The organism is Ferrovibrio sp. (genome assembly GCF_017994015.1).
Lineage (GTDB): Bacteria > Pseudomonadota > Alphaproteobacteria > Ferrovibrionales > Ferrovibrionaceae > Ferrovibrio.
This window is the reverse complement of the sequence record NZ_JAGOLP010000008.1, coordinates 1-55,886: the sequence shown is the minus strand read 5'-3', so window position 1 is coordinate 55,886 and position 55,886 is coordinate 1. Positions and strand designations below refer to the sequence as shown.

Sequence of the window (55,886 nt, the reverse complement as noted above, 5' to 3'; positions counted from 1 at the left end):
ACGGCCGCTACGCGACCTGCAACGCCTGGCCGGGCATGGCAAGCTGCTGCCGCGCCAGCGGCTGGAAAAGCTGCTCGATCCCGGCACACCCTTCCTGGAGCTTTCCACCCTGGCCGGCAACATGGCTTATGACGGCGCCTCGCCGGGCGCATCCTGCATCACCGGCATCGGCATCGTGGCCGGCCGCGAGGTGATGATCCATGCCGATGATTCCACCGTGAAAGGCGGCGCCTGGTTTCCGCTCACCATCAAGAAGATTGTGCGCTGCTTGGAAATCGCCTTGGAAAACCACCTGCCGGTGGTACATCTCTGCGATTCCGCCGGCGGCTTCCTGCAAATGCAATCCGATGTCTTTCCCGACAAGCATATGGCGGGCCGCATCTTCCGCAATCAGTCGCTGCTCAGCAAACGCGGCATCAAGCAGCTGGCGCTGGTGTTTGGCCATTGCACGGCGGGCGGTGCCTATATCCCGGCCTTGAGCGACTATAATGTGATCGTGCGCGGCACCGGCGCGGTTTTCCTGGCCGGGCCGCCCTTGGTGAAGGCTGCCACCGGCGCCATCGTTTCTGCCGATGATCTGGGCGGCGCCGACCTGCATACCCGCACCTCCGGCACCTGCGACTATCCGGCCAATAGCGAACTGGATGCCATCCGCATCGGCCGTGAGATCGTGGCGCAATGGGCGCCGACACAGAAGACCCGCATCGCCATGAACAGCGCCGACGCGCCGCTCTACGACCCGGACGAACTCTATGGCATCCTGCCCGACAGCATCAAAAAAAGCTTCGACATGCGCGAGGTGATTGCCCGCCTGGTGGATGGCAGTCGTTTCCATGAATACCAGCCGGCCTATGGCCCCACGCTGGTTTGCGGCTATGCCAGCATCTGGGGCCACCGCATCGGCATCCTGGCCAATAACGGCGTGCTATTTAATGACAGCACGCTGAAAGGCGCGCATTTCATTGAATTGTGCAATCAGAACAACACGCCGATGCTGTTTTTGCAGAACATCACCGGCTACATGGTGGGCCAGACCTACGAAGCCGCCGGCATCACCAAGGATGGCGCCAAGATGATTATGGCGCAGGCTTGCAGCCATGTGCCGAAATTCACCGTGATGTGCCATGCCTCCTTTGGCGCCGGCAATTACGGCATGTGTGGCCGTGCGTTTGATTCACGTTTCCTGTTTTCCTGGCCCAATCACCAGATCGGCGTGATGGGCGGTGAGCAGGCAGCCAATACCCTGGCCGAAGTGAAGCTGCGCCAGCTTGAACGTGACGGTATCGCTTATGGCCCGGAAGACCTGGCCCGGGTGCGCGACGAGACTTTGCAGGCCTATCAGCAGCAGCTTTCCGCCTATCATTCCACCTCGGAATTATGGGACGATGGCCTGCTTGATCCGGTGGATACGCGCAATGCGCTCGGCATCGGCATCGCCGCCGCCTTGAATGCGCCATTTGGCGAACCGGGTTATGGTGTGCTGCGCCTGTGAGGGAGGAAAACGGCATGACAGAGAAACGCATCGATTTCAGCCGCAAGGATGGTGTGGCCCGGATCACTCTGGCCAATCCGGGGCGCCGCAATGCGGTGGACCTGGCCTGGTGCAAGGCTTTTGCCGAAGCCGCCATGGCCTGCGCTGCAGATGACAGCCTGAAATGTATCTTGCTGGCAGCGGAAGGTGATTTCTTCAGCGTTGGCGGCGATATCGACGACTTCATTGCCAACCGCGACCATCTGCGCAGCCATGTGCTGGAAATGGCCAGCCTGTTCCATCTCGGCATCACCCGGCTGCATCATGGCGCCGCGCCGCTGGTGGCAGCGGTAAACGGCATGGCGGCAGGCGGTGGCTTCAGCCTGGCGCTGACCGCCGATATCGTGCTGGCGAAACGCTCGGCACGTTTTGCCAGCGCCTATACCAAATCCGGCCTCTCGCCCGATGGCGGCCTGAGCTACAATTTACCCCGCATGGCCGGTATGCGCCGGGCCTTCGAGATCATTGCGCTCAACCCGATCCTGGACGCCGAAACCGCGCTGGATTGGGGCCTGATCACCCGGGTTTATGACGATGCAGCCTTTGCCGATGCTGTGGAGCAGGTGGTGCAAACATTGGCTGCAATGCCCAGCGGGACGATGGCTGCGGTAAAACGTCTGCTGGCGAAAAGCCCGGATGCCAGCCTGCAACAACAGCTTGATGCGGAAGCCGATCAGGTGTCGCGTCTAGCGGCGTCGCCGGCCACGCTCGATGTTTTGCAGGCCTTCCTCAGTCGGCGCAGCAAGGGATAGTTTGTTGAGCTGACTCACCGCCGCATCCAGCCGCTGCAAAGCGACATCCAGCGGCTGCGGTTGCGGCGCCGGTGCGGCCAGGCCACGATAGACAACATCGGTGATGCTGTCGGCCACCGCCTCGATATCAAAATCACCCTCGCCGCGCAGAAACGCCCAGGTATGGTGTTCAACACAGCCATAGATCAGGTCGCGCACCAGGCCGGGCGACACATCATTGCGGAATTCCCCAGCCGCCACCGCATCACGGATCACTGCCGTGGCACGTGCAGTATAGCGCCGGTTCAGCGCATAGATCGTAGTTTTGCGATAATTCGGGTCCGGGCGGAATTCGAGAAACACCAGACTGGAAAGCCCGGGTTCGTCATGCAATGCCTTGAGATGATGCCAGACAATGTAGCGCAGCCGGTTGCGGATGCCGCTGACACTGGGCAGCAGATGGCTATCCTCCTCGATCATGCCGCTATACCAATCCTCGATCACCCGCACGAGCAGCGCGCGCTTGCTCTCGAAATAGCGGTAGATCGAGCCTTCCACCACGCCGGCCCGCTCTGCGATTTCCGAGATCGAGGCATTCTCGTAGCCGCGCAGGCGGAATACGGCGCGCGCGGCCGCCAGAATGTCGGCTTCACGTTTTTCGCGCGGCAGGCGGCTGGCGCGTTTGCGGGTGGCGGTCTTGGTCATGCCATGATCTAGCCCGGCATAACACTAAGCGTCAATCGCTTATGCGAACCGGGTTCATCAGCGGTTTCACCACCCTATGCTTGGTGGCATGGCATTGACAGAAATTCAGCCCGGGCATTTAATGAATTCAATTCATCAAGAAATAGGGAAGCCGGGAATGTCGAACAGCACCGCCAACAGCAACGCGCAATTCAGCCTCAGCCCGGAGCAGAATGCCGTGCTGGATGCCGCCGACCGCTATGCCAAGGCGGAATTGTATCCGCTCAGCACCCGCATGGATAACGAGGAATGGTGGCCGAGCGATGCCTTTGCCAAATTGGGCAAGGCAGGCTATTTCGGCATCACCGTGGACCCGGATTACGGCGGGGTTGGCGCCGACCTGATGACCAGCGGCCTGATCCTGCAAGCATTCTCGCGCTGGAATCATGCCCTGGCGCTAAGCTGGGTGGCGCATGAAAATCTCTGCCTCAACAACATCTACCGCAATGCCAATGATGCGCAGCGGCGCAAATACCTGCCGGGCCTGTGCGATGGCTCGCTGACCGGTGCTTTGGGCCTGACCGAACCCGGCGCCGGCTCGGATGCGCTCGGCTCAATGCGCACCACGGCACGGCGCGAGGGTGATGAATATGTGCTGAATGGCGGCAAGATTTACATCACCAACGGCCCGGTGGCCGATGTGCTGCTGGTTTATGCCAAAACCAATCCAGGCGCCGGCGCGCATGGCATTTCGGCTTTCATCGTCGAGAAGGATTATCCGGGCTTTCGCGTGGCGCAGAAGCTGGTGAAGATGGGCTTCCGCGGCAGCCAGACGGCCGAGCTGGTTTTTGACGAATGCCGCGTGCCGGCTGAAAATCTGGTTGGCGGCGAGAATCGCGGTGTTGGCGTGGTGATGAGCGGGCTGGACCTGGAGCGCGCCATGATCGCGCCGATCTGCCTCGGCATCTCCGAACGGGCGCTGGAACTGAGCATTGATTATGCGCGCACGCGCCAGCAATTCGGCAAGCCGATTGCAAGCTTCCAGATGGTGCAGAGCCGCGTGGCGGAAATGTATGTGCTGGTGGAAACCATGCGCAGCTTCACCTATCGCGTGCTGATGGAAGCAAATGAACTGGAAGTCGGCGGCGGCGGCCGCGGCTCGATCCACGCCCTCACTGCGGCGTCAGTGATGTATGCAGCCGATACCATGAATCGTGTGCTGGATCATGCGGTGCAGATCCACGGCGGTAGCGGCTATATCTGGGAAGCCGAAGTGAACCGGCTGTTCCGCGCCACCAAGCTGCTAGAGATCGGCGCCGGCACCACCGAGGTACGCAAGCTGATCATCGCCGGCGAAATCCTCAAGAGCTGAGATGACCGACGAAGCCCCCCTCGCCCTCTCGGATGCCGACCTGGCGGCGCATCCGACCAATCTTGCCGCCGGCAGCCTGGCCGGCCGTAGCCTGCTGGTAACCGGCGGCGGCGGCGGCATCGGCCGCGCCACCGCCTGGCTGGCGGCACGGCTAGGCGCCCGCGTTGCCATTGCCGGCCGCCGCCTGGAACGGCTGGCGCCGGTGGCCGAGGCGATGCGGCAGCACGACCTGGATTGCCTTGCCGTGACGGTGGACATTCGCCAGCGCGACAGCGTGGACGTGATGTTCGATACAGTGGCGCAGAACTGGGGCGGGCCGCCCGATCTGCTGGTGAATTCAGCCGGCGGGCAATTTCCGCAGCCGGCCATCGACTATACTGAAAAAGGCTGGCGTGCGGTGATCGACACCAACCTGACCGGCACATTCAACGTCATGCAGGCAGCGGCGCGGCGCTGGCGCGATGCCGGGCGTGGCGGCAGCATTGTCACCATCGTGGTCTCGCCGCGCGGCCTGCATAATGTGGCGCATACCTGCGCTGCCCGGGCCGGGGTGAAGGCATTTTCCGAAGCAGTGGCAGTGGAATGGGCGCCGCTCGGCATCCGGGTCAATTGCATCGCCCCGGGTACGATCCGCTCCGAAGGCTGGCAGGTCTATCAGCCGCATGTGCGCAAACGCTATGAAAACGTGAACCCGATGCGCATTGCCGGCAGCCCCTGGCAGGTGGCCGAAGCGGCATTGTTCATCGGCGGCCCGGCCGGTGGCTTCATCACCGGCGAAACTATGGAAATGAGCGGCGGTGGCCATCTCTGGGGTGAGACCTGGACTACCGACAAGCCGCAATGGTTCCGCGACGCCACCAAGGCCGTCGATCCAGGTGAATCGACCTAAATTCCCGGTACTAGCAGCAAAGTGGCCTTGGAGGCCGGGGCGCGCACGGCGCGCGCCTCGCGGTAGGCCTCGCCATCATAGAAAGCCTTGGCGGCGGCGATATCGGGGAATTCCAGCACCACCACGCGGCGGCCGTCATGGCTGCCTTCCAGCACTTCCACCGCACCGCCGCGCACCAGATAACGCCCGCCGCCCGCCGCAATCGCCGGCGGCGCCAGTTGCTTGTAGCGCTCGTAGGTTTCCGCGTCTGTAACATCGACGAAGGCGAGAATATAGGCAGCCATGGTTCACTCCTGTTTAGATAATCAGTCTATGTAATCGGCGGGCCGAATTGCAACGGTATCGCCGCCGGCAGCCATAGGCCGCCCGTGATGCGAAATCGCATTGCGCGACGCGCCTGCGGCAAGCGCTCCACGATCGGCCCATCCCAAAGAATCTCGGCCAAGCCATGCAATTGCAGCATGTCGCCGCTGACCGGATCAAAAAACAACAGGCCGGCGCGTGGCTCCAGCAACAGGTTGCCATAGGTGTTGAACAGATTGTTGCCGGCGTAATCCGGGATCAGCAGCGCATCATCCTGGCGCAGCACAAAGCCTGGCAGTCCACCGCGATGCGACACATCAACGCCCTGGCTTGGATCGCCCACTGCCCCTGATGCTGCTCCCTTTGCCGCGCTGGCAATGAAGAATGTATCCGAGCGTTCGATCAATGCAGCCGCTTCGGCCGATAGAATCGGGCCTTCGGCGCGCTGCGGCAATGCGGGTCGGATCACCGGCCTGGCCTGGCGTGGCTGGATGTATTGCGGGCAATTGCCGAAACTCTGCTGCACCTGCACGGTAAAGCTGCCATCGCCAGCCACGGCCACGACGCGGCCATTCATGCGGTTGCGACGCCGGGTTTCCGGCTGAATACCCAGCAAGCCCAGCACATCCCCCACGACCGGGCGCGGATGGTGCGGCAATGGCAGCGGCGCGATGCGCAGATGCCGAGGATCTGGTGATGTGGCGAAGCCCGGTTCGCCCACCAGCATGCTGGCCCAGGGCTGGCCCGCAGCATCAACATGCCCAACCAGCAGGAACGGTAGCATGGCGAAAAAATCGCGATGCTGATCCGGCATGAAATCACGGATCATGCGCTGGCCGCGTTCGGCCTGAAGGCGCACGCCGGCGCGTTCCTGCATGGCTATTTCGCCGGCATGGTAGACTGTCAGATTTTCCATGATCATCCCCGCTAGCTTGTGGCGCGCGGCATGGGGTGGAAGCGGGGCAATGCCTCCACCCGGTTTAGCCAGGCGCGAATGGCAGGAAAGTCCTCCAGCGTTACATCGCCTTCCGGTGCCCGCGCCGTGTAGCTGTAGAGCGCCAGATCGGCGATGCTTGGCATATCGCCCACCAGCCATCCATTGGCGCCAAGCTGCGCTTCCAGTCTTTGCAGCAGGCGGTGCGCAACCGCCTGAGCCTGAACCATGTCGGCGGGCCGCTTGAACAGGCGGATGATACGGGCCAGTGCTGGCCCAAAAGCCAGGTCGCCAGCCGCCACCGAAAGCCAGCGCTGAATCTGCGCCTGGCGCAGCGGATCGGCCGGTAGCCAGCGCCGCGCCGGATCATAGACCTGCGCCAGATAAACCAGGATGGCATTGCTATCGGCCAAAGTGACCGCACCATCCTCGATCACCGGCACCTGGCCAAACGGATTCAGAGGCAGGAATTTCGACTGCAAATGTTCACCGCCGGCCAGATTCACGGCAATGAACTGATAGGGCAGGCCAAGCAGGTTGAGAAACAGTTCGACGCGATGGCTGTGGCCCGAAAGCTGAAAGCCATGCAGTCGGATGGGCTGGGCGGGTTGGGTCATGATCGGGGCTCCTTGCTGCTGGCCCCACTATGATCTTTCAATTCAAGATGATAATATATCTATTCTGCAATTCACTATTTCATAAAATGGAATAATGGACCATTTCGCCTCGATCCGCGCTTTTCTGGCAGTGGCCGAAGCCAAAAGTTTCGCCGCTGCGGCCCAGAAGCTGCGCCTGTCACCGCCGGCTGTGACCCGGGCGGTGGTGGCCTTGGAGGAAAAACTCGGCGCCCGTCTGCTGCACCGTACCACACGGGTGGTGCAACCGACTGAGGCCGGGCTGCGCTTCATGGCCGATGCCCGGCGTATCCTGATGGATTTGGAAGAAGCCGAACGTTCGGCTGGCGGCCTGCATGGCGAGCCACGCGGTGTGCTGACCATGACCGCCTCGGTGCTGTTCGGCCGCCGCCATGTCGCGCCGGTGATACTGGATTTCCTGCCGCATTATCCCGGCATAGACCTGCGGCTGATGTTGGCCGACCGCGTGATCGACATGGTGCAGGAAGGTTTTGACCTGGCGGTACGGATCGCTGAACTGGCCGATTCCGGTCTGACCGCCTTGCGGCTTGGCCAAGTGCGGCGGGTGATCTGCGCTGCACCAGACTATTTGGCGCGCCATGGCCGCCCGGTCCGGCCGGCCGATCTGGCGCAGCATAGCGCGATCCTGTTTTCCGACAGCGCCGCGCCACGGCCATGGAAATTCAACACGGATAGCGTGGCGCCGCACTCACAGCTCTGCGTCAACTCGGTGGAAGTGGCTATCACGGCGGCACAGCGCGGACTAGGGCTGACCCGGGTGTTATCCTACATGATCGCGCAGGAACTACAGCGCGGTGAACTGGAAATACTGCTGCCCGAGTATGAGCCGCCCCCGCTACCGGTGCATCTGGTGCATCGCGAGGGACAATGGCCAAATGCGCGGCTACGCGCATTCATCGATTTCGCCGCGCCGCGATTGCGCGCCGATTTGGCGGCGCTGCCGGCCTGAGCTACTCTGCCGCCTCGGCCAGTTTCAGGCAACGCGCCCAATGTGCCGGACCCAGCGTCACCGGCTCGGGCTGGATCGTATCGCAGCCTTCGCCGACCCGCTTGCAGCGCGGTGCAAAAGCACAGCCCGGCGGCAATTTGCTCAGATCCGGCGGGGCGCCGGGAATCGCATCCAGCCGGGCGCCCTTCATCGCGCCATGAGCACGGAAGGTCAGCAGACCCTTGGTATAGGGATGGCTCGGATTGCGGATCACATCCCGCACCGGGCCGGTTTCCACGATGCGGCCGGCATACATCACGGCAATACGATCAGCCACTTCCACCGCGACACCGATATCATGCGTCACCAGGATCACCGACAGGCCGAGTTCACGCTGCAATTCCCTGAGCAGCAGCAGAATCTGAATCTGCACTGTGGCATCCAGCGCCGTGGTCGGCTCGTCGGCCAGCAGCACCTGCGGATTGCAGGCCAGTGCCAGGGCGATCATGGCGCGCTGGCGCATGCCACCCGACATTTCATGCGGATAGGCTTTCAACCGGCGTTCCGGTGACGGAATACGCACCCGCTTCAGCGCTTCCAGCGCCCGCTCCTCAGCCGCCGCCTTGCTCACGCCGGGCTCGTGCTTTCGGATGCCTTCGGTAATCTGCGCACCCACGGTATAGACCGGATCAAGTGCCAGCAGCGGTTCCTGAAAGATCATCGACACGGTCTTGCCGCGAAACCCGGTCAGCGCCGCACCTTTCAGCGCCATCACATCCTGCCCCAGCACCTTGATACTGCCGGCCATCTCGGTGCGCTGTTCCGGATGCAGCCGCAACAGCGAGCGCAGCGTAACACTCTTGCCCGAACCGGATTCACCCAGCAAGGCCACCACTTCGCCGCGCCCGACTTGCAGGTCGACGCCATTCACCGCATTGACCTTGCCGCGCCCGCCTTTGAAGGCCACGGTCAGATTGCGGATATCAACAACCGGTTCCTCGCTCATGCTGCCACCTCGATTGCCGGGCCGGCCTGGGGATGGCCGCTGCCGGGCTGGCGCATCAGGCAGGCGCTGTCATGCAGCTCTGCCACGCTGGCCAGCACCGGCACCTGGCTGGAGCAGATCGGCGCAACATGGCGGCAGCGAGTATGGAAGCGGCAGCCTGGCGGCGGATCAATTGGATTGGGGGGATCGCCAAATAGCGGCGCCTCCATGGTGCGGTTATCCGGGTCCATCGCCGGCATCGAATTCAGCAAGGCCGCCGTATAGGGATGGCTCGGCGCGGCAAACAGGCTTTCCGACGGGCCGATCTCCGCCACCTTGCCGAGATACATCACCATCACCCGGTCGGAGACAAAATTCACCACATTCAGATCATGCGAGATGAAAATGTAGGTCAGGCCGAACGCATCCTTGAGGTCAAGCAGCAGGTTGAGCACCTGCGCTTCCACCGATTTGTCGAGCGCCGAGACGGCCTCATCCAGGATCACCAGACGCGGCTCCAATGCCAGCGCACGGGCAATATTGATACGCTGGCGCTGGCCACCGGAAAGTTCGTGCGGATAGCGGCCAGCAAAGCGGCGCGGTTCCAGGCCGACACGGTGCAGCAGGTCATGCCCCCGCGCCAGGGCCTCCTTGCGCGGCACGCCATGCACCTGCGGCGCGAAGGCGATGGAATCTTCGATGGTCAGGCGCGGATTGAGCGAGGCGTAGCTGTCCTGAAACACCATCTGGGTCTGGCGCCGGAATTGTGTCAGGCTGATTTCCTCGCCAACGGCCTCGCCGTCAAACACGATGCGGCCGGCATCAGGTTCGATCAGATGCATCAGCAGCCGCGCGGTGGTGGATTTGCCGCAGCCGCTTTCGCCAACGATGCCGAGCGTTTCGCCCTTCATCAGATCAAAATCGACACCATCCACGGCACGCACTACGGTCTTGTTGCGCCCGAACAGGCCCTTGCTGACCGGAAAATGTTTGATCAGACCCTTAACACTGAGCAGCGGCTGACGTGGCCCACCCCGATCCTCTGGATGATGCAGGGCATCGGCAATTTGGTTTTCCGGCTGATCGGTCATGCGCGCACATCCATCGCCGAACGCAGGCTGTCGGAGAACAGATTGAAGGAGATCGAGGTGATGAAGATCATCGCGCCAGGCAAAGCCGCCACCAGCGGATTGACATAGATTGCGGTGCGCAGCGTGTTGAGCATCAGGCCCCATTCCGGCTCGGGCGGCCGCACGCCCAGGCCAAGGAAACTGAGCCCAGAGGCCAGGATCATAGCCACCGAGATCAGGCTGGTGGCATACACGAAGATCGGGCTGAGCACATTGCCGAGCACATGCACGCGCACGATGGTGAAGCCACTGGCACCGGAGGCACGGGCGGCCTCCACATAATCGCGGTTGCGCACCTGGGTGGTGACACTTTCGGCAACTCGTGCAATCGGCGGAATAAACACGATGGTGAGCGAAACCAGCGCATTGGTCAGGCCGGCACCAAGAGCACCCGACAAAGCCACTGCCAGCAGCACCGAGGGAAAGGCGTAAAATACATCGATGGTGCGCATGATCGCGGTATTAATCCGGCCGCCGACAAAGCCGGCGAAAATGCCAAGGCCGGAACCGACCACAAAGGCCATCAGCACCGGCGTCACCCCCATGAACAGCGACAGCCGGGCGCCATAGATCAGGCGCGACAGCATGTCGCGGCCCAGTTCATCGGCGCCCAGCGGGAAACCCGGCGTGCCGATCGGTCGCAGGCGGCGCAGCATCGAGCCTTTGAACGGATCAGCCGGCGCAATCAGCGGCGCGAATATCGCCATCAGCACCAGCAGCACAATCACACCCAGCGCCAGCATGGCCACCGGATCGCGGCTCAGGCGGCTGATCACGCCGCGCCAGTAGCCTTCCGATACCTCAATCGGCTGCACTTTCGCCGCTCCCGCATCCATCGTCCCGACCGCCATGGTTCAGCTCCGCTGGATACGCGGATCGAAGGCGGTTTGCAGCACATCGACCAGCAGGTTGAGCAACACAAAGAACATTGCCAGCACCAGGATGGTGCCTTGCAGCAGCGGCAGATCACGCTGAAAGATAGCCGCATTGAGCAAGAAGCCAGTGCCCGGCCATGAAAACACGGTTTCGATCAGGATCGAACCGCCAAGCAGATAACCGAGCTGCAACCCCATTACCGCCAGTGCGGTTGGTGCGGCGTTTTTCACCACATGGCGGAACACGCCACCATCGGCCAGACCCTTGGCGGCAAGGGCCGAGACAAAGTCCTGCGACAGGATATCGGCGACCAGGGCGCGGATCGTGCGCGCCACCACGCCCATGGGGATCACCGACATGGTGATGGCCGGCAGAATCAGATAGCGGAAATGCTCCCAATCCGGCTTCCAATCCCCCGATCCACCCGGACCGGCGCCGGTGGCTGGCAACCAGTTGAGCTGCACCGAGAAAATGATCACCAGCACCATGCCGAGCCAGTAATGCGGTACGCTCACGCCCAGCACAGACAGCATGGAAGCCAACCGATCCAGCGGTGAATTGCGGAAATAGCCGGCAACAAAGCCGAACAGGCAGCCGAAGAAAAAACCGATCAGGGTGGCGACAAAAGCCAGGATCAGTGTGTTGCTGACTGCGCGCATCACCTCGCTCAGCACGGGTCGACCGGAGGCAATCGAATTGCCCAGATCACCGATCAGCACCTTGCCGAGCCATATCACATACTGCACAGGCAAAGGCTTATCGAAGCCATATGCCGCGCGCATTGCCGCCTGCTGCTCGGCCGAAGCATCAATGGGCATGATAGCAGTTAAAGGATCGCCCGGCGTTATATGCACCAGCAGGAAACAAACAACGCTGACGCCGAAGGCAACCGGCAGAACATAGAGCAGGCGCTTCAAAGCATAAAACAGCATGGCATTTCCTGGCTGGGGCGGGAGTCAGGCGAAAGTCTGCCGGCAGCCGCATTTGCGGCTGCCGGCTGGGGCTTACTTGGCCATCGTGATCGGCGAGAAATCCTGGAACCAGTTCTGCGCCTGCACAAAATTCTTCACCTTGCTGCTCATGGCACGCGCATTCACATCATGCGTCACCATCAGGAACAAAGCTTCGTCAACATATTTCTCATGCACCTTGCGCATCACCTTGTCCTGCTCCACGGCATCGAAGGTATTGCGCACTTCGTTGAACAGCTTATCCATCTCGGGGTCACAGTAATGGCCCCAGTTGGTGCCATTCGGCGCCACCAGATTGCATTGCAAGTGACGGATCACGCCGGTGAACGGATCCTGGATGAAGTAGGTGAAGTTGATCGACGTGCCGCCGCGCGCCGCTTCGCTCTTGGCACCAGCACGCCAGATATTGATCAGCTGGTTCCATTCCACCACTTCGAACTCGATCTGGATGCCAATCTCGGCCAAGCTCTGCTGCACGAACTCATTCATCGGCAAGGGCAGCATCTGACCCGAGCCCGATGGCGAGATCAGTGCCTTGGTCTTCAGTGGTTTGTCGGGGCCGAAGCCAGCCTCTTTCATCAGCTTCTTGGCCTCGGCCAAATCATACTTCACCTTGAAGGTGGGGTTGCCGAACCACTGGTTACCCGGCGGGAAAAAACCCTCGGCAGGGATCATCAGGCCGCCAAGCAGTTCCTTGAGCGCCATGCGATCGATGGCAAGGTTGGCCGCCTTGCGCACCCGGACATCATTCCAGGGCGAGCCTTCGACGCGCGAAAGATGCCACGTCCAGTTATGCGGATAGGCATTGGTGACAATGCTGAAACCGGCATTCTTCAGCGACGGCACGGCATCCGGCGCCGGGGCCTCGATCCAGTCGACTTGGCCGGACCGCAGCGCCGCCACGCGCGCATTCGGTTCCGGCAGCGGCAGCAGCACCAGCTTGTCCAGCTTCGGCACCCGCGGCTTGTCCCAATAATCCGCATTGGGGGTGAGTTCAGCGCGTTCGCGTGGCACGAAGGCGGTCAACTTCCATGGCCCGGTACCAGAGGGGGTTTTGGCAAAGGCTTCCCAGCTATTGCCGAGCTTCTCGAATTGCGCCGGCGACGACATCATGATCCAGGCCAGCTGATAGGGCAGCGTGGCATCCGGGGTCTTGGTGATGATTTCCACACTGTACTTGCCAGCAGCCTTGTAGGAGGCAACAGCCGGGATGCGTGACAGGCCCTGCGCCGATTGGCGTGGATCAAATTGCGGGGCATCCTTCTTCAGCAGCTTGTCGAGATTCCAGACCACGGCATCGGCGGTGAATTCGCTGCCATCGTGGAATTTCACGCCTTCGCGCAGCGTGAAGGTCCATTTGGTCTTGTCGGTGGCATCGGCGCTCCATTTGGTGGCAAGGCCGGGGGTGAGCACCGAGGGCTTGTCAAACTTGCTCATATCCCAGTTGATCAGGCCGTCATAGACCGTGTAGCCCATGAAGCGCATGCCCTCGCCGCCCTGGTCGGTCTGGCCAGTGGTGAGCGGGATGTCGGAGGCGGTCATGCCGATACGCAGGGTTCCCTGCGCCTGGGCCGCTGCAGCGATAAAGCCGCTCAGGGCAGTGGCGGCCACAAGGCCGAGCAAACGGGTAGAGAAGGAAAGGCGGGTCATGGACATGATCCTGCAAGTGGATGGTGTTTGCTGCATCGCAAACTCCATGCCAGAGGATCATGCCTCGTGATTCCAAGCAGATACGCGGCTGCAAAAATTATCAGCACACGAACAATCTAGTTTTTGCCATTTTTATGGGCAGAAATTAGAGGGGCGCATGTATTGAATACAGAAGCGGCATCGCCCAGGATTACGACATGCGCCTTCTGCTGCTGAACGGCAATACCAGCCAAGCCATGACCAACCGCCTGATGGTGGCTGCGTGCAGCATTGCCGATGCCGGAACCGAGATCGTGCCGTTGACGGCCCGCTTCGGCGCCGAAGTCATTGCCAGCCGTGCCGCCTATGCGATTGCCAGCCATGCAGTTCTGGATGCCTTTGCCGCCTATAGCGGCGCCCAACCGGATGCCGTGGTGCTGGCCTGTTTCGGTGATCCGGGCTTGGCCGCCTTGCGTGAGGTCAGCGGCCTGCCCTGTTTCGGCATGGCGGAAGCCGGCTGCCGCGCCGCAGCGGCGCAGGCTCGCCGTTTCTCGATTGTTACCGGCGGCAAAAAATGGGGGCCAATGCTGACCGAATATGCCGCCAGCCTGGGCTTGGCAACGCAACTGGCTAGCGTGCGCGTGTTGCAGGCGGATGGCGGGCAGATCGGGGCCCAGCCGGAAGCAGCACGCGAAGCAATTTTTCAGGCTGCCCAAGCTGCCGTGAGCGAGGATGGCGCCGAATTGGTGATTCTGGGCGGTGCCGGCATGGTGGGCCAGGTGGAGCCACTGGCGGCACGGCTGAACGTGCCGGTGATTGATGGCCTGACACCAGCAATCCGCATGGCCGAGGCAGCCACCGGCGAGTTAGTGGTCGAAAAACCCAGCCCGGTGGCAAGCACCGGGCTGAGCGGCGAACTGAGCAGATTGCTGGCCAGGTAAATTAGCCCGGGACAGCCTCATGCGCCGGCACCTTGGCTTCGAAGGCACCGCCAAACCGATACAGCACTGCCTCGCCAAACGGCTTGCCGACAAGCTGGAAACCCAGCGGCATGCCATCGCGGGTGAAGCCGGCCGGCACGGTAAGGCCGGGCAGGCCGAGATAGTTGATCGGCCGCACCAGTCGGGTAAGTGAGGCAATCACCTTGGCGGCTTCCGGTTTGCCAGCCAGATCAGTCTCGGCAATGGTGGGCGTTGCGGCAGCCACAACCGGGGTGAACACCGCATCGGCACCGTTCATTGCCTTGAGCCAGCCGGCAATCGCCATGCTGCGCCAGCGCTGCGCATCGACATAATCCACGGCGCTGATCGCCAGGCCGTTTTCCAGCCGGGCGCGCAAGGCTTCGGAATAAAGCTGTGGTCGGGTTTTCAGCCAGGGACCATGGATCGCCACCGCCTCGGCCGAGACCACAATATTGGCCGCGGCCGTTATCATGTTCATATCGGGCGGCGTCATCTCGATGATCTTGGCGCCCAGCTTGGCGAAGGTGGCAATAGCCTGCTCCAGCAATTGCGCCGCCGGCTTGTTCACCTTGTCCCAGAAAAACGCCCGCGGCACCGCCAGTTTCAGGCCACGCAGACTGCCCGGCTTGGCAGCAGCAAGATAATCCGGCACGGCTTCCTTGGCCGCAGTGGGATCATTCGGATCAGCACCGGCCAGTATCTGCATCAGCAACGCATTATCGGCGACGCGGCGGGTCAGCGGCCCGATCGTATCGAGCGAATAACTCAGCGGCATGCAGCCGTAACGACTGACACGGCCCCAGGTCGGCTTCATGCCAACCAAACCACAGAGATGTGCCGGCTCGCGGATCGAACCGCCGGTATCGGAACCAAGCGCGCCATAAACCATGCGTGCTGCCACCGCTGCGGCTGAACCGCTGGACGAGCCGCCGGTGATGCGTGCCGGGTTCCACGGATTGCCGGCATGGCCGTAATGGTAGTTATGGCCAGTCGGATTGAAGGCGAATTCGGCCATGTTGAGCCGGCCGAGATCCAGCGCACCGGCAGCATCCAGCCGTTCCAGCACCGTGGCGGTGACATCGGCTTTCCAATGGCGCCGGATCGCCGAACCGCAACTGCTGATCTGGCCGCTACGATAGAACATGTCCTTATGCGCCAGCGGCAGGCCGGCCAGAGGCCCCAGCTTGGCACCGCGCTTGCGCGCACGATCTGCGGCCTTGGCAGCCTTCAAGGCGGCTTCGGCTTCCAGCTTGATATAGGCGTTGATCTTCGGCTGCCAGGCGGCGGTGCGGGCCAGCGCGGCTTCCACCAGGGCCTGCGAAGTCAGCTTGCCGGCATTCAGTGCATCAGCCGCCTCGATCAGCGACAGCAGGGCGGGATCCTGGCTCATTTGCGCGCCCTCTTCTTGGCTTGCGGCGCCGCAACCGGAAACAGGCCGGGCTCGGCTTCAAAAGGCAGTTTGGCGGCCAGCGGGCGGAAATGCGTCAGCGCCGGATACAGCGCAGCAGCAATTGCCTTGGCGCGGCCCGGGCGCAACGCTACGCCGGCCTCGTTGAACATGCCGGCCACCAGGCTGGGCGGCAGCGGGGTTTTGTTTTTTGATTTGGTGGCGCCTGTGGTCATGGTGGCGGTTCCGCTCCCTTGCGGCTGGTGATAAGCCCGTAATGCTGCGGCATACGGTGCCGGGCGAAGTTAAACGTGGTGGATTTGTAGCTCAAGCCAGCATCAAGGTCACAGCAGGCCACAATCAGCTCGTCGGCCTCGCTGCGTGCCAGCGCAACCGGCTGGCCGGATGGCGCGATGATCTGGCTGCCGCCGATCATCGGAACACCTTCCTCATTGCCGGCCTTGGCCACGCCCACCACCCAGCAGCCATTCTGGTAAGCGCCGGCCTGCATCACCAGGCCGTTATGAAACAGCGACAGCGCATCATGATCCGGTGCCGGTGGATTATGCACCGGGGTGTTATAGCCCAGCAGGATCATCTCGGCGCCCTGCAAACCCATCATGCGATAAGTTTCCGGCCAGCGCCGATCATTGCAGATCGCCATGCCAATGATGCCGCCAAAAGCCCGCCAAACCTGGAAGCCGGTATCGCTCTCATGGAAATAGCGCTTCTCCAGATGCTGGAACTGGCGCCAGGGTTCATGCTCGGCATGGCCCGGCAGATGCACCTTGCGGTATTTGCCGACAATGCTGCCGTCACGCTCCACCAGGATGGCCGTGTTGTAGCGTTTGTCGCCATCGATCTCGGCATAACCCAGATAAAAGCCGATACGCAGCCGTTTGGCTTCGTCAAACAGGGGCTGCGTCTCCGGCCCCGGCATGCTGGCCTCGAAAAACTGGTCGATCTCTGCCTGCGCGGCCATGAACCAGCGTGGGAAGAAGGTGGTGAGTGCAAGTTCTGGAAACACCACCAGCTCACAGCCCATGCGATGCGCCTCGCGCAGCAAGGCAATCAGGCGTTCCACCACCTGGGCGCGGCTATCGCTACGCTGGATCGGGCCAAGCTGGGCGGCGCCGACAGTGAGCGGCCGTGCCATCAGGCTGCCAGCCGCAACATCATGCGCAGCAGGATATTGGCGCCGGCCTCCAGATCGGCCGGCTCGGTATGCTCCTTCACATTATGGCTCAGGCCATTCACGCTCGGCACAAAGATCATGCCGGTGGGGCAGATCGCCGCCATCATCTGCGCATCGTGGCCGGCACCCGAGGTCATGCGCCGGGCGCTGTAGCCGAATTCAGCAGCAATCTCGCTCACCATGTCGATCATATGCGGCGCGAACACCACCGGCTGGGTGCGCGCCAGCGGCCGCGTGGTGATCTTCACCCCTTCTGTGGCGGCAATCTGGTCGAGAAAAGCGAACAGCCGCGCCTCGGCCTGCTGCAATACCGCTTCATCGGGATTACGGATATCCACCGTCATCACCGCGCGGTTCGGCACTACATTGGTGATGCCGGGCCTGAATTCCATCCGCCCTACGGTGCCGACCTGACTGGCGCCCAGTTCACGGGTTAATTGCCGCACGAAGACGGCGATCTCGGCCGCGGCGTAACCGGCATCTTTCCGTAGCCGCATCGGCGTGGTGCCGGCATGGGCGGAAACACCCTCGATGGTCACTTCGGTCCAGGAAATACCCTGCACACCATCAACCGCGCCGATGGTAAGCCCTTCGGCTTCCAGGATCGGGCCTTGTTCAATGTGCAATTCCACAAAGGCATGCGGCTTGAGCCAGCCCGGTTCGGCCGGGCCGAGATAACCGATACGCTGCAATTCCTCGCCGCAGACCTTGCCGTCAATGCCGATGGTTTCATAGGCATGCGGCAGGTCGAGCTTGCCGGTATAGACCATGCTGCCCATGATGTCGGGATGGAAACGGGCGCCTTCCTCGTTGCTGAAAAACGCCACGGCGAGCGGCCGGCGCGTGACGATGCCGGCTTCATTCAGCCGTTGCACCACTTCCAGGCCAGCCAGCACGCCGAGATTGCCATCATAACGTCCGCCGGTGCGCACGGTGTCGATATGCGAGCCGGTCATCACCGGGTCGCCGGCTTCCAGGCCAGCGCGCAGGCCGATGACATTGCCGATCTTGTCGATGCTGACATCCAGGCCGAGCTCGCGCATCCAGCCCACCACCAGATCGCGGCCCTGCTTGTCTTCGTCGGTGAAAGCCAGCCGGGCATTGCCGCCGCCGGGCAGGCCGCCAATCTGGCCCAGTTCCGCCAGCCGTTGCGACAGCCGCGCGCCATCGATGCGTAAATCCGTACTCATGCCGTAACCTCCAGATGCGAGCGGCCGACAATCTGGCGATACAATGCCGGATCGGTGGCGCCCTCACTACCAAAAACCAGCAGCCGCGAACCTGCATCAAGCCCGAACAGCCCCGCCGCACGTGCCGCCAGCGCGCCGGCCAGGCCGGCCACGGCGGATTCGCCGGCCACCACGCCGTCCTGTGCCAGACGGCGCATCATTTCCAGCGCGGCTTCGTCAGGAATGGTCATGAAACCATCGGCGCCCGGATCAAGGATTTCCCAGGCCAGTTCCGAAACCTCGCCGCAGGCCAGACCGGCCATCACGGTATCCAAGGCCCCGCCCACCACCACCGGATGGCCGGCGCGGGCGCTTTCATACAGGCAGGCGGCGCGATCCGGCTCCACCACCACGAAGCAGGGCCGCGCGGCACCAAACCGCTCCCACAGATAGGCCAGCATGGCTGCCGCCAGGCCGCCCACCCCGCCCTGCACAAATACATGTGTGGGATACTCCGCCGGTGCCAAATGGTCGAAAGCTTCCGCGATCATTACACCGTAGCCCTGCATCACATCGCGCGGTACATCGCGATAACCAGGATAGGAGGTATCCGACACCACGAACCAGCCACGGGCCTCGGCATCCTGCTGTGCCTGGCGCACGCTGTCGTCATAATTGCCCTCACAGCGCTGCACACGAGCACCATAGGCGGCAATGGCGTCGCAACGGCCCTGGCTGACAGTGGCATGGACATAGATTACGCAGGCGCAGCCAAAAAGCTGTGCGCCCCAGGCCACCGAACGACCATGATTGCCATCGGTGGCGCAGGTGACGGTGATACCGGCAAGCCCGTGCCGATGCCGGCCGGAAAGCAGCTCGGCGCTGCTCAACCCGGTCTGGCGCTGCAACAGGCGCAGCACGGCATAGGCGCCGCCCAGCGCCTTGAAACTGCCGAGGCCAAACCGCCCGCCTTCATCCTTGTAGCGGATATTGGCCAGACCATGCTCAGCGGCCAGGCCGGCAAGATTATGCAGCGGCGTGGCGGCAAAGCCGGGCCAAGCGGCAATCTCGGCCCGCGCCCGCGCCAGAGCGGCATGGGACTGGATCGGTGCCAGCGTGGCAGGATACGCCCCGGCCTGGCGCCGGGGATTGACCAGATACTGGATGTTCATGGTCTTAGCCTAAGCAAATTGTTTGCCAACATACAATCGTCAGCAAAACATCCCGGCGCAGCAGAGTTTGCCGATTTTTTAATCAGGCAAACCAACCTGCATCGCCAGTTCCAGCGGCACCAGTTCCTCGTCGGCGGCATCGTTATTGGCCCACATCACCACGGTGAAGCGCCCCTCCGGGCTCAGCGCGGTCATTGGGTGATGCCAGGTGCCGGCTGCATAAACCACGCCCTGGTCCGGCGCCGCGATGAAAGCCTCGGCGCGAACCGGGTCGGGCCGGCCCTGGCCATCATCCGGGCATACAGTGACCAGATAGCGGGTATTCTCCATCGGCAGGAAAGCCTGGGCCGAGAATTCATGCCGCTCGAACAAAGTCAGCCGGCAAGGCAATGCCACGCCGATCACGCGGCTACAGGACAGGCCAAGACCAACCCCGGGCCGGCGATTCTCGATCAGGTTGCCAAAATAGATGCGGTCAGGCGCCGCCGGCATGCTTACCACATGACCATAGGGGGCAAAGGTCGCCGCGCTAAGCGGCCGGGGCTTGAGCGTAATCATGCGATCAGCCTAGCAAACTCTATACCGCAGTTTCAGCCATAGAGTTTGCGCAACTCGGTCTTGAGGATCTTGCCATAATTATTCTTCGGCAGCGCCGCGACGAAATGATAGGCCTTCGGGCGCTTGAAGCGGGCGATATTATCCAGGCAGAGTTGATCCAGATCGGCCTCGCCCAAATTGTGGCCCGGCCGTGCCACCACGATGGCCACCACTTCCTCGCCCCAATCGGCATGCGGCTTGCCGATCACGCTGACTTCCAGCACGGCAGGATGAGTGAGCAAAACCTCCTCCACCTCACGCGGATAGATATTCGAACCGCCGGAAATGATCATGTCCTTGACGCGATCTTTCAACGTCAGGAAGCCATATTCGTCCAGCGAACCGACATCACCGGTATGCAGCCAGCCATTACGCAAGGTGCTGGCGCTGGCCTCCGGATTATTCCAATAACCGGCCATCACCACATCGCCGCGTGCGATCACCTCGCCGGTCTGGCCTAACGGCATATCGCGGTCCTCGGCATCCACCACGCGCATTTCCACGCCGCTGCGCGCAATGCCGGCAGATGCCAGGCGCTGCTCCAGCCGGCCATCGCCAGTATCCAGATGCAGATGCTTGGGCAGATAAGAGATTGTGCAGGGTGCTTCACCCTGGCCATAGAGCTGCCACAGGCAAGGACCGAGACGATCCAGCGCACGTTTCAGATCTTCCACATACATCGGCCCGCCGCCATAGAAGATGTGATCGAGATGCGCGGTATTGAGCTCACCGATGGCTGGCGATTCCACCAGCCGCTTCACCATGGTGGGCGCGGCAAATAGCGAGGAACCGGGGAAGCGATTCAACAGGCGGATCAGTTCCGGCGGCTCGAAACCGCCGCTTTCCGGCACCACATGCGCTGCGCCGCGCACAAAATGCGCCAGCGACAGCAGGCCGGCGCCATGCGAGATCGGCGCCGGGTAGAGCGAGGCATCACGGTCATCCACCGGATCGATATCGGCCAGGAAACTCACCGTCATGGCAAACAGGTTGCGATGTGTCAGCATGGCGCCTTTCGGCCGCCCGGTGGTGCCCGAAGTATAGAACAGCCAGGCCATGTCAGTCGGCGCCACCTCGGCCATCGGCTGCGGATCGGCCCGCAGCAGCGGCGCATATTCGGCATGGCCGGGGCGGATGACGCGAAAATCGCCACTCAGATTGCCGGCCAGATCGTCGCTGGCGAAGACCAGCCGGGCAGCGCAATTCTCCAGGATGAAAGCCACTTCCTTGGCATGCAGCTTGGCATTCACCGGCACTGCGCAGGCGCCGGCAAACCAGACCCCGAACAGGATTTCGAAATAGGCCGGCACATTGCTCATATAAAGCCCGACGCAGGCACCGGGGCCGATACCCTGCTCACGCAACCAGCCGCCAATGCTGGCCGCCCGACGATGCAATTCGGCATAGCTGCAAAGCGGGGTTTCACCCAGAAACACTGCCGGGCGGTCGGCAAAGGGCCGTGCCGCATTGCCAAGAATGGAAGCGATATTCATCTACGTTTCTCCCGGGGCCTTTTTTATTGGCACCAGGGTAATATGACCCCGGCCTCAGGCGGAAGCGGGATAAGCCGGCGCCACGGCGGTTTCGCGCATCACGGCCGCCACGCTGCGATAACGCTCGGCCATCTCGCGTTCCTCGGGCGTGCGCTGCTGCGCCTGCATGTAAGCGCCAAGATGGCGCGCATGGCCAACAATGAAACGGCCGAAAGCCACACGCTGCTGCTCATAACCGCGCAAGGCAGCCGCCACATCCGGTTCACGCGCCAGCGCCTGCACCAGCGCCAGCGCATCGGCGCCGGCCTTGGTAACGCCCATGCCACAATGCGGGCGCACCACAAAGGCGGCATCGCCCAACAAAGCCACGCGGCCAAAGGCCATATGCGGCACTTCCAGATCAAAGATCGGCTGAAAGAATGGCAGTTTCGCCTTATGCACCACTTCAGTGAATTGCGGCGCCAGCACGCGGCTGGCATCCAGCAACATCTGCTGGCGCACATCCGGCCGGATCAGGCCCGGCGGAATACCATCGGCATGGCAGCGGCCTTCCGTATCGGTCAGCATGTCACGCAACGTGGTATCGGCATCGGCGGGGCGATACCAGACATAATTGAAACGCCGCAAGCCCGGCGCCACTTCATCCTGTTCGCCGGCCACCGGATAGCCCAGCATCTGCTCGCTGGGGGGCAGGCAGAAAGCAAAGCGCTCGAATAGCGCCGCATGCGTGGCCGTGCTGAGCGCCGCTTCATCGGTCAGGCCGCGCCAGGCGACATAGCCGGCATAATCCAGCCGGCAATCCGGCAGAAACTGCGCCCGCACCGTGGAGCGGAAACCATCGGCGGCCACCAGCAACTCGGCGCGTTCGCTGCCGCCATCGGCCAACCGCACAGTAACACCCGCCGCATCCTGCTCCACCATCTGCAAGGCGGCACCCAAGCGATAACAATGCGCCGGCAAGGCATCCTTCAGCAGATGATAGAGCCGGCCCCAGGCGGTCAGAATCTGCGGCAACTCGCTGGCCTGGGCCACGCTGCCATCCTGTGCCAAAGTCACCCGGCCAGGGACTGCCACGCCGATGCTGTCGTCCACCGTAACCCCGCCCTGGCGCAGGCAATCAAACAATTCCGGATGCGTGACAATGCCGGCACCGCGCCCGGATAGCGCGCTGCCGACCCGCTCCAGCACCAGGACATCCCATCCGGCGCGATGCAGCATGTTGGCGGCGAACAGGCCGCCGAGAGAACCGCCGGCGATCAGCGCGCGCCGCATGACTAGGCCGCTTCCGCTGCCGGATAATTCAGTTCAATGGTGACACCAGACGGATCAGTGAGGAACACCTGATGCAGCCCCAGTGACGGCACGGTGCGTTCACGCACCTCCAGCTTACGCTGCGCCAGATTGCGCCGCATCTCGGCCAGGCCGGTGGCGGTGAAGGCGATGTGATCCACTGTACCGGTGCCGACCAGGCTGTCGAGCGACTTGTCGCCGAGATAGTCAATCAGACCCTGCGGATCATTGGGATCAATGCCGATGATATGCACCGTGCCGTATTCTGCCTCGTCATCGCTCATATAGAGCCAGATGCCGGGAAAATCGAAGGGCGGGCGATAGCCAACGCGGAAACCAAGCACTTCTGTGTAGAACACCCGCGAAGCTTCCAGGTTGGTGGTGCGAATGGAGTAATGCGCAAGCTTATCGATCGGCATGGCCTGTCTCCTTAAACGGCGCAGTAGCGTTCCTGCATCGCCTTGTCGGCAAGCAGGTTGGCGGCGCTGTCGTGATGCACGATAACGCCCTGGTCCATGATATAGGCGCGGTCTGACAGACCAAGCGCCAGTTCCACATTCTGCTCCACCAACAGAATCGTCGTGCCTTCCGCCTTCATGCGGCGGAACAGCTCAAACATCTCGTCCACCAGGATCGGCATGATACCCTCCGATGGCTCGTCCAGCAGGATCATCTTCGGCTTGGCCATCATGGCGCGCGCAATAGCCAGCATCTGCTGCTCACCGCCCGACATTGTGATGGCTTCCTGGCCCAGGCGCTGCTTGAGGCGCGGAAAGGTCTCGGCGATGAAATCGATCATGCGGCGCTCATCCGCCCGGTTGGCCGCGGCAATGATGCCGAGGCGCAGATTCTCCTCCACGGTCAGCCCCGGCACGATGCGGCGCTCTTCCGGCACATAGGCCAAGCCCCGATGGAACCGGGTGTGAGCCGGCTGCTGCAATATCTCGGCACCATCAAACTGCACCACGCCCTGCCGCTTCGGCACCAAGCCCATGATGGTGCGCAGGGTGGTGGTCTTGCCGGCGCCATTGCGGCCGATCAGGGTGACAATCTCACCCTTGCCCACTTCCAGGCTGACACCCTGCAAGATGTGGCTGGGGCCATACCAGGCCGATAGATTCTCAAGCCGCAGCATCGGCAGACTTCCCCTGGCCCAGATAGACGCGCTTCACATCCGCATTGTTCTGCACTTCCGCAGGAGTGCCATCGGCCAGCAATTCGCCATGATGCAGCACCACGATCCGCTCGCAGATGCCCATCACCAGCTTCATCTTGTGTTCCACCAGGATCACCGTGCGATCCTGCGCCAGGCGCTGGATCAGATCCATCATGGTGCGGGTTTCCTCCGGCGACATGCCAGCGGTCGGCTCGTCCAGCAGCAGCAGCTTCGGCTCGGCGGCCAGGGCCATGCCCATTTCCAGCGCACGTTGCTCGCCATGCGCCATATCCTGCGCTGGCCGCTCGGCATGGTGCGCCAGGCCCACCAGAGCCAGCAATTGCCGCGCCCGTTCGTTCACTGCCTCATAGGCGTGGCGCGGCCGCCATAGGCCAAAACGCGCATGCCGCGCCTGCACCGCCACGCGCACATTCTCAAATGCGCTGAGCTTGGGGAACACATTGGTGATCTGAAACGATTTGGCGATGCCGATCCGGGCGAATTCATGCTGTGCCAGCCCGGTGATATCGCGGCCCTCATAGGTCAGCCGCCCGGCACTGGGCGGGAAGGCACCGGACAGCACATTGAAATAGGTGCTCTTGCCGGCGCCGTTGGGGCCGATGATGGCGGAAAGTTTGCCACGTTCGAACGCCACCGACACATTGTTGAGCGCCAGGAATTTGCCGAACGACTTCGACACGCCATCGGTGGAGAGAATGATATCGCTCATCAGCGTTGCCCCCCGCCCTTGCTGCCCCAGGCCAGCAGCGAACCCCAGATGCCTTTCGGGAAGAACAGCACGAAGATGACAAAGATGGCGCCCAGGAAAAGTTGCCAATGCTGGGTCAGCACGGTCAACACATCCTCCAGCAGCAGGAAGGCCGCAGCGCCGACAAACGGGCCAAAGAAAGTACCCATGCCGCCAAGCAGCGCCATCATCACCACCTGGCCCGAGGTCAGGTAATGCAGCGTCTCAATCGGTACGATCGATAGATGCAGCGCCTTGAGCGCCCCGGCCAGGCCGCAGAAGGCGCCGGAAATGACGAAGGCGACAAACTTGGTGCGCGCCACATCATAGCCACAGGCGCGGGCACGGTTTTCGTTTTCGCGGATCGCTTCCAGCACAGCGCCAAAGGGCGAAGCCAGCAGCCGCGAGAACAGCCACACAGCAACCAGCACAAAGGCCAGCACGACATAATACTTCACGGTCGGATCGAGGAAATTCACCTCAAAGCCGAGAATGCCGATCTTTGAAAGATTGATACCACGCAGGCCATTCTCGCCGCCGGTAAGGCTGACCGCCTGATAAAACAGGTAATAGACGCATTGCGACAGCGCCAGCGTGACCATGGCGAAATAGATGCCGCGGGTGCGGATTGCCAGAAAACCCATCAGCACGGCGAAGAAGATCGACAGCAGCACGCCGATCAGGATGGCGCCGAACCACGGCACGCCGAAATGCACCAGGGCCACGCCGCAGCCATAGGCGCCGGAACCGAGGAAGGCGGCATGGCCGAAGGACAGCAGCCCGGTATAGCCAAACAGGATATTGAAGCCGAGGGCATAGAGGCCGAGAATCAGGATATTCACCGCCAATGCCTCATAAGGCATCAGCCAGGGGAAAATCAGCAGGCAAGCGGCGACCAGGGCAACACGGTGGCGACTGCCGATCTGGATCAGGGAGGATAAATTGGGCATGGCTTCAGCTCATCAGGCCGGGGCGGCCGAACAGGCCCTGCGGCCGCACCAGCAGCACCAATGCCATCAGCGCGAAGATCGACACCTTGGCCATCTCGGGCGCAAATAGCGACGTCATCGCCACCACGATGCCGACCAGCAGGCCGGCCACCACCGCACCAACCAGCGACCCCATGCCGCCAACCACGGTGACAACAAACGCCTCGGCCAATACCGGTATGCCCATTTCCGGCGTCACCGCCTGCAACGGCGCCGCCAGGATGCCGGACAGGCCGGCAATGCCGGTGCCAAGGCCAAAGACCAGCAGCCAGATTTTCGATACATCGATGCCGAGTACGCGGACAATTTCCGGATCGCGCGCACCGGCGCGGATGATCAGGCCGTATTTGGTCTTCTCAATGAACAACCACAGGCCCAGCACCAACACCGCCGTGGCGCCGATCAGGAACAACCGGTAGAGCGGGAAATAGCCGATGCCGATATCCACCGCCCCGCGCAAGCCGGCCGGCGTGCCAAACGGAATGCCGTTGAGGCCAAACAGAATGCGCACGGTTTCAACGAAAATGTAGCCAAGCCCGAATGTGAGCAGCAACGGATCGTCGATATTGCGGCCATAAAGCGGCCGCACCAGGAAACGCTCGACCAGCATGCCGAGCAAGCCCACGCCCAGCGGCACCAGCACCAGGCAGAACCAGAAATTCTTGGTCAGGCCATAGAGGAAAACCCCCAGATAGGCGCCGCCCATGAAAAAAGCGCCATGGGCAAAATTCACCACCGTCAACATGCCGAAAATCAGCGACAGGCCGATTGCCAGCAACACAAAAATGGAGCCGAGCGCCACACCGGTGACGATTTGCAGCAACAACAGATCGAGGGTTATACCACTCATCTCAGATCACCCCGAATGCGGCGCTCGGCATTGTCATATCAGGCCTTGTGGCCGAGATCGGCGCAGGAACGCAGATTGTTCTCGCTCGGCGCTTCAACCGAAACGATGTTGAACACGTCGTTCTTGTCCTTCTGGTCCTTGCTCTTCGATTCGATCACCAGCACCGACTGCACCGACTGATGGTCGCAGCCGCGATAATATTGCGCACCCTTGTAGAAATCGTATTTCAGGGCGCGCATCGCCTCGATCACCTTGTCGGTATCGGTGGTGCCGGCATTCTTCACCGCCGCCAGCACACTACGCACGCCGGCATAACCCAGCGCGCCGTAATCCGACGGCACCGCGCCGCCATGGGCGGCACGGAACTTGTCGTTAAACGCCTTGGCGGTCGGCACGGTATCTTCCAGGCGCCAGTAATACGAGGTGCCGCCGACCACGCCTTCGAAGCTTTCCGCACCGCCGGCCACGCGAGCAGTGTAGAGCAGCACCGGGGCGATGATCTTGATCTTTTCCTTGATGCCGAATTCGGTCGCCTGCTTGATCGAATTGACCTGGTCGCGGCCGAAATTGCAGATGCAGAGGATATCCGGGCGCAGCGACTGGATACGCGGCAGGAAGGCCGAGTAATCCGCCGCGCCGATCGGGTGGCGGATATCGGCCAGGGTCTGCACGCCCAGCGGCTTGCCGGCGGTTTCGAAACCACGCACCATTTCGTGGCCATAGGCATAATCGGCGGTGAGATAGACCACCTTCTTGCCGAATTTGTTGAAGGCATAGCGGCCCACGGCGCCGGCGGTCATATGCGGATTGAGCGCCTCATGGAAGGTATACTTGCTCCAATCCTTGGCTTCGTTGATGGCATCCGACTGGCTGATCGAATTGAAGATGACACCACGTTCCTTGGTGACGTTATTGATCGAGAGCTGCACGGCGGCGGAAAGCGAGCCGACGATATAGTTCACTTTGTCCTTCTCGATCAGTTCCAGCGTGCGGGTGGCCGCCTCGCCGGGATTGAGCTTGTCGTCGCGCACCAGCAATTCAGCCATGCGGCCCTGGAAGCCGCCGGCATCGTTGAATTCCTTGATGGCGATTTCGGCGGCGCGCACCTGATCCTGTGCTTCAGCACCAAAGGCGCCGGTCAGCGGGGTGGGAAAGCCGATCTTGATCGGGCCGCCCTGGGCGCGCGCAATGTTGAAGCGGGTCGGGCTAAACAGGCTGGGGCCGAAACCCGCCAGGGCCGCACCGCCAGCCGACGCGGCCAGCAGGCGACGACGGCTGATCCCGGATTTGTTTTTCTGCTTCTCGGACATGCTTTCCTCCTCGTGGTTTTTGTTGATTATGGTTTTGACTATTCGGCCGCCTCGGCCTGCACCCGGCCCAGTGCCCGCAGGATACGTTCGGGGGTAAAAGGCTGTGCCAGCAGCTTGGTATTAAACGGCGCCAAGGCGTCGTTGATGGCATTCATCACCACGGCAGGCGCACCAGCTGTGCCGGCTTCGCCAGCGCCCTTGGCACCAAGCTCGGATGAGCGTGTTGGTGATACGCAATGCGCCACCTGGATATCCGGCATCTCGCCCGCCATCGGCACCAGGTAGTCGATCATCGAGCCATTCACCATCTGGCCACGGTCGTCGTAGATGCATTCCTCGAACAAGGCTGCGCCCAGGCCCTGCACCACACCGCCACGCACCTGCTCGTCAACCAGCTGCGGATTGATCACAGTGCCGCAATCCTCAACGCACCAATGTTTGAGCAGCTTGACAAAGCCGGTATCCACATCCACTTCCAGATAGCTGGCCTGGATGCCGTTGGTGAAGACGAAGGGATAATCCTTCTGTACATAATGCCGCGTCACCACGAATTCCGGCTGCAAGCCTTTCGGCAAGGTGTCAGGCCGGTAATAGGCGACGCGGCCCAGTTCTTCGAGCGCCAGACGTTCGGCGCCACTGGCGGCATCGACAATCTGGCCCATGCGCAGATCCAGCGTTTCCGGCGCCGCCTGCAACATGGCGCCGGCCACGGTCAGGATATTCTGCTTCAGCGCCTTGCCGGCCTGCAATGCTGCTTCGCCGCCAATGCCGGCGCCGCGTGAGGCCCAGGTGCCGCCGCCATAGGGCGTGATCTCGGTATCGCCGGTGATGACGCGCACCTTGGCAATATCCACGCCCACCGCCGTGGCGGCTATCTGGGCAATGATCGCCTCGGTGCCCTGGCCCTGCTCAGTGACGCCGGTGGCGCAGGTAATCACGCCGGTGGGATCGAGCCGGATGGTGCAGCCATCCTGCGAGGAAATCCGCGCACCACCAACGCCGTAGAAAGCCGCCGAGGGATTGGTCACCTCAATGAAACTGGCCAGGCCGATGCCGCGATGGATGCCGCGCTTGCGCAATTCCGCCTGTTCGGCGCGCAGGCCCTGGTAGTCCATCATCGCCAGCAGCTTATCAAGGGCGGCGTGATGCGACAGGCTTTCATAGGGCAGGCCGGCCAGGCCGGTATAGGGATAGGCGTCATCCGGGATCAGGTTGCGGCGGCGGAACTCCGCCGGGTCCATGCCCAGCTTCTGCGCCGCCAAGTCAACCAGTCCCTCGGTGACGGCACAGGCAATGGGATGGCCCACGGCGCGATACTGGCACATCACGTTCTTGTTCTGAAACACCACCTCCGCCTTGGCACGGTAATTCTTGTGCTTGTAAGGGCCGCCAATCAGGTTCACCACCTGATTGGCCTCGATGGCGCTGGTGCGCGGATAGACCGAATAAGGGCCGATGCCGGTGCGGTCGTCGATCTCGAAGGCCAGAATATCGCCGTCCTTCGACACGGCGATGCGGCCCTTGATGCGATGGTCGCGGGCATGGATGTCGGTAACAAAGGATTCGAGCCGGTCGGCAATGAATTTCACCGGCCGCTTGAGCAGCTTGGCCAGGGCTGCGGTGGCCATTTCATCGGCATAGACATGCACCTTGATGCCAAACGAGCCGCCGATATCCTTGCAGATCACCCGCACATCGGCCTCGGCCATATCCAGGTGCTTGGCCAGCAGGTTCTGGATCATGTGCGGCGCCTGGGTGGCATGATAGGCCACCAGCTTGCCATCGCCCGGCTGATAATCCGCCAACATGGCGCGCGGCTCCAGGCAAACGCCGGTATGCCGCCCGGTATGGAAGGTTTCCTCCACCACCAGATGCGCCGCCGCAAAGGCGGCATCGGGATCGCCAACCAATAATTCACGGCGGAAAGCCAGATTGTCGCCCAGCTCTGGATGGATCACCACTGCATCCGGCTCCAGTGCCACTTCCATATCCACCGCAGCGGGCAGCTCCTCATAATCCACCGCCACCAGTTCGGCGGCATCCTCGGCCTGGGCGCGGCTTTCCGCCACCACGGCGGCCACTGCCTCGCCCTGCCAGCAGGCGCGGTCGATGGCAATGGCATGCTGCGGTGCTGATTTCAGCCCCTTAAGATGCGTCAGCACACCCACCCAGGGCGTGATAACCTTGGCCAGTTGCGCGCCGGTCACCACAGCAATGACGCCCGGCATCGCCTGCGCGGCGGCGCTGTCTATCTTCAATATGCGGGCATGGGCATGCGGGCTGCGCACAAACACCACATGCGCCATGCGCGGCAGCACGATATCGTCGATGAAGGTACCGCGGCCTTGCAGCAGCTTCTTGGCATTCGGGCGCGGCACGGTGCGGCCGATATAGCTGTTCGGCCGATCAAAGATGGAAAGCGGCGCGTTGCTATTCTCATTGCTCATGCTGCATTCCCCTTGCGGCGCGTGGCGGCCACATCGGCGATAGCGTCTACAATGGCGTGATAGCCGGTGCAGCGGCAGTAATTGCCCGAGATATGCTCGCGGATTTGCTCACGGCTGGGATCAGGGTTGCGCGCCAGCAATTCCGCCGCTGAAGTCAGCATGCCCGGGGTGCAGAAGCCGCATTGCAGCGCATTCCGCTGATGAAAGGCTTCCTGGATATCGGCAATGACGCCGCTATCGCTCATGCCCTCGATGGTTTCAACCACACAGCCATCGGCCTGCACCGCCAGCATCAGGCAGCCGCGCAGGGCCACGCCGTCCACCCGGATAGTGCAGGCACCACAAACGCCATGCTCGCAGCCAAGATGCGAGCCAGTCAGCCCCAGTTCAATACGCAGGAAATCCACCAGATGCATCCGCGCCGCCACCCGGCGCCGCACCATCTGGCCGTTCACGGTAAGAGAGATATCGTGCTGATCCATGCTCAAGCCTTCAGCAAAGCTGGTGCGGCGCGGCGCAACAACACGCCGGCCAGATGCCGCTTGGTGGCGGGGCTGCCATTCAAATCGCCGGTCGGGTCCAGATCATCGGCCAGGGCCGCCACGGCAGCTTCGATATCGACGCCACGCAACAGGCCGGCGGCCCGGCTGGCCGCAACCGGACGGTCGCCAATAGCAAAATAAACCAGCCGCAAGGCCGCCGCGTTGCCGGCGGCAGCCAAGCCAACCATGGCATAATCGCCATGGCGCCGCGCCAGTTCGTCAAAAGCGAAGCGGTGATCGGCACCGGCCTTGGGAATTTCGATGCTGCGCAGGATTTCACCCGGCTGCAAAGCGGTCTCGAACAGGCCTTTGAAGAAATCGCCCGCAGCTATGCGGCGTTCGCCCGCCCGGCCCTGTACCACCAGCGTGGCATTCAGCGCCACCATGCAGGCCGGCAATTCGGCGGCCGGATCGGCAAAGCTAATACTGCCACCGATGGTGCCGCGATTGCGGATCGCCGGGTGTGCGATATGCGGCATGGCGGCGGCAACCAGCGGCGCGTGCCGCGCCAGCAGGCTTGAGCCTTCCAGCTCAACATGGCGCGTCATGGCGCCGATCAGCAGGCTGGTGGGGGTTTCCGTGATGCCGCCAAGATCAGGCACGGCATTCAGGTCGATCAGGATGGCTGGGCTGGACAGGCGCAGATTGAGCGAGGGCATCAGGCTCTGGCCGCCCGCCAACAGCTTGGCTTCTTCGCCATGCTGTTCGAGCAGATCGAAGACATGCCCCAAATCGCGCGCTTTGACATAGCCGAAAGACGGCGCTTTCACCGGTTTCCTCCTCTGGCCCCGTTGTGTATGTAGTTCACGGGTTACCGAATTCGGGCTGCTGGCCCTGTAGCAATAAACTAGGCAAGCCGGCCTGAACGAGTCAAGTTAATTTATCACTTGCTAATTACGTCTCGTTTTGCCGGAGTCAGGTTCATGAACACCGCCAAGCAGTCGAAGCGCCTGCGCCTGTCGCCCGAAGAGCGCGAAAAGCAGATTGTGCAGGAAGCCATCCGCTTCTTTGCCGAAGTCGGCTTTGATGGCCAGACCCGCGAACTGGCCAAGCGCCTGGGTGTGACCCAGCCGCTGCTCTACCGCTATTTCCCGACCAAGCAGGATCTGATCGACCGGGTTTATGAGGAAGTATACCTGACGCGCTGGAAGCCAATCTGGGAGGATTGGATCAAGGATCGCACCCAGCCTTTACCCGACCGGCTGAAGCGCTTCTATCACGAATATTATCCGGTGATCGTGAACTACGAATGGATGCGCATCTTCTTCCAGGCCGGCATGCGCAATGTCGGTTTCAACCGGCGCTATCTGAAGCTGGTGCGCGAACATATCTTCCTGCCGCTCTGCGCCGAAATGCGGCATGAATTTGGCCTGCCCGGCATCGACAAGCTGCAAGTGGGCGATGCCGAACTGGAGCTTTACTGGGGCCTGCATGGCTCGATCATCTATGACGGCATCCGCAAATACATTTATGGCCTGGATGTGCCACCCGATGTGGAACCGACCATCGATGCAAAGATCGATACCTTTATCGGCGGCCTGAAGCCGATCCTGCAGCAGGTGCTTGCCTCGGCAGGCTAACCGCGTAAGCTGGCGCCATCGGAGGATCGCATGAGCATCATCACTTCAGTGGAGCAGCTTGAAGCGCTCTATGGCGTGGCGCAGGAAACCTCGACCGCCAAAGAGGTCGACTATATCACGCCGCATTACCGCAGCTTTATTGAAGCCTCGCCCTTTGTCATCCTGGGCACCGCCGGGCCGGAAGGCCTGGATGCCTCGCCGCGCGGCGACAAGCCGGGCTTTGTCCGCATCCAGGATGAACGCACCTTGCTGCTGCCTGACCGGCGCGGCAACAACCGGATGGATTCGTTGCGCAACATCGTGCGCGACCCACGTGTTGGCCTGCTTTTCCTGATCCCCGGCTCAGGCACCACCCTGCGCGTCAATGGCCGCGCCCAGATCAGCATCGAAGCCGGCCTGCTGGAAAGTTTTGCGGTGGAGGAAAAGGCGCCGCGTTCAGTGGCGGTGATCCGGATCGAGAGCGTGTATTTCCAATGCGCCCGCGCCATCATGCGTTCGGAATTGTGGAATCCGGCACGCCATGTTGATCCGGCCAGCCTGCCCACCGCCGGGCAGATCCTGGCTGAAATCACCGCTGGCCGGGTTGGCGGCGAGCCCTATGACAAGGCCTGGCCGGAGCGCGCCCAAGCCTCTATGTGGTGAAAAATTCCAGCAGCAGCGGCGTCACCGCCACAGCGGCCTCGACATTGCCGATATGGGCCGCATCCACCAGTTCGATCCTGGCGCCATTGATGCCGGCGGCTATCGCCTCGCCATGCGCCGGCGGCGTGGCCATGTCGCCGCGCCCGGCAATCACCAGGGTCGGCGCCGTGATGCGGCTCAAGGCGTCGCGCAAATCCATGTCGCGCACCGCTGCACTGGCCGCCGCATAGCCCGCCGGTGGCATGCCCAGCAGCATATGGCGAAACCGCGCCATCACATCCGGTGCAGCCGCGCGGTACTCGGCCGTAAACCAGCGCTCCAGCACTCCCTCCACCACCGCCGCCATGCCATTGGCTGCCACATTGGCAATGCGCTGGTTCCAGATTTCTGGATTGCCGATATGGGCCGAGGTGAAGCAGGGCGCGATTTTCAGCACCCGCTCTGGTGCATGGCTGGCGAGCCAAAGCGCAGTCATGCCGCCCAGCGAAACGCCGGCAATATGGGCCTGCATTATGCCCAGGCTATCCAGCAAAGCCACGGCATCCCGCCCTAGCTGATCCAGCGTATAAGGCCCGGGCGATACCGACGAGCCGCCATGGCCGCGTGTATCATAGCGCAGCACGCGCAGATGGCGCGTCAGCGCTGCCATCTGCGGCTCCCAGAGCGACAAATCCGTGCCAAGCGAATTGGACAGCAGCAATACCGGCGCAGCGTCCGGACCATCAAGCCGGTAATGCAGGCTGGCATCGGGTAATTCCATATAAGGCATGCTCAGCGTCCTTTTGGCTTGTCGCGCAGCACCGCTGCGATGAAATGCTGCGTGGCGCCAAGATACTGCGCCGGATCAAACAGGCGCTTGAGCGAAGCCGCATCCAGCAACCCGGCGGCTTCCGGCAGTTCCGCCAGCACATCGCGCAACGGCCGCGCCTCGGCCACGGCACGGCGGCTGGCTTCGGCCACCAGCTTATGCGCAACTGCCTTGCCCAAGCTGCGGCCAAGCTCCAGCGCCACCGCCTCGGCCATCACCAGGCCACGGGTTAGATCAAGATTGGCGCGCATGCGGCTGGTATCCACATCCAGCCCCTCGATGGTTTCAGCCATCAGCACCAGCGCCCCGGCAGCCAGACACAGCAATTCAGGCAATACCTGCCATTCCGCCTGCCAGCCGCCCAGGCCGCGCTCCTGCTCCTGCGGCATGGCCGAAAACAGCGTCGCCACCAGGCCCGGCACACGGGTTGCTGCCGCCAATGTAGCGGCGCAGGCCACCGGATTGCGCTTCTGCGGCATGGCCGAAGAGCCGCCCTTGCCGGGCGCCGCCGGTTCAAACACTTCCGCCACTTCGGTCTGCATCAACAATGCGATATCACGCGCCATCTTGCCCAGATTGCCGGTCAGCAGGCCGGCCCAGGCGCCGAGTTCAACAACACGGTCGCGCTGGGCATGCCAGGGCATCGCCGGCAGGCCGAGGCCAAGTTCCTGCGCCAGTTTTTCGGCAACCTTTGATCCATCCGCACCCAACGAAGCCAGCGTGCCGGCAGCGCCGCCGAATTGCAGCACCAGCAGGCGCGGCGCCATTTCCCGCAGGCGGCTGCGATCCCGCCGCAAGGCACCAAGCCAGCCCGCCGCCTTGAGGCCAAAGCTGACCGGCACTGCCTGTTGCAGCCAGGTGCGGCCCGGCATCACAGCGCGGCGATGCTGCCGCACCAGCCCGGCCAATGCCGTATCAAGCTGCACCATGTCGCGTTCAAACAGGGCCAGCGCCACCTTCAATTGCAGCATCAGGCCGCTATCGATGATATCCTGGCTGGTGGCACCCCAATGCACCCAGGCAGCGGCCTTGGGCGCCGCCTGCGCCACCTGGGCGGTGAGCGCCGCCACCAGCGGGATCGCCAGATTGCCGGCCTGGCGCCCGGCACGGCCTAGCGCCGCGCCATCATACAGCGCCACATCGCAAGCCTGCATGATGGGTTTCACGGCGGCTTTCGGAATCACGCCACAGGCCGCCTCGGCCCGCGCCAGCGCGGCTTCCACATCCAGCATGGCTTGCAGCCGGGTGGACGGCGCAAACACCGCCGCCATATCCGGCGCTACAAACAAACTGTCGAGCGGATCGTTTGTCATACGGAGATGATGCCTGTTTCAGGCATCGAAGAACACTGTTTCGCCCAGGCCTTGCAGGCGGATGTCGAAGCGATAAACCGCCATACCGTCGCGATCCGAACGCTCGGCCAGCAGTGTTTTGCGCCGCTCGGGATTCTCCACCAGATTCAGCACCGGGTCCTTGGCATTGGCTTCTGCCTCATCGGCAAAATACAGCCGGGTATGCAGGCCGATATTGATACCGCGGGCAGCAATCCACAATGTCACATGCGGCGCCATGGCGCGGCCTTTCCAGAAGCCGCCCGCATCAGCGATGGCACCCGGCTTGATCGTTTCGAAACGATACAGCCCGGTCTTGAAATCGGTGCCGGCACGGCCCCAGCCACGAAAATCCGGGTTCACACCGCCATCATGCGGATGGCTATAACGGCCTGCGGCATCGGCCTGCCAGATTTCAAGCAGCGCATCCTTCACCTGGGCGCCAGTGCCATCCAGCACCTGGCCCTCGATTACAATACGCTCGCCCGGTACGCCCGGCGGCGCCACCACATTGGTGAAGTTGTTCTGGAAAATGTCAAAACCGGCCTGGCGCGGGATCAGGCCGATATGCACATAGGGACCGCCGGTCTGCGACGCAGTTTCCTTCAAATAATTCACCATGATCAGGCGCCCTTATTCTCAAAATAGGTGGCGCGGCGGCCACGCAGCACAATGTCAAAGCGATAGGCCAGACTGTCCAGCGGCAGCGAGGCATTCAAATCCAGCGGCGCCACCAGGCGCTGACGCGACGCGGCATCGGGAATGCCGCCCAGCATGGCGCAAAGCGGGATCAGCGGATCGCCCTCAAAATACATCTGGGTGATCAGGCGCTGGATGAAGCCCTGGCCGTAAACCGAAAAATGGATATGCGCCGGCCGCCAGTCATTCACGCCATTGCGCCACGGATAGGGGCCGGGCTTGATGGTGCGGAAATAATAGCGCCCTTCGGCATCGGTGAGGGTGCGGCCGCAGCCGCCGAAATTCGGGTCTATCGCCGCGATATAGGTGTCGTTGGCATGGCGGTAGCGGCCACCGGCATTGGCCTGCCAGAATTCCACCAGGATATTCGGCACCGGCCTGGCATTCTCATCCAGCACCTGGCCATGCACAATGATGCGTTCGCCAATCGGCTCACCGGTCTTGGCGTAATTGCGGATCAGGTCATTATCCAGCAAGCCGATCTCGTTTTGCCCGAAGAGCGGCCCGGTCATTTCCGATATGGTTGGCTGCAATGAAAGCAACGGCAGGCGCGGCGAGCGCGCGAAGCTGGTCTTGTAGCCTGGCGTGAAGGCTGGCGGGTGAATGCTCTTGTCCCGCTCGTAAAACGGCCCGCTTTGCTCAAAATCTGCCAAATTCAAATCCTTGTCCATGACCTAGGCTTTCCTCTCCGCCGCTGCCATCTCGGCCAGCGTCTTCTTAACGATCTTGATGGCGCTGTTGGCCGCCGGCACGCCGGCATACACCGCCACATGTAGCAGGGCCTCGCGCAAATCTTCGGGCGTCGCCCCGGTATTGGCGGTGGCGCGCACATGCATCGCCACTTCCTCATCGTGGCCCAGCGCGGCCAGCAAGGCGATGGTGACCAGGCTGCGCTCACGATGCGTCCAGTGCGGCCGCGACCAGACTGAACCCCAGGCACCCTCAGTGATGAAACGCTGGAAATCGATGTCAAAATCCGTCTTGGCAGCCTCGGCACGGTCAACATGGGCATTGCCCAGCACCTTGCGGCGCACGGCCATCCCGGCCTCATAGCGGCTGAGTTCCGCCATCGGTTTCCTCCTGAAAATCTGTGTCAGGATCGAAGTATCATGCCGAAATTGGTAATGTAAAATGATATTGTTTCATTTAATCATACCAAAAACGATATGGAAAAGCCTAGCCATGCTGGACCCGCGCATCAAGCTGCGCCACCTTGCCTGTTTCCTGGAAGTGACCGCGCAGAAAAGCTTCGGCAAGGCGGCGCGCAGCCTGGCCTTGACCCAGCCGGCGGTTTCCAAGGCAATTGCCGAACTGGAGGCGATCCTTGGCTCGCCGCTGCTGGAACGCAGCCGGCGCGGCGTGTTCCTGACCGGCAATGGCGAAGTTTTCCGCCGTTATGCCAGCACCGCCTTCGCCGCCCTGCATGAAGGGGTGGAGAATGTCAGCCGCGCCGAACGCGATGGCGGCACCATCATCGCCATCGGCGCCCTGCCCACCGTGGCCACCCGACTGGTGCCGGCCGCCGTGCTGGCGGCAAAGGCCGAGGGGCTGGCCGCCATCATTCGTGTGCTCACCGGGCCCAATGACTATTTGCTTGGCCGGCTCAAGGAAGGCGGGCTGGATATCGTGGTGGGGCGGCTATCCGATCCGGCGATGATGCAGGGCCTGGCCTTCGAGCCGCTTTATACCGATGAGATCGTGTTTGTGGTGCGGCCGGGCCATCCGCTGCAACACCGCCATCCGCTGACGCTGCATGATATCGCCGCCTTCACCGTGCTGTTTCCGGTGCCGGGATCAATCATCCGGCCGGATGTGGAGCGGCTGATGCTGGGCCAGGGCCTGACCATGTTGCCAGACACAATCGAAACCGTGTCGCCAAGCTTCGGGCGGCGCTACACCCGCCTCTCGGATGCAGTGTGGATCATCTCACGCGGCGTGGTGCAGGATGATGTGGCTGAAGGTTATCTGGCCTTGCTGCCGGTCAGCATCGACCGGCCGACCGGCGCGGTGGGCATCACTACACGCTTCGATGTGGTGCCGCGCGGCGCCATGAACCGGCTGCGCGAGGCGCTCAGGCGCCTCGCCGCCGACCTGCGCTGATTACTCCTCGACGGCTTCCGCTGCCAGCAGCTTGGCCCATTCCTTGGCTTCCTTGGCCGACACACCGCCAACAACGGCCAGCGAGCGGCGCAGGCGTTCGCGCACCACGTCGCGGCCGAGCAGTTCCATACTGTCAAACAGCGGCAGCGATTGTGCGCTGCCGGCAATGGCAACATAGAATGGCCGCACCAAGTCGCGGAATTTTACACCAGTTTTGTCGGCGACCAGACGCAGGGTCTTGTCAATCGACGCCGTATCCCAGGCCGCCAGCTTGTCGAATTCGGCCAGGGCAAAATGGAAGGCCTGGCGCAATTGCAGCTCGTTCAGCTTGTTGTCGCGCAAGGCCGCTTCCGGCGTATCCAGCACGCCGGCAAACAGATAGGCCGCCAGCATGCCAAGATCGGACAACCGGGTGATGCGGGTTTGCGCCAGCTTGGCGATGGCCATTTGCCGCTCTGGCTGGAAAGCCCAGGCGGCAACACGCTGGATCAATTGCTCCGGCGTCAGCGTTTCGCGGATATAGCGGCTGTTGAGCCAGTTCAGCTTGTCCTGGTCGAAAACCGGGCCGCCGAGCGAGATATTCGCCGGATCGAACTGCTCCACCAGTTGCTCCAGGCTGCGCATCTCGTCGCCTTCGGCCACCGACATGGTGAGCAGGCCGAGGAAGTTCAGCAATGCCTCGGGCAGATAGCCCATACGCTGGTAGAACAGGATACCAGTGGGATTCTTGCGCTTCGACAATTTGCTGCGATCCGGGTTACGCAGCAGCGGCAGATGGCAGATCTGCGGCATCTGCCAGCCGAAATAGTCATAGAGCAGCTTGTGCTTCGGCGCCGAGGAAATCCATTCCTCGCCACGCATCACATGGGTGATTTGCATCAGGTGGTCGTCCACCACATTGGCGAGGTGATAGGTCGGCAGGCCATCCGACTTCATCAGCACCTGCATATCGACCTTGGACCATTCAATCTCGATCGGGCCGCGGCGCATGTCATTGATCACACAGACGCCTTCGGTCGGCACCTTCATGCGCACCACATGCGGCTCATTGGCTGCCAGCTTGGCGCTCACCTCGGCCGGGCTGAGATGCTGGCAGCGGCCATCATAGCGCGGCTGCTCGCCACGTTTGCGCTGCTCCTCGCGCATCAAATCCAGCGTCTCCGATGTGCAGAAACAGCGGAAGGCATGACCCTTGTCGAGCAGATGATTGCAATGCTCGGCATAGACGGCGGCGCGTTCGCTCTGGCGATAGGGGCCATGCGGGCCGCCCACATCCGGGCCTTCATCCCAGGTCAGGCCCATCCAGCGCAACGCTTCCAGGATCACGCGCTCGGATTCGGCGGTGGAACGCGCCCGGTCGGTATCCTCGATACGCAGCAGAAACTGCCCGCCATGCTTCTTGGCGAAGCAATAGTTGATAAGCGCGATATAGGCCGTGCCGACATGCGGATCGCCGGTGGGCGATGGGGCAACGCGGGTACGAACGGTCATGGCTGAAAATCCTCAAGAACCGGAAGCGGCCGGCAAGATAGGTCCGGGGGCGCGGCGAATCAACTCACCAAAGCCCGAATAGGACTACAGAAACACCACGCAGGAGACGATGTAATCCACCGGGCCGCCAGGCTCGGCCAGCGGGCAATGCACCCGCGACATGGTGTATTTGCGGTCACGCTTGAAGGCGGTATCGGCCAGCCCCTCAAAAAACTGCGGCTGCTGCTGTTCGGCCACAAAACAGTAATTGGCATAGGCCGTTCCAGTGACCGGAAACAGCACCGATTGCCGCACGCGCTGGTGCGTCATATTGCCGAGGAAGCTGATAATATCCTCGCCGATGATGCGATATTCAAAATCCAGCGGATCACGAAACACCCGCAGCAGAATCAGGCTGGGCAGGAAGCGCGCCATCAGGATCGGGTCCATATCGGCTCGGCTGGGCATCGCCCGCCCATCGCAGCGGCTTTGCCAGAAGCGATAAAAATCAAGCACATGCGGATTGCTGACAATGGCCGGATCAAGGCCGGCACGGAAGCCCCGCACCAAACTATGCCCTGGCACGGACTGATATGGTTCAGATGGCAATGTCAGTTCATCAGGCAAGGCAGGTTTCCGCTACAGGCAGCCTGCCTTATCACATAGCATTCCACCCTGGCATGGGCATACAGGAAAATAGCGCAGCGCAAAGCTGTATTACTGAACCGGGCGAGCTTCCTGGCGATGGCTCGGCACCATTGAGGGCACGCCAGCGCCAATATCGATAAAGCGCATGCCCTCGCCTTCCTCATAGGAATCAGGGTCTACCGCCTTGTCGCTGCCCGGCCGGGTCAGGCTGGAGGCGCAGCAGAGGGCCAGCGTGGCCTGGCTGGCACCATTCTCGCAAAACGGGCCGGTAACAAATTCGACCGGCAGAATGCCGCCTCGCCCAAGCCGCAGCCAGTAATAAATTACGGCACTGCACGGCTGGGCCACCTGGGCCATGGTGAGATGGGCGCGCCAGGCGCGGTTTTCCTTTGAGGTCAGGTCAAGGTAATTGCAGCCAGCCAGATCGACGCCGATCTGCTTAGTGATGCTATCGCCAACCCATTCAATCTGGATGTCGTCATGGCCGCGAACATTGAGCATTAGGCAGGAACCTGCCAGCTCGCCCAGAGCGGCAAGGTTAATGTCGCGGCGTTCTGGCAGCAGGCGCCCCCGGCGCCATTCGTGCCATATGGCAAGAAAGTCGCGGCTGCGGGCCGAGAGCGGCTTAGGCAGACTCGAAACAAAATCCATGCCTGCATTATAGCAAGACGGAATTTTGGATAAACAGCTTTCATCCCTGGATTTACGGGAATCCTACCCGACCAGACTCGCCTAAAGGTTAGGCATCCGCCTCAATCCGGCCGGTCGAGCGAGAAGCTTTTATCCACCAGGCAATATTCCATATAGCCAAGCCGGGCCAATGGCCGCAGCAGGGCAATATCAACAAAGCCATCCTTCAGCACACGCTCATCAATATGGATGCCGACAACGCGGCCGAAGACGACAAAATTGCGCCCACCCGGCGTGGTGCAGGGCATTTCCACGGTTTGCAGATAGCGACATTCCAGATGCACGGGGGAAGCTTTGACCCGCGGCGCTTGCACCAGCTGAGACGGCACTGTTTCCAGCCCGGCGACCTCGAATTCGCTGCTGCCATGCGGCAGATGCGCCGAAGTGCGGTTCATGGCATCAAGCAGGCCATCGGTGACCATGTTGACAACAAATTCGCCGGTTGCCTCGGCATTGCGCTGGCTGTCCTTGATCGCGTCATCGCCCGGCTTGCGGCCGGGGCCAAGCCCGGTGCCAAACAGCACCACCGGCGGATCGGAGGCTACGGCATTGTAGAAGCTGTAGGGCGCCAGATTGGGGCGGCCTGCAGTATCCACAGTAGAAATCCAGCCAATCGGGCGCGGCACCACCAGGGCCTTGAACGGATCGCGCGGCAGGCCGTGATTACGCTTGTCGGGTTCATAGAACATCGGGCATTGCCTCGTGGAGTCAGGGGAGCAGCAGGATGGCGCCGGTAGTGGCGCGGGCCTCGGCGGCGCGATGCGCGGCAGCCGCTTCCGCCAGACCGAACCGCGCGCCGATCGCCGCCTGCACATGGCCGGCAGCGATGGCGTCAAACAACTCTGCCGCATTGGCGCGGAACACTGCCGGATCGGCATTATGCGGAAATACCGACGGCCGGGTCAGAAACAGGCAGCCCTTCTTGTTGAGCAATTCCGGTTCAATCGCCGGCGCCGGGCCGGAAGCGGCACCATAAATCGCCACCAGACCAAATGGCGCGGTGCAATCAAGCGACTTGAGAAACGTGTCGCGGCCCACGGAATCATACACCACCCGCGCCTTGCGTCCGCCGGTTGCGGCCAGGAAAGCCTCCGGCCAATCGGGCTGGCTGTAATCCACCGCCGCATCGGCGCCGGCAGCACGCGCGATGGCGCATTTCTCGGCACCACCCACCGTGCCAACCACAAAAGCGCCAAGCGCCTTGGCCCAGCGGCACAGGATCTGGCCAACCCCGCCAGCCGCAGCATGCACCAGCACTACATCGCCGGCCTGCACTCGATGTGTCTTGCGCAGCAGATATTGCGCGGTCAGGCCCTTGAACAGCAAAGCCGCCGCCTGCTCGTCGCTCACCGTCGCCGGGATCGCCACCAACTTCTCGGCCGGCACTATGCGATGATCAGCATAGGCGCCCAGGCCGGCATTCATATAGGCAACCCGGTCGCCAGGCTTGAAGCCGGCCACATCCGGCCCCACCGCCAGCACAATGCCGGCCGCTTCATGGCCCAGGCCGGTCGGGCTGGGCAGCGGATACACGCCTTTGCGCTGGTAGACATCAATATAATTGAAGCCGATGGCACTCTGACGCAGCAACACACTGCCCGGTCCGGGTTCGCCGAGACTTTCAGTTTCCACCTGCATCACCTCGGGCAGACCGAATTCACGCAGCACGATGCGCTTGGCAGTTATGGTCGACATGGGGCCTCTCTCAAAAACCAAACAGGCTGGACAGGAAACGCAGGCAGACAAGGGTGAGGAAGATGCCAAAGGCCACTTCCAGTTTACGCTTGGGCAGGGCATGCGCCAACCGGGCGCCCAGCGGCGCGGTCCAGATGCTGGTTGGCACAAACAGCACAAAGCCGATCAATGAAACATAGCCCAGCGCCAGCGGCGGCTGCAAAGCAGCCACAGCGGCATATTCTGCCATCTTAGGCCAGCCGGCATAGATATAACCCAGCGTACCCGGGATCGAGATCAGGATGCCAAGCCCCGACGAGGTGGCGATGGCCTGATGGATCGGCCGGCCATAGAAGGTCAGTACCAGATTGGACAATTGCCCGCCGCCAATGCCCATCAGCGAAGACAGCACGCCAATCACCAAACCATAGAGGCGCATCGCCAGCGCGCCGGGCAATGTATCGCCAAGGCGCCAGCTATCACGGCCAAAGATCAGCCGGATCGCTGACAAGCCGGCAACAAACACAAAAACCAGCTTGAACAGATCAGCCGGCGCATAACGGGCAATCAGGCTGCCACCGAGCACGCCCAGCACCACCGGAATGGTCCAGGCCCGCACCACAGCCATATCCACCGCCCCCTTGGCCCGATGCGCGTTGAATGAGCGGATCGAGGTGGGAATGATGATGGCGAGCGATGTGCCGACGCAAAGCGGCATGCGTGGCGCTTCCGGCACCCCCATCAGGGCAAAGAGTTCATACAGCACAGGCACGATCACGGCGCCGCCGCCAACACCGAACACACCGGCCAGGATGCCGGTTATCGCACCGGCGCTCAGCAAAGCCAGCGACAGCCAAGCCAGTTCGGAAAACGGAATGCCAAGGATCATTGTGATGACTCGTGCGGGAAGACTGGGGCCCAAGGGCATAGCATGCGGCCCGGCCGGCGTCAGCCCTGCCCAGCATGCCATCGCCGCCGCTGATTACAGAAAATTGATACCGCACGGCGCCAATTGACGGCATGCTGGCGGGTGAACCAGACGCGGAGCCGATCTGCATGACCCGCCTTTACCCGCATCGCCGCAACCTGCTTGCCGGCCTGGGCGCTACGTTGGCCATCGGTACGGCCAAGGCCAATGTAATGTCGGCCATCGATCTTGCCCTGGTACTGGCGGTGGATTGCTCAGGCAGTGTGCGTGGCGAGCATTATGATCTGCAACAACGCGGCTATGCCGATGCCTTTCGCCACCGCCGGGTGATCGAGGCAATCCTGGGTGGCCTGCATGGCGGCATCATCGCCTGCTATTTTCAATGGTCCGGTCCGGCCCTGCACAATCTGGTTATCCCCTGGACTGTCTTGCGCAGCCGGGCGGATATTGCCGGTTTCGCCACCGCCTTGCAGCAGGCGCCGCGCAGCATCTTCGGCGGCGGTACCGCGCCGGCCGAGGCCATCGATTACGGCGCCGCCCTGTTGCAACGCGTGCCGGCACAACCGCTGCGCAGGGTGATCGACATTTCCGGCGACGGGCGCAGCAATCGCGGCCGGCCACCAGCCATGGCGCGCGATGCCGCCGCGGCGCAAGGCATCACCATCAACGGCCTGCCGATCCTGCATATGGAAGAAGACATCGAGGAGTATTACGAGCGCAACGTGATCGGCGGGCCGGGCGCCTTTCTGATCTCGGCGCGCGATTACGAATCCTTTGCCGATGCTGTGCGACGCAAGCTGATCCTGGAAATTTCCAGCGCCGGCTGACTTACAACGCCTTCAGATAGCGGATCGGCCGTGCCGGTTGCAAACCTTGCGCCGCCGCAATGATCGCCTGCGCATCCAGGCCATAATGCCGGAACAATTCCTGGATCGAGCCGGTCTGGCCAAAATGCTCCACCCCCAGCGCGCGCTGCCGGTGCCCGGCCACGGCACCAAGCCAGCCCAGCGTGGCGGGATGACCATCCAGCACTGAAACAATGCCGCAATGGCGCGGCAGCAGGGCGAAGAGCCGCTCGACATGGCTGCGCGCGCGCGCCTGCCCGCGCTCACGGGCGCGTTGCGCCGCCGTCCAGCCCGCATTCAGCCGGTCGGCAGAGGTTACCGCCAACAATGCCACATCCCGACGATCCTCGGCCATCATGCCGACCGCTTCTATCGCCTCCGGCGCCACCACCCCGCTATAAGCCACCACAATTTCGGTATTTGGCCCCGGGGGACGCAGCCAATAGCCGCCATCGATGATGGCGCGGCGCAAGTGTGGCGTCATCTCGCGGATTGGCTGCTCCAGGTTACGGGTGGAAAGCCGCAGGTAGACCGCGCCACCGGTTTCATCACGCAGCCAGCTCTGTTCCTCAGGTGCCTCACCCACCGCCGGCTTGGCACCATCGCGCTGCATGTAATCAAAGGCAAAATGCAGGATGGCGGCCAGTTCATCGGCATAGGCCGGCTCAAACGCCGCCAGACCATCCTGCGCCATGCCGATCAACGGCGTGGCGATGGATTGATGCGCGCCGCCCTCGGGCGCCAGCGCCAAGCCGGATGGTGTTGCCGCCACGATGAAACGTGCATCCTGGTAGCAGGCATAATTCAGCGCATCCAGGCCGCGGCTGATGAACGGATCATACAATGTGCCGATCGGCAGCAGACGTTCGCCGAACAGATCATGCGACAGGCCCAGCGCCGAAAGCAGTGTGAACAGATTCATCTCGGCGATGCCAAGTTCCATATGCTGGCCCTTGGGCGAAAATTCCCACGAAAAGGTGGATGGAATCCGCTCCTTCTTGAAGATATCCGCCATGGCCTGCTTGGCGAACAGGCCACGCCGATTGACCCAGCCGCCAAGATTGGTCGATACCGTGACATCCGGCGCCGTGGTGACGATGCGCTCGGCCAGCGGCTCGGCCGAGCGGCCGAGTTCATTCAGGATCAGACCAAAAGCCTGCTGGGTCGATATTTCCGCCTGGGCCGGCAGCGGCAGCGTCTCCGGCAAGGCCACCGGCGCAGCCGCGCGCCGGCGGTTTGGCTCGGCGGCAAAGGCGCAATGCGCCAGAAAGTCATCCAATTCGGCCGGCGTGGCGGCCAGGCCTTCATAACGCTGCCATTCATGACCGGGCCGCACGCCCATGGCCTGGCGGAAACTGTCGAACTGCGCCGGATTAAGCAGGCCGGCATGATTGTCCTTATGCCCGGCCAGCGGCAGGCCGAAGCCCTTGATGGTATAGGCGATGAACACCACCGGTCGGTCATGGTCGATGGCCTGAAAGGCGCGCAACAGGCTGGGCAGGTCATGCCCAGCCAGATTGGTCATCAGCCGGGCCAGTTCGGTATCGCTGCGGCTTTCAATCAACCGCGTGATGTCACCCTGATCGCCGAGATCATCCAGCAGCCGCTTGCGCCAGGCCGCGCCGCCCTGGAAGGTGAGCGCCGAATAAAGCTGGTTCGGGCAGGTATCGATCCAGGCGCGCAAACTTTCGCCGCCCGGCTCAGAGAAAGCGGCTTCCAGCAGGCTGCCGTATTTCAGCACCACCACATCCCAGCCGAAGGCGCGGAACAGGGCCTCGAAGCGCTCATACAGCCCTTCACGGATCACCGCATCCAGGCTCTGGCGATTGTAGTCAATGATCCACCAGGTGTTGCGCAGGCCATGTTTCCAGCCTTCCAGCAAAGCCTCGTAGATATTGCCCTCGTCCATCTCGGCATCGCCTAGCAACGCGATCATACGGCCTTCCGGCCAATCCCTGGCCCAGCCATGCGCCTTGACATAATCCTGCACCAGACTGGCAAACAATGTCTGCGCCACGCCAAGCCCGACCGAGCCGGTGGAGAAATCCACATCCACGGTATCCTTGGTGCGTGAGGGGTAGCTCTGCGCCCCCTTGTAACCCCGGAAATTTTCCATCCGCTGCTGCGTCTGGCGCCCGAGCAGATATTGAATGGCATGGAAGGCCGGGCTGGCATGCGGCTTCACCGCCACCCGGTCTGCCGGGCGCAGCACATGAAAATACAGTGCCGTCAAAATCGTGGCCAGCGAAGCACTGGAAGCCTGATGCCCGCCAACCTTCAGATTGTCAGTCTTGTCGCGCAGATGATTGGCATGATGCACCATCCAGGTGGACAGCCACAAAACCTTGCGCTCCAGCTCGGCCAGCAGTCGCAGGGTATTGGCATTGATCGGGGCGGTATTGGACATGGCAGCTCCCTCGCATTCGCGGCGGAGAGTCTAGCCGTTAAAGCGTGGCGTTTTTTTGCGTATCACTGCCGCATAAGGGCCCGATTTGCAAAATTTTTCCAATATTCTATGATTTTGAGCATGGCTAATGCACAATACCAGCTTGATCAGATTGATCGCCGTATCCTGCGCCAATTGCAGGACAATGCCCGGCTCTCCAGCACCGAACTGGCCGCCGAGGTGGGCATCTCCGCCTCACCCTGCTGGCGCCGGGTGCGCGCCCTGGAAGAAGCCGGCGTGATTGCCCGCTATGTCACCCTGCTCAATCCGGAAGCGCTCGGCCTGTCGATCAGCATCTTCACCAATGTGACGCTGGACAAGCAGATTGAGCCGGCGCTGGAAGCCTTCCAGAAAGCCGTGCGCAAGCGCCCCGAGGTGATGGAATGCTATCTGATGACCGGCGATTTTGACTATCTGCTGCGTGTGGTGGTGGCCGATCTCGGCGCCTATGAGCGTTTCCTGCTTGACCACCTGACGCGGATTCCCGGCGTGGCCAGCATCAAATCCAGCTTCGCCCTGAAGCAGGTGAAATACACCACGGCTTTGCCGATTGCACCGTGATGTACTACCGCGTTCTCAATAGGCCGACATGCCGCCATCGATCACAAGCTCGGTGCCGGTGACAAAGGCTGCTTCATCGGAAGCCAGATAAGCAACACCGGCTGCCACATCCTCCAGCCGCCCCATATAGCCCAACGGATATTTATCCAGAAAGTGCCGCAAGGCTTCTTCGCGGTTACTGCTTAGGCCATTGCGGGTATGTGCGGCGAATAAAGCCTCCGCGGAATTGCCTTCGGTCAGGCCCGGATGCACCGAATTCGAACGGATACGATAACCCTTACGGCCAAAATCGATGGCAATGCTCTTGCTGAAAAAACGCAGGCCCGCCTTGGAAGCAGTATAGCCCGGCATCGCGGCGGTGCCGACAATACCGGAAAGCGACGAGACATGCACAATCGCCGAACCAAAAGGCGTTGTCTTCGCACTCTCGCGCAGCAGGGTAAGGCATGACTGCACACCCAGGAATGGGCCTTCGAGGTTGACCGTCATGGTCTGCCGCCATTCCTGCTGCGACATTTCTTCCACCGACTTGGCGATTACCAGGCCGGCATTGTTCACCAGAATATCAAGCCGGCCGGATTGCATGGCGATATCAGCCACAACCTGCTGCCAGGCTCCGGCATCGGTCACGTCCAGGCGGCATGCCACGGCTTTGCCACCCTGCCCGGCAATCTCGGCCACTACAGTGGCGGCACGGTCTTCTTGCATGTCGGAAACATGCACTTCGGCACCTTCCTGCGCCAGGCGCCGAGCAATGGCGGCGCCAATGCCCTGACCCGCACCCGTGACCAGCGCAACCCGTTTTTCAAGACGTCGCATCATTCAGCCCTAATATCATGGCGCCCATGGAAATCTTCTGCAGCCATGCCTGGCCGAAGAAGAACTGCGGCCAGGCAATCGGGTTCAGCGCTGCGGCGGGACGAAGTCAGCCGAAGTCGGCACAAAATCGTTGGTGTAGAGTGTCTTCGGATCGGGCGGGTTGGCAACGCCGCCATAAAGCTTCAGCACTTCCACAGTGGAGGCCCAATCCGCATCCGACATCCAGCCGAGCGGCTTGTTGGCAGTGTTGGGGGTATTCCAGCTATGCCAGGACAATTCGCTCTCGCGGCGGCTGATCGCCACATCCGAGGTGGGCTGATACTTCTTGACGATCAGCGCCGCTTCCTCAGGGTTCTGGCGGGCATAAAGAAAGCCCTTGAGGCTGGCGGCGACAAAATCGCGCACCAGGGCCGGCTGTGCCTTGAGGAAATCATTATGCACGATGATGCCATTGCTCACCGTGTTCACACCGCAATCGGCATACCACAGCATGCTGGCCTGCTTGCTGCCGCGGATTTCGATGCTCGGCACCCAGCCCTGAGCAAAGCCGGCAATAGCATCCACCTGGCCGTTGATCACTGCGGGGGCGGCACCAGCCGGATCAACATTGACGATCTTGATCTTGCTGCCATCAAGGCTGCAACCACGCATGAAAGCCGGCCATTGCTGGAACTGCGCCGACCCGGTGGGGATGCCAATGGTCTTGCCTTCCAGCATCTTTGGCGTAGTGATGCCTGAGGATGCCAGGGTGATCACCGCCGTCGGTGTACGCCGGAAAACACTGGCCACCATCTTGAGGTCCATGCCTTTCGACACGCCATTGGCCAGCACATAGCCATCGGCAAAGCCGAAATTCGCCACCTTGCTGGCAATGAGCTGTGCCGTGCTGCCGGAACCCTTGCCTTGCTCGATGGTGAGGTCGATGCCAGCCTGGGTGTAGAAGCCTTTTTCCTGAGCGACGATGAAACCATTATTCGGGCCCTGGAAAGCCCAGTCCGTGATCATCTTCGCCTGACGTGGCGGATCGGCGGCCTGCGCACCTGCGGCCAACATACAGAGCGTCGCGATCGAGATTGCGCCTCGCGCCAGATTGGAAAGTTTATTCATTGTCACCCCCTGAGTTACGCGCCCGCGCGGCGCAATCAATCAGAAACCTGTTTTCCGGTCTGCGGCAGGCCCCAGCTGCGCCGCAATTCAATACTGCTATCATGCTACTAACTATCCAGTAAAATAGATTCTTTGCATAAAATTGACCACATCACGCAAAAGAAGCCCGCGTGATATCAGCCATTTTTCAATATTTTCGGCGCCGCGATCGGTATGGAGGCAAAAACGCGGTCAGCATTTTTCTGCTTTTTGAGCGCATTTTTATGTGGCCTGGAATCATCAGCCGCGAGGGCTTTTTCCTGCTCGCAATCAGGCCTGCATGCCGCCACGCGACCGAATGGCATGCGCAACACGTCTACAGTCAATTGCAGCAGCCGCGACCGATTATCTTGGCTGTGTAACCGGCAGCCGCACCACCTGCTATCATCTGCACACAAATGACTGTGGCGAGCGGCCGGTTCAGCGGGAAGCGCGCATCAGGCCGGTTTCGGCATCATAGAAAGCTGGGTGAAATCCGGCGCTGGCCGATGACCAAAACCAACGCAATCAAGCGAGCCAAGCGCCAGCATGCCATTTTCGATGCGCAGCCGCACTTTGCCCTCGTGGCGGTGGTAAAGATCGGGATGGCTGGCCAGGAAGGCGTCCGCTTCGCTGGCAGGCCGTTCGCAAAAGCCATCGACAAAATGATGGCCGTTGCGTTCAACATGGCCAAGGCCGAGCAGGTTCACCAGAGCCAGATCCTGCTGTAACGACACGCCGGCATGCACCGTGAGGTCTTCCGCCGACATGAAATAGCGACGCGGCCCGCCTTCGGCATTCCACAGGTCGCAACGCGCCCGATTGATCACGGATTTATAGAAGCCCTTGCAGGCCTTGGACGAAACCCCGCTATAGCCAAGCGCCCGGGCGCGCACAAAGGAATCGATCTCGCCATCCGATTCATCAATGATCAGCGGCTTGGCAGCGGTGAAAGCCTCCACCGGCGTGGACAAGGCCGTTTGCCGCATGATCGGCTGTTCCACAAACAGGGTTGATTCGCGCAGGCGCTGCAAGGCCGGAGCGGCCTCGATGGCATGCCAGAGTTCCAGCGCCGCAGCGGCGGTGGCATATTGCTCATTGCCATCAATGGTGGCGAAATACGGCTCCGACATACGATCCAGCACGCTGGAAATCTTGCTCAGGCGTTCGATATCCGCCACCAGATCGCCGCCAACCTTGAGCTTGAAATAACGCTGGCCATAGGCTGCAACCACTTCCTCCAGCGTTTCCGGCAGGCCGTCATTCACCCGATCTTCTGGCTTCTGATCGGCTGCCACCAATGGATCAACCATGCCCACGGTATGGCGCGCCGCCATGCTGGCTGATGGACGCAAACCGGCCAGGAAGCGATCAAAATTGAAACCCGTCAAATCGGGCATGATGTCATGCGGCTGCATGCCGGGCAGGTTGGCCTGCATGGCGGCATAGAAGCTGACATTCTCCAGCCGGCAGACTGCATCCAGGATGGCACGATCCAGCAGAGCCGGGCCGTAGCTGGCAACCAGCGGCAGCAGGCCAAGTTTGCCACAAGCGGCAACATGCTGCTGGTAATGATCGGCGAAGAAACCAAACGGCGTGCGCGGCTGGCTGGCGGTGTAGCAAGCAATCGCCAGCGCCAGCGAGCGCCGCAACTGGTCGGCAGCCTGTTCATCGCTCAAAGCCGGGTTCTTGTCGAACCATTTGCCGCCAATGGATTCAGCAGAATACCCCCAGCCCTCGCGGCCATCAGCCAGACGGATGCGCAGCCGGATCACTGCCTGCCGGCCACCGGTGGAGGTGATATTGCCAAAGCGGAAGGTCATGCGGTTTTTGTAGGCGCGCTCAAACGCCTCCACGGCCAGAACGGTAAGTTTGGGGGCGCTATTGGTCATCGTTGTGCCTCGATCAATCCCTGCATATAGCCAATCGCCCGCGCCGCACAGGTGGCGCCATCGGGCTGATAGTCAAATGGTTCAACCGCTATCCAGCCGCGATAATCCATACGCAACAAAGCAGCAAACAATGCGGCAAAACGATCTTCGCCCTGGCCCGGGCCGCGCTTATTGCGGTCATTCACCTGGATATGCGCCACCAGGCCTTGCGGCAGCCAGCGCGCCACCAGGGCCGCCAGCGGCTCGGCTTCCATCTGCACAGCAGCGCTGCAATCGATCATGCTGCGGAAAGCCGGATTCTTCACGGCGGCGACCAAGGCTGCGGCCTCTTCCAGTGTGTTGATGTAATTCGCCAACGGTGCCGCCAATGGCTCAATGCAATACACCACACCGGCACGTTCGGCATGCTCGGCAATGGCAGCAAAAATCTCCAGCGCATGGCCGCGTGCGGTTGCGGTATCGCCTTCCGGCAGCCGGCGCTGTGCCGGCGAGCCATGCACCAACACATCGCCCCCCAGGGCCGCGCAAAGATCAACCAGACGATACATCACATCGCGGGTGCGAACCCGCACGCAAGGATCATCGCTGGTCACCGAAAGTCCTTGTGGCCGCAACAGCAGCCAATGCAGACCAGAAATGCGGATGCCGGCATCGCTGGCAATATGATGGATTTCAGCGATACGGGCATTGGGCAGCTTATGCGGCTCATCGCCCAGCGTGAACGGCGCCACTTCCAGGCCGTGATAGCCAAGGGCAGCTGCCAGCGCGCATTGCGCAGCGAAATCACGGCCCTCGGCGATCACCTCATTGCACAGCGCCAGCTTCATGGCGCTTACATCGTCTTGCGACCAGTCAGCTTCTCGAAGATATCCAGCGAGAGCTGGCCGGCCTGGGCGGTGGCTCGCACCTGCACCGTACGCGGGCGCGGCAGATCAATCGGCTTGATCTCGGCCACCCGGCCGGGCCGGGCTGACATCACCACCACGCGATCCGCCATGAACACGGCTTCCTGGATCGAGTGGGTGACAAAAATGATGGTCTTGCGTGTCTCCGAGCTTTCGCCCCAGATACGCAGCAATTCCAGATTCATGTCGTCGCGCGTCATGGCATCCAGCGCACCAAATGGCTCGTCCATCAGCAGCAGCGGCGGATCAAGCAGCAAGGCTCGGCACAGCGAAGCACGCTGCTGCATGCCGCCGGAAAGCTCGTTCGGCCGCTTCTGCGCAAAATCCTGCAAGCCGGTGAGGCGCAGCAATTCATAGGCGCGCTCGCGGTATTTCGCCGGATCAAGGCCGGCCAGTTCCGCCGGCAGCAGCACATTATCGAGGATGGTGCGCCAGCGCAGCAGCACCGCGGCCTGGAACACCATGCCCACTTCTGCAATCGGCCTGGTCACATCCTGGCCGTTCACCTTGACCACGCCGCGCGTGGCCGGACGCAGGCCGGCGATGATGCGCAACAAGGTGGATTTGCCGCAGCCCGAGGGGCCGACAAGGGCAATGAATTCGCCACGGCGGACGCTGAGCGAAATATCGCTCAGCGCCTCCACCGGGCCACTTTCGGCCTGATAGACCATGCCAACCCGGTCGAGTTGGATCACTTCATCGTTCAACGCACGACCTCCTCTCGAACCGGGCCGACAACAGGCTCGCTCACTTGAAGTTGGCCGGCACGGCCACCTTGGTGAGGAACTCGTTGCTGTACACATCATTGCAGGCCACGGTCTTGTTCAGGCCCATATAGGTGTTCACCAGATCAACCGAACCGCACATCTTCTTCGGGTCCATATAACCGATGCCATTGGCGCGGTAGGTTTCCGAATTCATCAGCGTCAGACCCAGCTTCATGTTGGCGCTGACATAGACGGTGTCGATTTCCGGCACGCGCTTCTTGAAGATTGCCACGGCGGCTTCCGGATCGGCCATCACATCGCGCCAGCCCATATAGGAAGCCTCCAGGAAGGCGCGCAGGGTCTTGCTGCGTTCCTTCATGGTCTTTTCGCTGGCCATGATCGACATCGAATACATATCGAAGCCAAAATCCGCCCAGGGCATGCTGACCGCCGTGCCGGGGCCACCCATCGCCTTGTCGTAATTCGGCAGGCCGGTGAGATAATCGGCCACCGCGTCAACGCGCTTTTCGCTCACCGCCGCAATCTTGGCGGTCGGCTCGATATTCACCCAAGTGACCTTGTTCACATCCACGCCATGCAGCTTGGCGAAAGCCGGCCAGACCTGGCGCTGGCTGTCGCCCGGCGGCGCGGCGATGGTGCGGCCTTCCAGATCCTTCGGCTTGCGGATCGGGGTATCCTGGCGGCTGAACACATTCAGCGGGGTCTTGTCGAAGATCATGCCCACGGTCTTGATCTTGGCGCCGCGTGAAACGGCGGCGATCACCACGGCGGCATCGGCCAGGCCGGCATCGGCGCGGCCGGTATCCACCTTGGCAATGGAATCGCCGGAACCCTTGGAATTCTCCAGGGTCACATCAAGGCCACGATCCTTGTAATAGCCCTTGTCCAGCGCCACCCAATAGGCAGCATGATCGCCAACCGGAAACCAGTTGAGTGCAAACAGGAACTTCTCCTGCGCCTGGGCCGCCGATGCGCCCGCAAATGCGAGCGAGGCCGTTACCAGAGCGCCAAACAACATCTTATTCCGTTTCATCGCTACCCTCCTGCTGATGGTTCACATGCTTCATGGTTATTGGTTATCCGGATTTTCGGCCCAGGGCGTCAGAATCCGGGTCAGCATGGCGACAAAGCCAAAGACCAGGAAACCCATGATCGAAATCCAGAACAACGCCGCGAACGCCACCGAGGTGTTCATGCTGCTCTGGGTGGCAATGATGACGTAGCCCAAGCCCCGCTGCGACGCGACAAATTCACCTACGATGGCGCCAACCACGGCCGACGTGGCGGTGATTTTCAAAGCGCTGAGGATGAAGGGATAGGCATTCGGAATGCGGATCTTGGCAAAGACCTTCCATTTCGGCGCGTTGAACACGCGGCCAAGGTCAAGCAGATCGCGGTCGATCTGGGTCAGGCCAACGGCAGTATTGATCACCACCGGGAAAAAACCGATCAGCGCGCCGATCAGCATGTTGGGCAGGATGCCATAGCCCATCCAGATCAGGAAAAGCGGCGCAATCGCCACTTTGGGCAGTGTGTTGACAAAGACCAGAAACGGCATCAACGCGCGCGAGATCAGTGTGGACCAGGCGATCATGGTGCCAAGGATAATGCCGGCAGCAGCGGCGATGAAGAAGGCGCCAAAAATCTCCAGCGCCGTAACCCAGATGTGGCGGCTCCAGGGAATCTGGTCACCCACCAGAGCGGCATAGACCGCAGCCGGGCTGGGCAAAAGATATTCGCGGATGCCGCCAAAGGTGACGGCGAATTGCCACAGGATCAGCAACACCGCAAACAGCGATAGCGCAGGCAGTCGCTCTATGAGCCATTTAGCTGTTTTCATCATGCCGCCAGTTCCTTGAGTGCGGTGGTGCGGTCGCCTTCCAGCCAGCGCGCCAGGTTGGCGGCCACGAAGGCATCATCGGTGAGGTGCGGATAGGCCTTGGCCACCCGGGTAAGTTCTTCGGCCTGACCGGGGCTGAGGCCTTCGTTGGGATCAAGGCACCAGATGCCGCGCAGCAGGCCCTGCCGGCGCAGGATTTCGTGGCAGCCGGCAATGCAGCCATGGAAAGCATGTGCCACATCAAACAGCGCACTGTTGCAATCGGTCACCTGCCCGTCCAGCGCCAGCAATTCGGCACTCACCGCCGGCTTTGTCGCTTCAGCCTGGCAGCGTTGCAACAATTGCACGGCAGCCTGCACCCAGACCGACCAATGACCAAGCAAGCCGCCCTTGATCCGCACTGTCACCGGCTTGCCATCGCGGATCAGGGTATAGGGCGTCACCAGATCGGCGACGATATGGTCGTCATTGCCGGTATAGAGCGTAACCCGATCCTCGGCTTTGGCCGCCACCACACCGCGCACCACATCCAGCGTGGCATACCGGTTGAACGGCGCCATCTTGATCGCCACCACGTTTTCGATAGCGGCAAAGCGGCGCCAGAAATCGAAGGATAGCCGGATGCCACCCACCGAAGGCTGAAGATAAAAACCAACCAGCGGGATTTCGCGCGCCACAGCGGTGCAATGCTCGATCAACTCATCTTCGCTGGCGCCCTTCATGGCGGCCAGGCTGAGCAGGCCGGCATGATAATCCAGGCCGCTTGCCACCTGCGCCTCGCGGCAAGCCTGCGCCGTGCGCCCGGCCAGGCCGCCGATGCGGATCAATGGCCGATCAGTCCAGGCCGCAGCGGTTTCCGCCGCCAGTTTCAGCACCGGTTCGTAAAGCCCGACCTCGCGGATGGCGAATTGCGTGGTATGCACGCCCACGGCCAAGCCGCCGGCGCCAGCATCAACATAATAGCGCGTCAGCGCCTGCTGGCGCGCCGGATCAAATTGCCGCGCCTCGGTCAGTGCCAGCGGATGCGCCGGGATCACCGTGCCCTGGCGCAAAGCCTGCAACACCGGGGCCGGCATATCACTCCAATGTTTTGCCATCCTGCTCACTCCCTACCCAAGTTCCGGACCAGCGGCGGCGAAAGAACGGAAATTGTCGCCAAACTGCGTGATGCCGCCGCGCATCATGCGCTCAAAACCGCGCTGCCGCTGGTCCGGAACTTGGGTAGGGAG

General features: G+C 61.8%; 58 protein-coding genes (1 of these 58 running past the window's edge). 11 read left to right on the top strand and 47 right to left on the bottom strand.

Features of this window, described 5'->3' with window-relative positions:
• Positions 1-1,492: the 3' portion of a carboxyl transferase domain-containing protein gene (locus KBB36_RS06860; RefSeq protein ID WP_290978227.1), read on the top strand. The gene continues 116 nt to the left of window position 1, outside the view; the window shows 1,492 of its 1,608 coding nt (coding positions 117-1,608); the start codon falls outside the window, past its left edge; it ends in the stop codon at positions 1,490-1,492.
• Between the two features lie 14 nt (positions 1,493-1,506).
• Positions 1,507-2,283 carry an enoyl-CoA hydratase-related protein gene (locus tag KBB36_RS06855; protein WP_290978226.1) on the top strand — a complete coding sequence of 259 codons (777 nt, stop codon included), beginning with the start codon at positions 1,507-1,509 and terminating at the stop codon, positions 2,281-2,283.
• Here the strand turns inward: KBB36_RS06855 and KBB36_RS06850 are convergent.
• On the bottom strand, positions 2,218-2,967 hold the full coding sequence (locus tag KBB36_RS06850; RefSeq protein WP_290978225.1) for a TetR/AcrR family transcriptional regulator: 750 nt from the start codon (positions 2,965-2,967) through the stop codon (positions 2,218-2,220). The two genes, KBB36_RS06855 and KBB36_RS06850, sit on opposite strands and share 66 nt — an antisense overlap.
• Positions 2,968-3,124: 157 nt before the next feature.
• Between KBB36_RS06850 and KBB36_RS06845 the strand changes: the two genes are divergently transcribed.
• Together KBB36_RS06845 and KBB36_RS06840 are read left to right on the top strand one after the other, a co-directional pair.
• Entirely contained in the window at positions 3,125-4,318 is a 1,194-nt protein-coding gene (locus KBB36_RS06845; protein ID WP_290978224.1) for an acyl-CoA dehydrogenase family protein, read from the top strand.
• Position 4,319: 1 nt separating this feature from the next.
• On the top strand, positions 4,320-5,207 hold the full coding sequence (locus KBB36_RS06840; RefSeq protein WP_290978223.1) for an SDR family oxidoreductase: 888 nt from the start codon (positions 4,320-4,322) through the stop codon (positions 5,205-5,207).
• On the opposite strand, the gene KBB36_RS06835 is transcribed toward KBB36_RS06840, so the two are convergent.
• From KBB36_RS06835 to KBB36_RS06825, 3 genes are read right to left on the bottom strand one after another with little or no spacing between them, the layout of a single operon-like run.
• Positions 5,204-5,491: a DUF1330 domain-containing protein gene (locus KBB36_RS06835; RefSeq protein ID WP_290978222.1), complete on the bottom strand. Its 288-nt coding sequence runs from the start codon at positions 5,489-5,491 to the stop codon at positions 5,204-5,206. The genes KBB36_RS06840 and KBB36_RS06835 overlap by 4 nt on opposite strands.
• 26 nt (positions 5,492-5,517) lie before the next feature.
• On the bottom strand, positions 5,518-6,426 hold the full coding sequence (locus KBB36_RS06830; protein ID WP_290978221.1) for a pyridoxamine 5'-phosphate oxidase family protein: 909 nt from the start codon (positions 6,424-6,426) through the stop codon (positions 5,518-5,520).
• Between the two features lie 11 nt (positions 6,427-6,437).
• Positions 6,438-7,061 carry a glutathione S-transferase family protein gene (locus KBB36_RS06825; protein ID WP_290978220.1) on the bottom strand — a complete coding sequence of 208 codons (624 nt, stop codon included), beginning with the start codon at positions 7,059-7,061 and terminating at the stop codon, positions 6,438-6,440.
• Between the two features lie 94 nt (positions 7,062-7,155).
• Between KBB36_RS06825 and KBB36_RS06820 the strand changes: the two genes are divergently transcribed.
• Positions 7,156-8,049, top strand: coding sequence for a LysR family transcriptional regulator (locus KBB36_RS06820; protein WP_290978219.1), 894 nt, complete (start codon positions 7,156-7,158; stop codon positions 8,047-8,049).
• Between the two features lies 1 nt (position 8,050).
• Here KBB36_RS06820 and KBB36_RS06815 read toward each other — a convergent pair whose 3' ends face one another.
• From KBB36_RS06815 to KBB36_RS06795, 5 genes are all read right to left on the bottom strand, one after another.
• Positions 8,051-9,034: an ABC transporter ATP-binding protein gene (locus tag KBB36_RS06815; RefSeq protein ID WP_290978218.1), complete on the bottom strand. Its 984-nt coding sequence runs from the start codon at positions 9,032-9,034 to the stop codon at positions 8,051-8,053.
• Positions 9,031-10,104, bottom strand: a complete 1,074-nt coding sequence (locus tag KBB36_RS06810) for an oligopeptide/dipeptide ABC transporter ATP-binding protein (protein ID WP_290978217.1) — start codon at positions 10,102-10,104, stop codon at positions 9,031-9,033. Before KBB36_RS06810 ends, KBB36_RS06815 begins: the two co-directional genes overlap by 4 nt.
• Positions 10,101-10,994 carry an ABC transporter permease gene (locus tag KBB36_RS06805; RefSeq protein ID WP_290978216.1) on the bottom strand — a complete coding sequence of 298 codons (894 nt, stop codon included), beginning with the start codon at positions 10,992-10,994 and terminating at the stop codon, positions 10,101-10,103. Before KBB36_RS06805 ends, KBB36_RS06810 begins: the two co-directional genes overlap by 4 nt.
• 3 nt (positions 10,995-10,997) lie before the next feature.
• Positions 10,998-11,951, bottom strand: coding sequence for an ABC transporter permease (locus KBB36_RS06800; RefSeq protein ID WP_290978215.1), 954 nt, complete (start codon positions 11,949-11,951; stop codon positions 10,998-11,000).
• Positions 11,952-12,023: 72 nt separating this feature from the next.
• Positions 12,024-13,640 carry an ABC transporter substrate-binding protein gene (locus tag KBB36_RS06795; RefSeq protein WP_290978214.1) on the bottom strand — a complete coding sequence of 539 codons (1,617 nt, stop codon included), beginning with the start codon at positions 13,638-13,640 and terminating at the stop codon, positions 12,024-12,026.
• 197 nt (positions 13,641-13,837) lie between these two features.
• On the opposite strand from KBB36_RS06795, the gene KBB36_RS06790 reads away from it, so the two are divergent.
• Positions 13,838-14,560 (top strand): aspartate/glutamate racemase family protein, encoded by a 723-nt coding sequence (locus KBB36_RS06790; protein WP_290978213.1) that lies wholly within the window; start codon positions 13,838-13,840, stop codon positions 14,558-14,560.
• A gap of 1 nt (position 14,561) precedes the next feature.
• Here KBB36_RS06790 and KBB36_RS06785 read toward each other — a convergent pair whose 3' ends face one another.
• The 17 genes from KBB36_RS06785 to KBB36_RS06705 form a co-directional block, all read right to left on the bottom strand.
• The gene (locus KBB36_RS06785; protein WP_290978212.1) at positions 14,562-15,971 is read right to left on the bottom strand and encodes an amidase; all 1,410 of its coding nucleotides are present in this window, start codon (positions 15,969-15,971) and stop codon (positions 14,562-14,564) included.
• A complete protein-coding gene (locus tag KBB36_RS06780) occupies positions 15,968-16,204 on the bottom strand; it encodes a hypothetical protein (protein ID WP_290978211.1) in 237 nt (78 codons plus the stop codon). Before KBB36_RS06780 ends, KBB36_RS06785 begins: the two co-directional genes overlap by 4 nt.
• Positions 16,201-17,124 (bottom strand): N-carbamoyl-D-amino-acid hydrolase, encoded by a 924-nt coding sequence (locus KBB36_RS06775; protein WP_290978210.1) that lies wholly within the window; start codon positions 17,122-17,124, stop codon positions 16,201-16,203. Before KBB36_RS06775 ends, KBB36_RS06780 begins: the two co-directional genes overlap by 4 nt.
• A complete protein-coding gene (locus KBB36_RS06770) occupies positions 17,124-18,353 on the bottom strand; it encodes a M20 family metallo-hydrolase (protein WP_290978209.1) in 1,230 nt (409 codons plus the stop codon). Before KBB36_RS06770 ends, KBB36_RS06775 begins: the two co-directional genes overlap by 1 nt.
• Entirely contained in the window at positions 18,350-19,504 is a 1,155-nt protein-coding gene (locus tag KBB36_RS06765) for a diaminopropionate ammonia-lyase (RefSeq protein WP_290978208.1), read from the bottom strand. Before KBB36_RS06765 ends, KBB36_RS06770 begins: the two co-directional genes overlap by 4 nt.
• Before the next feature lie 78 nt (positions 19,505-19,582).
• Positions 19,583-20,062 carry an ureidoglycolate lyase gene (locus KBB36_RS06760; RefSeq protein WP_290978207.1) on the bottom strand — a complete coding sequence of 160 codons (480 nt, stop codon included), beginning with the start codon at positions 20,060-20,062 and terminating at the stop codon, positions 19,583-19,585.
• Between the two features lie 32 nt (positions 20,063-20,094).
• Complete coding sequence (locus KBB36_RS06755) at positions 20,095-21,594, bottom strand: AMP-binding protein (RefSeq protein ID WP_290978206.1); 1,500 nt, start codon at positions 21,592-21,594, stop codon at positions 20,095-20,097.
• A gap of 54 nt (positions 21,595-21,648) precedes the next feature.
• Positions 21,649-22,866, bottom strand: coding sequence for an FAD binding domain-containing protein (locus KBB36_RS06750; RefSeq protein ID WP_290978205.1), 1,218 nt, complete (start codon positions 22,864-22,866; stop codon positions 21,649-21,651).
• Positions 22,867-22,868: 2 nt separating this feature from the next.
• A complete protein-coding gene (locus KBB36_RS06745) occupies positions 22,869-23,303 on the bottom strand; it encodes a VOC family protein (RefSeq protein WP_290978204.1) in 435 nt (144 codons plus the stop codon).
• Between the two features lie 11 nt (positions 23,304-23,314).
• Positions 23,315-24,019: an ABC transporter ATP-binding protein gene (locus KBB36_RS06740; RefSeq protein ID WP_290978203.1), complete on the bottom strand. Its 705-nt coding sequence runs from the start codon at positions 24,017-24,019 to the stop codon at positions 23,315-23,317.
• Positions 24,006-24,770 (bottom strand): ABC transporter ATP-binding protein, encoded by a 765-nt coding sequence (locus KBB36_RS06735; protein WP_290978202.1) that lies wholly within the window; start codon positions 24,768-24,770, stop codon positions 24,006-24,008. The genes KBB36_RS06740 and KBB36_RS06735 overlap by 14 nt, the downstream gene beginning before the upstream one ends.
• Positions 24,770-25,738 (bottom strand): branched-chain amino acid ABC transporter permease, encoded by a 969-nt coding sequence (locus KBB36_RS06730; protein ID WP_290978201.1) that lies wholly within the window; start codon positions 25,736-25,738, stop codon positions 24,770-24,772. Before KBB36_RS06730 ends, KBB36_RS06735 begins: the two co-directional genes overlap by 1 nt.
• Before the next feature lie 4 nt (positions 25,739-25,742).
• Positions 25,743-26,627 (bottom strand): branched-chain amino acid ABC transporter permease, encoded by an 885-nt coding sequence (locus KBB36_RS06725; protein WP_290978200.1) that lies wholly within the window; start codon positions 26,625-26,627, stop codon positions 25,743-25,745.
• A gap of 38 nt (positions 26,628-26,665) precedes the next feature.
• Positions 26,666-27,937 carry an ABC transporter substrate-binding protein gene (locus tag KBB36_RS06720; RefSeq protein ID WP_290978199.1) on the bottom strand — a complete coding sequence of 424 codons (1,272 nt, stop codon included), beginning with the start codon at positions 27,935-27,937 and terminating at the stop codon, positions 26,666-26,668.
• A gap of 38 nt (positions 27,938-27,975) precedes the next feature.
• Positions 27,976-30,384, bottom strand: coding sequence for a xanthine dehydrogenase family protein molybdopterin-binding subunit (locus KBB36_RS06715; RefSeq protein ID WP_290978198.1), 2,409 nt, complete (start codon positions 30,382-30,384; stop codon positions 27,976-27,978).
• Positions 30,381-30,866, bottom strand: coding sequence for a (2Fe-2S)-binding protein (locus KBB36_RS06710; protein WP_290978197.1), 486 nt, complete (start codon positions 30,864-30,866; stop codon positions 30,381-30,383). Before KBB36_RS06710 ends, KBB36_RS06715 begins: the two co-directional genes overlap by 4 nt.
• Before the next feature lie 2 nt (positions 30,867-30,868).
• Positions 30,869-31,696 (bottom strand): FAD binding domain-containing protein, encoded by an 828-nt coding sequence (locus KBB36_RS06705; protein WP_290978196.1) that lies wholly within the window; start codon positions 31,694-31,696, stop codon positions 30,869-30,871.
• Between the two features lie 153 nt (positions 31,697-31,849).
• On the opposite strand from KBB36_RS06705, the gene KBB36_RS06700 reads away from it, so the two are divergent.
• Positions 31,850-32,506: a TetR/AcrR family transcriptional regulator gene (locus tag KBB36_RS06700; protein WP_290978195.1), complete on the top strand. Its 657-nt coding sequence runs from the start codon at positions 31,850-31,852 to the stop codon at positions 32,504-32,506.
• Between the two features lie 30 nt (positions 32,507-32,536).
• Positions 32,537-33,148 (top strand): pyridoxamine 5'-phosphate oxidase family protein, encoded by a 612-nt coding sequence (locus KBB36_RS06695; protein WP_290978194.1) that lies wholly within the window; start codon positions 32,537-32,539, stop codon positions 33,146-33,148.
• Here KBB36_RS06695 and pcaD read toward each other — a convergent pair.
• Genes pcaD through pcaC form a run of 5 tightly spaced genes read right to left on the bottom strand, consistent with a single transcriptional unit; the run spans position 33,138 to position 37,056 of the window.
• Positions 33,138-33,908 carry a 3-oxoadipate enol-lactonase gene (pcaD, locus tag KBB36_RS06690; RefSeq protein WP_290978193.1) on the bottom strand — a complete coding sequence of 257 codons (771 nt, stop codon included), beginning with the start codon at positions 33,906-33,908 and terminating at the stop codon, positions 33,138-33,140. The genes KBB36_RS06695 and pcaD overlap by 11 nt on opposite strands.
• 11 nt (positions 33,909-33,919) lie before the next feature.
• Positions 33,920-35,269 carry a 3-carboxy-cis,cis-muconate cycloisomerase gene (locus KBB36_RS06685; protein ID WP_290978192.1) on the bottom strand — a complete coding sequence of 450 codons (1,350 nt, stop codon included), beginning with the start codon at positions 35,267-35,269 and terminating at the stop codon, positions 33,920-33,922.
• A gap of 18 nt (positions 35,270-35,287) precedes the next feature.
• Complete coding sequence (gene pcaG, locus KBB36_RS06680; protein ID WP_366933173.1) at positions 35,288-35,911, bottom strand: protocatechuate 3,4-dioxygenase subunit alpha; 624 nt, start codon at positions 35,909-35,911, stop codon at positions 35,288-35,290.
• On the bottom strand, positions 35,911-36,657 hold the full coding sequence (gene pcaH / locus KBB36_RS06675) for a protocatechuate 3,4-dioxygenase subunit beta (protein ID WP_290978190.1): 747 nt from the start codon (positions 36,655-36,657) through the stop codon (positions 35,911-35,913). The genes pcaG and pcaH overlap by 1 nt, the downstream gene beginning before the upstream one ends.
• Before the next feature lie 3 nt (positions 36,658-36,660).
• Positions 36,661-37,056 (bottom strand): 4-carboxymuconolactone decarboxylase, encoded by a 396-nt coding sequence (pcaC, locus tag KBB36_RS06670; RefSeq protein ID WP_290978189.1) that lies wholly within the window; start codon positions 37,054-37,056, stop codon positions 36,661-36,663.
• 112 nt (positions 37,057-37,168) lie between these two features.
• Between pcaC and pcaQ the strand changes: the two genes are divergently transcribed.
• Entirely contained in the window at positions 37,169-38,086 is a 918-nt protein-coding gene (pcaQ, locus tag KBB36_RS06665) for a pca operon transcription factor PcaQ (protein ID WP_290978188.1), read from the top strand.
• On the opposite strand, the gene gltX is transcribed toward pcaQ, so the two are convergent.
• The 6 genes from gltX to KBB36_RS06635 form a co-directional block, all read right to left on the bottom strand.
• Positions 38,087-39,577, bottom strand: a complete 1,491-nt coding sequence (gltX, locus tag KBB36_RS06660; RefSeq protein WP_290978187.1) for a glutamate--tRNA ligase — start codon at positions 39,575-39,577, stop codon at positions 38,087-38,089.
• 84 nt (positions 39,578-39,661) lie between these two features.
• The gene (locus tag KBB36_RS06655; protein ID WP_290978186.1) at positions 39,662-40,123 is read right to left on the bottom strand and encodes a PAS domain-containing protein; all 462 of its coding nucleotides are present in this window, start codon (positions 40,121-40,123) and stop codon (positions 39,662-39,664) included.
• Between the two features lie 150 nt (positions 40,124-40,273).
• Positions 40,274-40,855 carry a PAS domain-containing protein gene (locus KBB36_RS06650; protein ID WP_290978185.1) on the bottom strand — a complete coding sequence of 194 codons (582 nt, stop codon included), beginning with the start codon at positions 40,853-40,855 and terminating at the stop codon, positions 40,274-40,276.
• Between the two features lie 101 nt (positions 40,856-40,956).
• Entirely contained in the window at positions 40,957-41,583 is a 627-nt protein-coding gene (locus KBB36_RS06645) for a flavin reductase family protein (RefSeq protein WP_290978184.1), read from the bottom strand.
• A gap of 19 nt (positions 41,584-41,602) precedes the next feature.
• A complete protein-coding gene (locus tag KBB36_RS06640) occupies positions 41,603-42,589 on the bottom strand; it encodes a quinone oxidoreductase (protein ID WP_290978183.1) in 987 nt (328 codons plus the stop codon).
• Between the two features lie 10 nt (positions 42,590-42,599).
• Entirely contained in the window at positions 42,600-43,457 is an 858-nt protein-coding gene (locus KBB36_RS06635; RefSeq protein WP_290978182.1) for a sulfite exporter TauE/SafE family protein, read from the bottom strand.
• 167 nt (positions 43,458-43,624) lie between these two features.
• Here KBB36_RS06635 and KBB36_RS06630 point away from each other — a divergent pair, with 167 nt between their 5' ends.
• Positions 43,625-44,323, top strand: coding sequence for a DUF1194 domain-containing protein (locus KBB36_RS06630; protein ID WP_290978181.1), 699 nt, complete (start codon positions 43,625-43,627; stop codon positions 44,321-44,323).
• A gap of 1 nt (position 44,324) precedes the next feature.
• On the opposite strand, the gene KBB36_RS06625 is transcribed toward KBB36_RS06630, so the two are convergent.
• Complete coding sequence (locus tag KBB36_RS06625) at positions 44,325-46,748, bottom strand: transketolase (protein ID WP_290978180.1); 2,424 nt, start codon at positions 46,746-46,748, stop codon at positions 44,325-44,327.
• Positions 46,749-46,868: 120 nt separating this feature from the next.
• Here KBB36_RS06625 and KBB36_RS06620 point away from each other — a divergent pair, with 120 nt between their 5' ends.
• Positions 46,869-47,348, top strand: a complete 480-nt coding sequence (locus tag KBB36_RS06620) for an Lrp/AsnC family transcriptional regulator (protein ID WP_290978179.1) — start codon at positions 46,869-46,871, stop codon at positions 47,346-47,348.
• A gap of 15 nt (positions 47,349-47,363) precedes the next feature.
• Here KBB36_RS06620 and KBB36_RS06615 read toward each other — a convergent pair whose 3' ends face one another.
• The 9 genes from KBB36_RS06615 to KBB36_RS06575 form a co-directional block, all read right to left on the bottom strand.
• Positions 47,364-48,170, bottom strand: coding sequence for an SDR family oxidoreductase (locus KBB36_RS06615; RefSeq protein ID WP_290978178.1), 807 nt, complete (start codon positions 48,168-48,170; stop codon positions 47,364-47,366).
• A gap of 81 nt (positions 48,171-48,251) precedes the next feature.
• Entirely contained in the window at positions 48,252-49,274 is a 1,023-nt protein-coding gene (locus KBB36_RS06610) for an ABC transporter substrate-binding protein (protein ID WP_290978177.1), read from the bottom strand.
• 176 nt (positions 49,275-49,450) lie between these two features.
• On the bottom strand, positions 49,451-49,618 hold the full coding sequence (locus KBB36_RS06605) for a hypothetical protein (RefSeq protein WP_290978176.1): 168 nt from the start codon (positions 49,616-49,618) through the stop codon (positions 49,451-49,453).
• Positions 49,619-49,750: 132 nt separating this feature from the next.
• A complete protein-coding gene (locus KBB36_RS06600; RefSeq protein WP_290978175.1) occupies positions 49,751-51,184 on the bottom strand; it encodes a mandelate racemase in 1,434 nt (477 codons plus the stop codon).
• Positions 51,181-52,011, bottom strand: a complete 831-nt coding sequence (locus KBB36_RS06595; protein ID WP_290978174.1) for a sugar phosphate isomerase/epimerase — start codon at positions 52,009-52,011, stop codon at positions 51,181-51,183. The genes KBB36_RS06600 and KBB36_RS06595 overlap by 4 nt, the downstream gene beginning before the upstream one ends.
• A 5-nt stretch (positions 52,012-52,016) precedes the next feature.
• Entirely contained in the window at positions 52,017-52,796 is a 780-nt protein-coding gene (locus KBB36_RS06590; protein WP_290978173.1) for an ABC transporter ATP-binding protein, read from the bottom strand.
• A 40-nt stretch (positions 52,797-52,836) separates the two neighbouring features.
• Positions 52,837-53,850 carry an ABC transporter substrate-binding protein gene (locus KBB36_RS06585; RefSeq protein ID WP_290978172.1) on the bottom strand — a complete coding sequence of 338 codons (1,014 nt, stop codon included), beginning with the start codon at positions 53,848-53,850 and terminating at the stop codon, positions 52,837-52,839.
• A 36-nt stretch (positions 53,851-53,886) separates the two neighbouring features.
• Complete coding sequence (locus tag KBB36_RS06580) at positions 53,887-54,660, bottom strand: ABC transporter permease (RefSeq protein ID WP_290978171.1); 774 nt, start codon at positions 54,658-54,660, stop codon at positions 53,887-53,889.
• A complete protein-coding gene (locus KBB36_RS06575) occupies positions 54,657-55,754 on the bottom strand; it encodes a dihydrodipicolinate synthase family protein (RefSeq protein WP_290978170.1) in 1,098 nt (365 codons plus the stop codon). The genes KBB36_RS06580 and KBB36_RS06575 overlap by 4 nt, the downstream gene beginning before the upstream one ends.
• Positions 55,755-55,886 lie beyond the last annotated feature (132 nt).

Excerpts from the sequence above, each read along its gene's own strand:
- KBB36_RS06815 (WP_290978218.1), bottom strand. The coding sequence starts at position 9,034 with ATGAGCGAGGAACCGGTTGTTGATATCCGCAATCTGACCGTGGCCTTC.
- KBB36_RS06585 (WP_290978172.1), bottom strand. The coding sequence starts at position 53,850 with ATGAAACGGAATAAGATGTTGTTTGGCGCTCTGGTAACGGCCTCGCTC.
- KBB36_RS06610 (WP_290978177.1), bottom strand. The coding sequence starts at position 49,274 with ATGAATAAACTTTCCAATCTGGCGCGAGGCGCAATCTCGATCGCGACG.
- KBB36_RS06575 (WP_290978170.1), bottom strand. The coding sequence starts at position 55,754 with ATGGCAAAACATTGGAGTGATATGCCGGCCCCGGTGTTGCAGGCTTTG.
- KBB36_RS06760 (WP_290978207.1), bottom strand. The coding sequence starts at position 20,062 with ATGATTACGCTCAAGCCCCGGCCGCTTAGCGCGGCGACCTTTGCCCCC.
- gltX (WP_290978187.1), bottom strand. The coding sequence starts at position 39,577 with ATGACCGTTCGTACCCGCGTTGCCCCATCGCCCACCGGCGATCCGCAT.
- KBB36_RS06805 (WP_290978216.1), bottom strand. The coding sequence starts at position 10,994 with ATGGCGGTCGGGACGATGGATGCGGGAGCGGCGAAAGTGCAGCCGATT.
- pcaH (WP_290978190.1), bottom strand. The coding sequence starts at position 36,657 with ATGGACAAGGATTTGAATTTGGCAGATTTTGAGCAAAGCGGGCCGTTT.
- KBB36_RS06740 (WP_290978203.1), bottom strand. The coding sequence starts at position 24,019 with ATGCTGCGGCTTGAGAATCTATCGGCCTGGTATGGCCCCAGCCACATC.
- KBB36_RS06800 (WP_290978215.1), bottom strand. The coding sequence starts at position 11,951 with ATGCTGTTTTATGCTTTGAAGCGCCTGCTCTATGTTCTGCCGGTTGCC.
- KBB36_RS06835 (WP_290978222.1), bottom strand. The coding sequence starts at position 5,491 with ATGGCTGCCTATATTCTCGCCTTCGTCGATGTTACAGACGCGGAAACC.
- KBB36_RS06810 (WP_290978217.1), bottom strand. The coding sequence starts at position 10,104 with ATGACCGATCAGCCGGAAAACCAAATTGCCGATGCCCTGCATCATCCA.
- KBB36_RS06620 (WP_290978179.1), top strand. The coding sequence starts at position 46,869 with ATGGCTAATGCACAATACCAGCTTGATCAGATTGATCGCCGTATCCTG.
- KBB36_RS06635 (WP_290978182.1), bottom strand. The coding sequence starts at position 43,457 with ATGATCCTTGGCATTCCGTTTTCCGAACTGGCTTGGCTGTCGCTGGCT.
- KBB36_RS06785 (WP_290978212.1), bottom strand. The coding sequence starts at position 15,971 with ATGAGCCAGGATCCCGCCCTGCTGTCGCTGATCGAGGCGGCTGATGCA.
- KBB36_RS06850 (WP_290978225.1), bottom strand. The coding sequence starts at position 2,967 with ATGACCAAGACCGCCACCCGCAAACGCGCCAGCCGCCTGCCGCGCGAA.
- KBB36_RS06750 (WP_290978205.1), bottom strand. The coding sequence starts at position 22,866 with ATGCGGCGCGCGCTGATCGCCGGCGGTTCTCTCGGCGGCCTGTTCGCC.
- KBB36_RS06845 (WP_290978224.1), top strand. The coding sequence starts at position 3,125 with ATGTCGAACAGCACCGCCAACAGCAACGCGCAATTCAGCCTCAGCCCG.
- KBB36_RS06790 (WP_290978213.1), top strand. The coding sequence starts at position 13,838 with ATGCGCCTTCTGCTGCTGAACGGCAATACCAGCCAAGCCATGACCAAC.
- KBB36_RS06735 (WP_290978202.1), bottom strand. The coding sequence starts at position 24,770 with ATGAGCGATATCATTCTCTCCACCGATGGCGTGTCGAAGTCGTTCGGC.
- KBB36_RS06605 (WP_290978176.1), bottom strand. The coding sequence starts at position 49,618 with ATGCCATTCGGTCGCGTGGCGGCATGCAGGCCTGATTGCGAGCAGGAA.
- KBB36_RS06770 (WP_290978209.1), bottom strand. The coding sequence starts at position 18,353 with ATGAGTACGGATTTACGCATCGATGGCGCGCGGCTGTCGCAACGGCTG.
- KBB36_RS06840 (WP_290978223.1), top strand. The coding sequence starts at position 4,320 with ATGACCGACGAAGCCCCCCTCGCCCTCTCGGATGCCGACCTGGCGGCG.
- KBB36_RS06780 (WP_290978211.1), bottom strand. The coding sequence starts at position 16,204 with ATGACCACAGGCGCCACCAAATCAAAAAACAAAACCCCGCTGCCGCCC.
- KBB36_RS06730 (WP_290978201.1), bottom strand. The coding sequence starts at position 25,738 with ATGCCCAATTTATCCTCCCTGATCCAGATCGGCAGTCGCCACCGTGTT.
- KBB36_RS06700 (WP_290978195.1), top strand. The coding sequence starts at position 31,850 with ATGAACACCGCCAAGCAGTCGAAGCGCCTGCGCCTGTCGCCCGAAGAG.
- KBB36_RS06650 (WP_290978185.1), bottom strand. The coding sequence starts at position 40,855 with ATGGATTTTGTTTCGAGTCTGCCTAAGCCGCTCTCGGCCCGCAGCCGC.
- KBB36_RS06830 (WP_290978221.1), bottom strand. The coding sequence starts at position 6,426 with ATGGAAAATCTGACAGTCTACCATGCCGGCGAAATAGCCATGCAGGAA.
- pcaC (WP_290978189.1), bottom strand. The coding sequence starts at position 37,056 with ATGGCGGAACTCAGCCGCTATGAGGCCGGGATGGCCGTGCGCCGCAAG.
- KBB36_RS06710 (WP_290978197.1), bottom strand. The coding sequence starts at position 30,866 with ATGGATCAGCACGATATCTCTCTTACCGTGAACGGCCAGATGGTGCGG.
- KBB36_RS06625 (WP_290978180.1), bottom strand. The coding sequence starts at position 46,748 with ATGTCCAATACCGCCCCGATCAATGCCAATACCCTGCGACTGCTGGCC.
- KBB36_RS06825 (WP_290978220.1), bottom strand. The coding sequence starts at position 7,061 with ATGACCCAACCCGCCCAGCCCATCCGACTGCATGGCTTTCAGCTTTCG.
- pcaQ (WP_290978188.1), top strand. The coding sequence starts at position 37,169 with ATGCTGGACCCGCGCATCAAGCTGCGCCACCTTGCCTGTTTCCTGGAA.
- KBB36_RS06645 (WP_290978184.1), bottom strand. The coding sequence starts at position 41,583 with ATGTTCTATGAACCCGACAAGCGTAATCACGGCCTGCCGCGCGATCCG.
- KBB36_RS06615 (WP_290978178.1), bottom strand. The coding sequence starts at position 48,170 with ATGATGCGACGTCTTGAAAAACGGGTTGCGCTGGTCACGGGTGCGGGT.
- KBB36_RS06745 (WP_290978204.1), bottom strand. The coding sequence starts at position 23,303 with ATGCCGATCGATAAGCTTGCGCATTACTCCATTCGCACCACCAACCTG.
- KBB36_RS06720 (WP_290978199.1), bottom strand. The coding sequence starts at position 27,937 with ATGTCCGAGAAGCAGAAAAACAAATCCGGGATCAGCCGTCGTCGCCTG.
- KBB36_RS06765 (WP_290978208.1), bottom strand. The coding sequence starts at position 19,504 with ATGAACATCCAGTATCTGGTCAATCCCCGGCGCCAGGCCGGGGCGTAT.
- KBB36_RS06855 (WP_290978226.1), top strand. The coding sequence starts at position 1,507 with ATGACAGAGAAACGCATCGATTTCAGCCGCAAGGATGGTGTGGCCCGG.
- KBB36_RS06775 (WP_290978210.1), bottom strand. The coding sequence starts at position 17,124 with ATGGCACGGCCGCTCACTGTCGGCGCCGCCCAGCTTGGCCCGATCCAG.
- KBB36_RS06820 (WP_290978219.1), top strand. The coding sequence starts at position 7,156 with ATGGACCATTTCGCCTCGATCCGCGCTTTTCTGGCAGTGGCCGAAGCC.
- KBB36_RS06640 (WP_290978183.1), bottom strand. The coding sequence starts at position 42,589 with ATGTCGACCATAACTGCCAAGCGCATCGTGCTGCGTGAATTCGGTCTG.
- KBB36_RS06695 (WP_290978194.1), top strand. The coding sequence starts at position 32,537 with ATGAGCATCATCACTTCAGTGGAGCAGCTTGAAGCGCTCTATGGCGTG.
- KBB36_RS06580 (WP_290978171.1), bottom strand. The coding sequence starts at position 54,660 with ATGATGAAAACAGCTAAATGGCTCATAGAGCGACTGCCTGCGCTATCG.
- KBB36_RS06685 (WP_290978192.1), bottom strand. The coding sequence starts at position 35,269 with ATGACAAACGATCCGCTCGACAGTTTGTTTGTAGCGCCGGATATGGCG.
- KBB36_RS06725 (WP_290978200.1), bottom strand. The coding sequence starts at position 26,627 with ATGAGTGGTATAACCCTCGATCTGTTGTTGCTGCAAATCGTCACCGGT.
- KBB36_RS06755 (WP_290978206.1), bottom strand. The coding sequence starts at position 21,594 with ATGAATATCGCTTCCATTCTTGGCAATGCGGCACGGCCCTTTGCCGAC.
- KBB36_RS06715 (WP_290978198.1), bottom strand. The coding sequence starts at position 30,384 with ATGAGCAATGAGAATAGCAACGCGCCGCTTTCCATCTTTGATCGGCCG.
- KBB36_RS06795 (WP_290978214.1), bottom strand. The coding sequence starts at position 13,640 with ATGACCCGCCTTTCCTTCTCTACCCGTTTGCTCGGCCTTGTGGCCGCC.
- KBB36_RS06600 (WP_290978175.1), bottom strand. The coding sequence starts at position 51,184 with ATGACCAATAGCGCCCCCAAACTTACCGTTCTGGCCGTGGAGGCGTTT.
- KBB36_RS06630 (WP_290978181.1), top strand. The coding sequence starts at position 43,625 with ATGACCCGCCTTTACCCGCATCGCCGCAACCTGCTTGCCGGCCTGGGC.
- KBB36_RS06595 (WP_290978174.1), bottom strand. The coding sequence starts at position 52,011 with ATGAAGCTGGCGCTGTGCAATGAGGTGATCGCCGAGGGCCGTGATTTC.
- pcaD (WP_290978193.1), bottom strand. The coding sequence starts at position 33,908 with ATGGAATTACCCGATGCCAGCCTGCATTACCGGCTTGATGGTCCGGAC.